This is a genomic window from Neobacillus sp. GCM10027624 (genome assembly GCF_042675345.1).
GTDB classification, from domain to species: domain Bacteria; phylum Bacillota; class Bacilli; order Bacillales; family Cytobacillaceae; genus Neobacillus; species Neobacillus cucumis_D.
In genome coordinates this window covers 288,357-346,027 of sequence record NZ_JBHTHD010000011.1, presented here as the reverse complement: position 1 = coordinate 346,027, position 57,671 = coordinate 288,357, and the positions used below count along the sequence as shown (strand labels likewise).

Annotated in this window: 64 protein-coding genes and 1 pseudogene (2 of these 65 cut by a window edge); 7 read left to right on the top strand and 58 right to left on the bottom strand. The window is 39.2% G+C overall.

Going from position 1 to position 57,671, the window contains the following annotated elements; all coding sequences use genetic code 11:
• The 8 genes from yqfD to rpsU form a co-directional block, all read right to left on the bottom strand.
• Positions 1-1,186 carry the 5' portion of a sporulation protein YqfD gene (gene yqfD, locus ACFQZ9_RS17920; protein ID WP_198309230.1) on the bottom strand. Its footprint begins 8 nt before the window's first position, so the window shows 1,186 of its 1,194 coding nt (coding positions 1-1,186); it begins with the start codon at positions 1,184-1,186; its stop codon lies off the left edge, out of view.
• Positions 1,183-1,485: a sporulation protein YqfC gene (yqfC, locus tag ACFQZ9_RS17915; protein ID WP_198309231.1), complete on the bottom strand. Its 303-nt coding sequence runs from the start codon at positions 1,483-1,485 to the stop codon at positions 1,183-1,185. Before yqfC ends, yqfD begins: the two co-directional genes overlap by 4 nt.
• 88 nt (positions 1,486-1,573) lie before the next feature.
• Positions 1,574-2,014 carry a YqfB family membrane protein gene (locus ACFQZ9_RS17910; protein WP_498944795.1) on the bottom strand — a complete coding sequence of 147 codons (441 nt, stop codon included), beginning with the start codon at positions 2,012-2,014 and terminating at the stop codon, positions 1,574-1,576.
• Between the two features lie 42 nt (positions 2,015-2,056).
• Complete coding sequence (floA, locus tag ACFQZ9_RS17905; RefSeq protein ID WP_165976251.1) at positions 2,057-3,043, bottom strand: flotillin-like protein FloA; 987 nt, start codon at positions 3,041-3,043, stop codon at positions 2,057-2,059.
• Between the two features lie 18 nt (positions 3,044-3,061).
• On the bottom strand, positions 3,062-3,697 hold the full coding sequence (locus ACFQZ9_RS17900) for an NfeD family protein (protein ID WP_198309234.1): 636 nt from the start codon (positions 3,695-3,697) through the stop codon (positions 3,062-3,064).
• A 149-nt stretch (positions 3,698-3,846) separates the two neighbouring features.
• A complete protein-coding gene (locus ACFQZ9_RS17895; RefSeq protein ID WP_498944794.1) occupies positions 3,847-4,329 on the bottom strand; it encodes a hypothetical protein in 483 nt (160 codons plus the stop codon).
• Positions 4,330-4,495: 166 nt separating this feature from the next.
• Positions 4,496-4,942, bottom strand: coding sequence for a GatB/YqeY domain-containing protein (locus ACFQZ9_RS17890; RefSeq protein WP_498944793.1), 447 nt, complete (start codon positions 4,940-4,942; stop codon positions 4,496-4,498).
• Positions 4,943-4,957: 15 nt separating this feature from the next.
• Positions 4,958-5,131: a 30S ribosomal protein S21 gene (gene rpsU, locus ACFQZ9_RS17885; protein WP_026572407.1), complete on the bottom strand. Its 174-nt coding sequence runs from the start codon at positions 5,129-5,131 to the stop codon at positions 4,958-4,960.
• Between the two features lie 228 nt (positions 5,132-5,359).
• Between rpsU and ACFQZ9_RS17880 the strand changes: the two genes are divergently transcribed.
• A complete protein-coding gene (locus ACFQZ9_RS17880) occupies positions 5,360-6,286 on the top strand; it encodes a Na/Pi symporter (RefSeq protein WP_498944792.1) in 927 nt (308 codons plus the stop codon).
• A gap of 24 nt (positions 6,287-6,310) precedes the next feature.
• Here the strand turns inward: ACFQZ9_RS17880 and deoC are convergent, their stop codons facing one another.
• The 12 genes from deoC to gpr all read right to left on the bottom strand — a co-directional run bounded on the left by deoC (position 6,311) and on the right by gpr (position 20,232).
• Positions 6,311-6,985, bottom strand: coding sequence for a deoxyribose-phosphate aldolase (gene deoC, locus ACFQZ9_RS17875; protein WP_498944791.1), 675 nt, complete (start codon positions 6,983-6,985; stop codon positions 6,311-6,313).
• Positions 6,986-7,091: 106 nt separating this feature from the next.
• Positions 7,092-8,459, bottom strand: coding sequence for a tRNA (N(6)-L-threonylcarbamoyladenosine(37)-C(2))-methylthiotransferase MtaB (gene mtaB, locus ACFQZ9_RS17870; protein ID WP_498944790.1), 1,368 nt, complete (start codon positions 8,457-8,459; stop codon positions 7,092-7,094).
• 6 nt (positions 8,460-8,465) lie between these two features.
• Complete coding sequence (locus tag ACFQZ9_RS17865) at positions 8,466-9,215, bottom strand: 16S rRNA (uracil(1498)-N(3))-methyltransferase (RefSeq protein ID WP_498944789.1); 750 nt, start codon at positions 9,213-9,215, stop codon at positions 8,466-8,468.
• A 106-nt stretch (positions 9,216-9,321) separates the two neighbouring features.
• On the bottom strand, positions 9,322-10,263 hold the full coding sequence (gene prmA, locus ACFQZ9_RS17860) for a 50S ribosomal protein L11 methyltransferase (protein ID WP_198309240.1): 942 nt from the start codon (positions 10,261-10,263) through the stop codon (positions 9,322-9,324).
• Positions 10,264-10,280: 17 nt separating this feature from the next.
• Positions 10,281-11,405 (bottom strand): molecular chaperone DnaJ, encoded by a 1,125-nt coding sequence (gene dnaJ, locus ACFQZ9_RS17855; protein WP_498944788.1) that lies wholly within the window; start codon positions 11,403-11,405, stop codon positions 10,281-10,283.
• Between the two features lie 159 nt (positions 11,406-11,564).
• Entirely contained in the window at positions 11,565-13,397 is a 1,833-nt protein-coding gene (gene dnaK, locus ACFQZ9_RS17850; protein ID WP_198309242.1) for a molecular chaperone DnaK, read from the bottom strand.
• 30 nt (positions 13,398-13,427) lie between these two features.
• Positions 13,428-14,027, bottom strand: a complete 600-nt coding sequence (gene grpE / locus ACFQZ9_RS17845) for a nucleotide exchange factor GrpE (RefSeq protein ID WP_286179796.1) — start codon at positions 14,025-14,027, stop codon at positions 13,428-13,430.
• Between the two features lie 108 nt (positions 14,028-14,135).
• Positions 14,136-15,167: a heat-inducible transcriptional repressor HrcA gene (gene hrcA / locus ACFQZ9_RS17840; RefSeq protein WP_198309243.1), complete on the bottom strand. Its 1,032-nt coding sequence runs from the start codon at positions 15,165-15,167 to the stop codon at positions 14,136-14,138.
• 114 nt (positions 15,168-15,281) lie between these two features.
• Positions 15,282-16,421 (bottom strand): radical SAM family heme chaperone HemW, encoded by a 1,140-nt coding sequence (gene hemW / locus ACFQZ9_RS17835; protein WP_498944787.1) that lies wholly within the window; start codon positions 16,419-16,421, stop codon positions 15,282-15,284.
• A gap of 76 nt (positions 16,422-16,497) precedes the next feature.
• A complete protein-coding gene (gene lepA, locus ACFQZ9_RS17830; RefSeq protein WP_026572396.1) occupies positions 16,498-18,333 on the bottom strand; it encodes a translation elongation factor 4 in 1,836 nt (611 codons plus the stop codon).
• Between the two features lie 238 nt (positions 18,334-18,571).
• Positions 18,572-18,898, bottom strand: coding sequence for a YqxA family protein (locus tag ACFQZ9_RS17825; protein WP_198309245.1), 327 nt, complete (start codon positions 18,896-18,898; stop codon positions 18,572-18,574).
• Between the two features lie 206 nt (positions 18,899-19,104).
• On the bottom strand, positions 19,105-20,232 hold the full coding sequence (gpr, locus tag ACFQZ9_RS17820; RefSeq protein ID WP_198309246.1) for a GPR endopeptidase: 1,128 nt from the start codon (positions 20,230-20,232) through the stop codon (positions 19,105-19,107).
• Between the two features lie 190 nt (positions 20,233-20,422).
• On the opposite strand from gpr, the gene rpsT reads away from it, so the two are divergent.
• The gene (rpsT, locus tag ACFQZ9_RS17815) at positions 20,423-20,683 is read left to right on the top strand and encodes a 30S ribosomal protein S20 (protein ID WP_133334496.1); all 261 of its coding nucleotides are present in this window, start codon (positions 20,423-20,425) and stop codon (positions 20,681-20,683) included.
• A 51-nt stretch (positions 20,684-20,734) separates the two neighbouring features.
• On the opposite strand, the gene holA is transcribed toward rpsT, so the two are convergent.
• Entirely contained in the window at positions 20,735-21,751 is a 1,017-nt protein-coding gene (gene holA / locus ACFQZ9_RS17810; RefSeq protein ID WP_498944786.1) for a DNA polymerase III subunit delta, read from the bottom strand.
• A gap of 344 nt (positions 21,752-22,095) precedes the next feature.
• Here holA and ACFQZ9_RS17805 point away from each other — a divergent pair, with 344 nt between their 5' ends.
• On the top strand, positions 22,096-22,230 hold the full coding sequence (locus tag ACFQZ9_RS17805) for a YqzM family protein (protein ID WP_026572391.1): 135 nt from the start codon (positions 22,096-22,098) through the stop codon (positions 22,228-22,230).
• A 98-nt stretch (positions 22,231-22,328) separates the two neighbouring features.
• On the opposite strand, the gene ACFQZ9_RS17800 is transcribed toward ACFQZ9_RS17805, so the two are convergent.
• The 3 genes and pseudogenes from ACFQZ9_RS17800 to ACFQZ9_RS17790 all read right to left on the bottom strand — a co-directional run bounded on the left by ACFQZ9_RS17800 (position 22,329) and on the right by ACFQZ9_RS17790 (position 25,919).
• The gene (locus ACFQZ9_RS17800) at positions 22,329-24,653 is read right to left on the bottom strand and encodes a DNA internalization-related competence protein ComEC/Rec2 (protein WP_498944785.1); all 2,325 of its coding nucleotides are present in this window, start codon (positions 24,651-24,653) and stop codon (positions 22,329-22,331) included.
• Positions 24,654-24,747: 94 nt separating this feature from the next.
• Positions 24,748-25,188: pseudogene (locus tag ACFQZ9_RS17795) on the bottom strand (ComE operon protein 2); the annotation flags it as partial.
• Between the two features lie 77 nt (positions 25,189-25,265).
• On the bottom strand, positions 25,266-25,919 hold the full coding sequence (locus ACFQZ9_RS17790; protein WP_498944784.1) for a helix-hairpin-helix domain-containing protein: 654 nt from the start codon (positions 25,917-25,919) through the stop codon (positions 25,266-25,268).
• 87 nt (positions 25,920-26,006) lie between these two features.
• Here ACFQZ9_RS17790 and comER point away from each other — a divergent pair, with 87 nt between their 5' ends.
• Positions 26,007-26,831 carry a late competence protein ComER gene (gene comER, locus ACFQZ9_RS17785; RefSeq protein WP_198309251.1) on the top strand — a complete coding sequence of 275 codons (825 nt, stop codon included), beginning with the start codon at positions 26,007-26,009 and terminating at the stop codon, positions 26,829-26,831.
• A 58-nt stretch (positions 26,832-26,889) separates the two neighbouring features.
• Here comER and ACFQZ9_RS17780 read toward each other — a convergent pair whose 3' ends face one another.
• The 8 genes from ACFQZ9_RS17780 to ACFQZ9_RS17745 are packed head-to-tail and all read right to left on the bottom strand — an operon-like array spanning position 26,890 to position 31,919.
• On the bottom strand, positions 26,890-27,642 hold the full coding sequence (locus ACFQZ9_RS17780) for a class I SAM-dependent DNA methyltransferase (protein WP_198309252.1): 753 nt from the start codon (positions 27,640-27,642) through the stop codon (positions 26,890-26,892).
• Positions 27,639-27,995, bottom strand: a complete 357-nt coding sequence (gene rsfS / locus ACFQZ9_RS17775) for a ribosome silencing factor (protein ID WP_198309253.1) — start codon at positions 27,993-27,995, stop codon at positions 27,639-27,641. The genes ACFQZ9_RS17780 and rsfS overlap by 4 nt, the downstream gene beginning before the upstream one ends.
• Positions 27,996-27,998: 3 nt before the next feature.
• A complete protein-coding gene (yqeK, locus tag ACFQZ9_RS17770) occupies positions 27,999-28,565 on the bottom strand; it encodes a bis(5'-nucleosyl)-tetraphosphatase (symmetrical) YqeK (RefSeq protein ID WP_498944783.1) in 567 nt (188 codons plus the stop codon).
• A complete protein-coding gene (locus ACFQZ9_RS17765; RefSeq protein WP_498944782.1) occupies positions 28,552-29,124 on the bottom strand; it encodes a nicotinate-nucleotide adenylyltransferase in 573 nt (190 codons plus the stop codon). The genes yqeK and ACFQZ9_RS17765 overlap by 14 nt, the downstream gene beginning before the upstream one ends.
• 21 nt (positions 29,125-29,145) lie before the next feature.
• The gene (gene yhbY / locus ACFQZ9_RS17760; protein WP_198309256.1) at positions 29,146-29,436 is read right to left on the bottom strand and encodes a ribosome assembly RNA-binding protein YhbY; all 291 of its coding nucleotides are present in this window, start codon (positions 29,434-29,436) and stop codon (positions 29,146-29,148) included.
• Complete coding sequence (gene aroE / locus ACFQZ9_RS17755) at positions 29,423-30,271, bottom strand: shikimate dehydrogenase (RefSeq protein WP_198309257.1); 849 nt, start codon at positions 30,269-30,271, stop codon at positions 29,423-29,425. Before aroE ends, yhbY begins: the two co-directional genes overlap by 14 nt.
• Before the next feature lie 22 nt (positions 30,272-30,293).
• On the bottom strand, positions 30,294-31,400 hold the full coding sequence (gene yqeH, locus ACFQZ9_RS17750) for a ribosome biogenesis GTPase YqeH (protein WP_498944781.1): 1,107 nt from the start codon (positions 31,398-31,400) through the stop codon (positions 30,294-30,296).
• Positions 31,401-31,403: 3 nt separating this feature from the next.
• Positions 31,404-31,919, bottom strand: coding sequence for a YqeG family HAD IIIA-type phosphatase (locus ACFQZ9_RS17745; protein WP_026572379.1), 516 nt, complete (start codon positions 31,917-31,919; stop codon positions 31,404-31,406).
• A gap of 380 nt (positions 31,920-32,299) precedes the next feature.
• Between ACFQZ9_RS17745 and ACFQZ9_RS17740 the strand changes: the two genes are divergently transcribed.
• Positions 32,300-32,440 (top strand): sporulation histidine kinase inhibitor Sda, encoded by a 141-nt coding sequence (locus ACFQZ9_RS17740; protein WP_133334487.1) that lies wholly within the window; start codon positions 32,300-32,302, stop codon positions 32,438-32,440.
• A gap of 78 nt (positions 32,441-32,518) precedes the next feature.
• On the opposite strand, the gene ACFQZ9_RS17735 is transcribed toward ACFQZ9_RS17740, so the two are convergent.
• Positions 32,519-33,301 carry a phosphatidylserine decarboxylase gene (locus ACFQZ9_RS17735; protein ID WP_198309259.1) on the bottom strand — a complete coding sequence of 261 codons (783 nt, stop codon included), beginning with the start codon at positions 33,299-33,301 and terminating at the stop codon, positions 32,519-32,521.
• Positions 33,302-33,430: 129 nt separating this feature from the next.
• On the opposite strand from ACFQZ9_RS17735, the gene pssA reads away from it, so the two are divergent.
• Entirely contained in the window at positions 33,431-33,970 is a 540-nt protein-coding gene (gene pssA, locus ACFQZ9_RS17730) for a CDP-diacylglycerol--serine O-phosphatidyltransferase (protein WP_026572376.1), read from the top strand.
• A 53-nt stretch (positions 33,971-34,023) separates the two neighbouring features.
• Here the strand turns inward: pssA and ACFQZ9_RS17725 are convergent, their stop codons facing one another.
• Complete coding sequence (locus tag ACFQZ9_RS17725) at positions 34,024-35,823, bottom strand: M3 family oligoendopeptidase (RefSeq protein WP_498944780.1); 1,800 nt, start codon at positions 35,821-35,823, stop codon at positions 34,024-34,026.
• A 160-nt stretch (positions 35,824-35,983) separates the two neighbouring features.
• On the opposite strand from ACFQZ9_RS17725, the gene ACFQZ9_RS17720 reads away from it, so the two are divergent.
• On the top strand, positions 35,984-36,979 hold the full coding sequence (locus ACFQZ9_RS17720) for a F510_1955 family glycosylhydrolase (protein ID WP_498944779.1): 996 nt from the start codon (positions 35,984-35,986) through the stop codon (positions 36,977-36,979).
• A gap of 20 nt (positions 36,980-36,999) precedes the next feature.
• On the opposite strand, the gene sigK is transcribed toward ACFQZ9_RS17720, so the two are convergent.
• The 24 genes from sigK to recD2 form a co-directional block, all read right to left on the bottom strand.
• Entirely contained in the window at positions 37,000-37,716 is a 717-nt protein-coding gene (gene sigK, locus ACFQZ9_RS17715; protein ID WP_026572373.1) for an RNA polymerase sporulation sigma factor SigK, read from the bottom strand.
• A gap of 550 nt (positions 37,717-38,266) precedes the next feature.
• Positions 38,267-38,407, bottom strand: a complete 141-nt coding sequence (locus ACFQZ9_RS17710) for a YrzI family small protein (protein WP_498944778.1) — start codon at positions 38,405-38,407, stop codon at positions 38,267-38,269.
• A gap of 41 nt (positions 38,408-38,448) precedes the next feature.
• Entirely contained in the window at positions 38,449-38,589 is a 141-nt protein-coding gene (locus tag ACFQZ9_RS17705) for a YrzI family small protein (RefSeq protein ID WP_498944777.1), read from the bottom strand.
• Between the two features lie 756 nt (positions 38,590-39,345).
• Positions 39,346-39,603: a YrhC family protein gene (locus tag ACFQZ9_RS17700; RefSeq protein ID WP_198309263.1), complete on the bottom strand. Its 258-nt coding sequence runs from the start codon at positions 39,601-39,603 to the stop codon at positions 39,346-39,348.
• Between the two features lie 125 nt (positions 39,604-39,728).
• Positions 39,729-40,862 carry a bifunctional cystathionine gamma-lyase/homocysteine desulfhydrase gene (locus tag ACFQZ9_RS17695; protein ID WP_498944776.1) on the bottom strand — a complete coding sequence of 378 codons (1,134 nt, stop codon included), beginning with the start codon at positions 40,860-40,862 and terminating at the stop codon, positions 39,729-39,731.
• Position 40,863: 1 nt separating this feature from the next.
• Positions 40,864-41,787 carry a cysteine synthase A gene (cysK, locus tag ACFQZ9_RS17690; RefSeq protein WP_198309265.1) on the bottom strand — a complete coding sequence of 308 codons (924 nt, stop codon included), beginning with the start codon at positions 41,785-41,787 and terminating at the stop codon, positions 40,864-40,866.
• Between the two features lie 20 nt (positions 41,788-41,807).
• Positions 41,808-42,503: a 5'-methylthioadenosine/S-adenosylhomocysteine nucleosidase gene (mtnN, locus tag ACFQZ9_RS17685; RefSeq protein WP_498944775.1), complete on the bottom strand. Its 696-nt coding sequence runs from the start codon at positions 42,501-42,503 to the stop codon at positions 41,808-41,810.
• Positions 42,504-42,723: 220 nt separating this feature from the next.
• Positions 42,724-43,383 (bottom strand): YrrS family protein, encoded by a 660-nt coding sequence (locus ACFQZ9_RS17680; protein ID WP_498944774.1) that lies wholly within the window; start codon positions 43,381-43,383, stop codon positions 42,724-42,726.
• Between the two features lie 89 nt (positions 43,384-43,472).
• Complete coding sequence (locus tag ACFQZ9_RS17675) at positions 43,473-45,233, bottom strand: peptidoglycan D,D-transpeptidase FtsI family protein (protein WP_498944773.1); 1,761 nt, start codon at positions 45,231-45,233, stop codon at positions 43,473-43,475.
• A 64-nt stretch (positions 45,234-45,297) separates the two neighbouring features.
• Complete coding sequence (greA, locus tag ACFQZ9_RS17670; protein ID WP_026572365.1) at positions 45,298-45,774, bottom strand: transcription elongation factor GreA; 477 nt, start codon at positions 45,772-45,774, stop codon at positions 45,298-45,300.
• A 166-nt stretch (positions 45,775-45,940) separates the two neighbouring features.
• Positions 45,941-46,573 carry a uridine kinase gene (udk, locus tag ACFQZ9_RS17665; protein WP_026572364.1) on the bottom strand — a complete coding sequence of 211 codons (633 nt, stop codon included), beginning with the start codon at positions 46,571-46,573 and terminating at the stop codon, positions 45,941-45,943.
• Between the two features lies 1 nt (position 46,574).
• The gene (locus ACFQZ9_RS17660) at positions 46,575-47,846 is read right to left on the bottom strand and encodes a peptidase U32 family protein (RefSeq protein ID WP_498944772.1); all 1,272 of its coding nucleotides are present in this window, start codon (positions 47,844-47,846) and stop codon (positions 46,575-46,577) included.
• A 17-nt stretch (positions 47,847-47,863) separates the two neighbouring features.
• Entirely contained in the window at positions 47,864-48,793 is a 930-nt protein-coding gene (locus ACFQZ9_RS17655; protein WP_498944771.1) for a peptidase U32 family protein, read from the bottom strand.
• Positions 48,790-49,440: an O-methyltransferase gene (locus tag ACFQZ9_RS17650; RefSeq protein WP_498944770.1), complete on the bottom strand. Its 651-nt coding sequence runs from the start codon at positions 49,438-49,440 to the stop codon at positions 48,790-48,792. The genes ACFQZ9_RS17655 and ACFQZ9_RS17650 overlap by 4 nt, the downstream gene beginning before the upstream one ends.
• A gap of 228 nt (positions 49,441-49,668) precedes the next feature.
• Entirely contained in the window at positions 49,669-50,805 is a 1,137-nt protein-coding gene (gene mltG / locus ACFQZ9_RS17645; RefSeq protein WP_498944769.1) for an endolytic transglycosylase MltG, read from the bottom strand.
• A gap of 187 nt (positions 50,806-50,992) precedes the next feature.
• Positions 50,993-51,283: a DUF1292 domain-containing protein gene (locus tag ACFQZ9_RS17640; protein ID WP_198309273.1), complete on the bottom strand. Its 291-nt coding sequence runs from the start codon at positions 51,281-51,283 to the stop codon at positions 50,993-50,995.
• A 14-nt stretch (positions 51,284-51,297) separates the two neighbouring features.
• Positions 51,298-51,714 (bottom strand): Holliday junction resolvase RuvX, encoded by a 417-nt coding sequence (gene ruvX, locus ACFQZ9_RS17635; protein WP_198309274.1) that lies wholly within the window; start codon positions 51,712-51,714, stop codon positions 51,298-51,300.
• 3 nt (positions 51,715-51,717) lie between these two features.
• On the bottom strand, positions 51,718-51,984 hold the full coding sequence (locus tag ACFQZ9_RS17630) for an IreB family regulatory phosphoprotein (RefSeq protein ID WP_026572357.1): 267 nt from the start codon (positions 51,982-51,984) through the stop codon (positions 51,718-51,720).
• Between the two features lie 119 nt (positions 51,985-52,103).
• Entirely contained in the window at positions 52,104-54,737 is a 2,634-nt protein-coding gene (gene alaS / locus ACFQZ9_RS17625; RefSeq protein WP_498944768.1) for an alanine--tRNA ligase, read from the bottom strand.
• 339 nt (positions 54,738-55,076) lie between these two features.
• Positions 55,077-56,156 (bottom strand): AI-2E family transporter, encoded by a 1,080-nt coding sequence (locus ACFQZ9_RS17620; RefSeq protein WP_498944767.1) that lies wholly within the window; start codon positions 56,154-56,156, stop codon positions 55,077-55,079.
• Positions 56,157-56,242: 86 nt separating this feature from the next.
• Positions 56,243-56,368 (bottom strand): YrzQ family protein, encoded by a 126-nt coding sequence (locus tag ACFQZ9_RS17615; protein WP_232489997.1) that lies wholly within the window; start codon positions 56,366-56,368, stop codon positions 56,243-56,245.
• 66 nt (positions 56,369-56,434) lie between these two features.
• The gene (locus tag ACFQZ9_RS17610) at positions 56,435-56,626 is read right to left on the bottom strand and encodes a YrzR-like zinc ribbon domain (protein ID WP_026572354.1); all 192 of its coding nucleotides are present in this window, start codon (positions 56,624-56,626) and stop codon (positions 56,435-56,437) included.
• A 12-nt stretch (positions 56,627-56,638) separates the two neighbouring features.
• A complete protein-coding gene (locus tag ACFQZ9_RS17605) occupies positions 56,639-57,115 on the bottom strand; it encodes a PRC-barrel domain-containing protein (RefSeq protein ID WP_198309277.1) in 477 nt (158 codons plus the stop codon).
• 32 nt (positions 57,116-57,147) lie between these two features.
• On the bottom strand, positions 57,148-57,671 hold the final stretch of the coding sequence (gene recD2 / locus ACFQZ9_RS17600; protein WP_498944766.1) for an SF1B family DNA helicase RecD2. Its footprint extends 1,891 nt past the window's final position; 524 of the gene's 2,415 nt are visible here — the last part of the coding sequence; its start codon lies beyond the right edge, outside the window; the stop codon is at positions 57,148-57,150.

Sequence of the window (57,671 nt, the reverse complement as noted above, 5' to 3'; positions counted from 1 at the left end):
GTATCTCCTTGGTTATTGGTTGTCCGATTGCAATATTTTCGATTATCTTAAAATGGATATCTAGTATAACTTTACCATTCTTAATTGATTTGTGTAAAATTTTTTCGTCCTTTATAATAGCATCTTCATCTAAATGACTTTTTATTTCTTTTTTAGCCATTTCAAGTGCAATTTGTTCAGCTTGTTTTACAGTATAACTCCTGTTAATTTCTTCACGTGCACGGAGTGTTTTATTAACAAAAGAAATAGGCAATTTCCATTTTAAAAAGTGAATTTTGTGCTCATTTGTTTCTGTTTCATATTCCTTAAATTCCGGCTTTCCAAACCCCCATACAGGAATTTCAAAATTTCCTACCTTTACATAATGTTTCTCCTTTTCCTTACCGTTAAATACCATAAAATTTGTTTCAATGGGAAGTTCCACATGACTTTTGTACCATGTCTCCCCCAATACTTCTCCTTTAGCTGCAATTGCTTTTGTTTTGCCTTCCATCCCAATTTGACCTGAAACAAGTAATTGTCCCGGTTCGACATGGTCATTAAGATTGACAACTGGCTGCCCATCTTCAACATACATACTGTAAATAATCGCCTTCTTTTTCGCCACTAAATTTCTAGGAGATAATTTTTCAGGCTTTTTTGGCTCATTTTTTTCGACCACTTGAAAATGGTAGGTTGTCCCGTTTAACTCCACACCAACCCATGTAAGGTCGTTGATATTGTTTGTCAGCTTTCTTTGAATACCTTCTACGTTATCAACAAAGAACTGGAGCTTGCCGATCTTTACCCCCATCTTGTCCAATTCTTTGCGAATTTTATGCTCTGTCGCAGGCTTTGCCCCTTTGATTTCAATTCCCCAGATGACATTGGACAATACTAAAATGATTAGAAAAAATAAAGCAGCCCCTGCCAAAAAGCCGCCGTTTTTTAATAATCTTTTAAATAAAAACGGAACCCCGCTTCGCTGTAAGAAGCTAATGGAGCATTCACTTTTACGTGCAAATCTTCTTATTTTAAGTGCATCCTGCAGCCTCATTTTAAACGTAATCGTTTCAGTTCCATGCCGTTTAACATTCCAAACGAGCAGGCCATTTCTGCTTAGTACATTTAAGAATCTTTCAATTCCTCTCCCCGAAACCTTTACTGTTACTCTGCCAAATAAAAATTCAATCCATTGGTTTTTCATTTTGTTCCTCCCGGATTTTCAGTTATATAGATGACCTGATCAATTTTTCCTTCCAATAAAATCTCTTCAGGTAAAATGGTTTTAATCACGAAGGACTTACCTTTTATCAAAAGCTGCCCTTGTTTTAAGAGCAGACGGAGTTCTTTATCAGTAAAGGTCAATAAACCCTTATGGTTCTCGATATAGACATGAATCTGGCCAATCATCGTAATACGGGGTAAATCCATCATGACATCTTGAGGAAGATCCATATTCTTTGTCATCCAATTCCGGACAAGTTGCCCCCATTTTTTTGCCATAAAAAAAGAACCCCCTTTCATCTCATGTTTATGAAATGTAGAGAGGTTCTAGCACATCTTTTTCCTTTTCAAAACCTGGTTTATTATTTTAACGTCTTCTTGAATAAAACGGTCTTTTTGCTCTCGGAGCACCCAAGATCTCTGACCAGATGATTCCATTAATTAAGGTTTGCGCATCAGGACTATCTGAAATTAATTCATTATGATCCTCTTTATCCAATGCCTGGGGCTTCAGATCTTCAGCCCTTTGCCTTTCATGCACCCTGCTGACCCCGGTGGTGATAGATTCAGCTTCTTGCTTAATTTGGTGATAGTTGATTTCGGTATTCCGCGGAGTGACAGCAGGTTCTTCTATTCTTTTAATAGATTTTTCTTGTTTTGGCGTAACTTTTTCCGAAAAAAGTTCACGAAATTCATCAAATTGATTAAACGTAAAAGATTTATTTTTTGATGGAGACCTATTTGCTTTTGCCTTTCCGAAAACGGTTGACAGAACACCTATAATGATCAAAAAAATAATGGTTTCCATGACCGGTCCTCCTTAGATTATTCCTTATGGATGGCGGCCGTTTTAGCGATCGTCTTTTTTATCACCCGTTATCTTGCCGATTGATCCTCTCATATCCGTATCCGCTGAGATATTTTTAATATTCATATAGTCCATAACACCAATATTTCCAGACTTAAGCGCTTCAGCCATAGCAAGCGGCACTTCCGCTTCAGCCTCGACCACCTTGGCCCTCATTTCCTGGACTTTTGCCTTCATTTCTTGTTCTTGAGCAACAGCCATTGCCCGGCGTTCTTCCGCTTTTGCCTGGGCTATTTTCTTATCCGCTTCCGCTTGCTCCATCTGAAGTTCCGCACCAATATTTTTACCAATGTCAACATCCGCAATATCAATCGAAAGAATTTCGAAAGCTGTTCCAGCATCTAGTCCTTTAGATAAAACGGTTTGCGAAATGGAATCAGGGTTTTCTAACACTTTACTATGGCTTTCAGAGGAACCGATGGTTGATACGACCCCTTCCCCTACACGAGCGACGACGGTTGCCTCTCCTGCACCCCCGACAAGGCGCTCTATATTGGCCCGAACGGTAATTCTTGCTTTGGCTTTAACTTCAATCCCATTCATTGCGACACCCGCGATAAAGGGGGTCTCAATCACTTTAGGATTGACACTCATTTGCACAGCCTCTAAAACATCACGGCCCGCAAGATCGATGGCGGCGCAGCGTTCAAACGATAATTCAATATTTGCCCTGTGAGCGGCAATAAGGGCGTTTACAACCCTGTCAACGTTTCCTCCAGCAAGGTAATGACTTTCAAGCTGATTGGTCGTTACGTTTAACCCCGCTTTATGAGCCTTTATTAACGGATTAATTACCTTGCTTGGCGTTACCCTTCTAAGTCTCATTCCAACCAGCGTAAAGATGCTTACACGTACACCGGCAGCAAGTGCTGAAATCCAAAGCATCACAGGAACAAAGGATAATAAAATTCCTAAGAAAATGAGCGCGACAATGATAATTGCAATGACAAAAATCGTTCCGCTTGGCATAATGAAACAACCTCCTAATTATTTAATTTCTCTCACAACTATACGTGCTCCCTCAACCTTAATGACTTTTATTTTTGCATTTTGATCAATAAAGCCTCCTTCGCTGACCACATCCACCCGTTCAGTGTTTAAAATGGCTGTACCAGCCGGGCGTAATATGGTTAGAGCGGTCCCTTCCATGCCCAAAAGGTCTGTTCGATTGATATTTGAGACATACCCATCCTCTTTTCTTGCTGAATCAAAGAGAATCATTTTATTAAAGAGAACAAGTTTTTTACCAAAAATTTTAATCATAATAAAAAACATCAAAATCGAAAAGAATAAAGCGATTAATATGGAGATGCCCATTTGCAGGGTGTCTCCGCCAGCTAAGAAGAGACTGAAGATTAGCGCTGCCAAACCAAGGGTCCCGGAGATTGCCCCCGGCAAAAATAATTCTAAAAAAATAAGGAGGATTCCAGCAACAAAAAGGACAAATGACCCAACACCAGCAAGTCCGGCGAGATAATGTCCGTAAAAAAATAATAGGAGGGCAAACACACCAATAAACCCAGGTATCCCAAATTTGGGAGAAAAAAGTTCCATGACAATACCAACACCAGCGATGGTTAATAGAACGGTTATGACAATTGGATCCGTAAGAAAAGCAACCAATTAAATCCCCCCTTCTCTATCTATTGCTATATTTACGTTCGACATTGGTTAAAGTTTCACCTTCTAAATGTTTTTCTCATATTAAAACAGGGTTTCTTTTCATTTGTGCTGTAAATACTGCTCCTGCAAGCAATGAAGGGGAGTTCCTTTTACCCTTTTGTGAAAATAACCTCTCCAAAGGGCAATGAAACGCGTTTCTTTTCCCTTCTTGGCGAATAATCCTCTCCCTCGGGCAATGCAACCTCGTTTCTTTTCCCTTCTTGGCGAATAATCCTCTCCTTCGGGCAATGCAACCTCGTTTCTTTTCCCTTCTTGGCGAATAATCCTCTCCCTCGGGCAATGCACCCCCGTTTCTTTTCCCTTCTTGGCGAAAAATCCTTTCCTTCGGGCAATGCACCCCCGTTTCTTTTCCCTTCTGAGCGAAAAATCCTTTCCTTCGGGCAATGCACCCCCGTTTCTTTTCCCTTCTTAGCGAAAAATCCTTTCCCTCGGGCAATGCAACCTCGTTTCTTTTCCCTTCTTGGCGAAAAATCCTTTCCTTCGGGCAATGCAACCTCGTTTCTTTTCCCTTCTTGGCGAATAATCCTTTCCTTCGGGCAATGCAACCCCGTTTCTTTTCCCTTCTGAGCCAATAATCCTTTCCTTCGGGCAATGCAACCTCGTTTCTTTTCCCTTCTGAGCGAATAATCCTTTCCTTCGGGCAATGCAACCTCGTTTCTTTGGTTACTCAACCGAATAATTTAGATATAAAATAAAAACCGCAGGCATTAAATGCCTGCGGCTTCGATGTCAGAATAATTATGAAAGGTGTTGTTGTACAAGTTTATTTATAAGTGATCCATCTGCTTTACCTTTTACCTTCGGCATAATCGCAGCCATCACTTTTCCCATATCCGCTTTTGATGTTGCACCGGTTTCAGCGATTGTCTCTTTTACAATATCCGATACCTCTTCGTCAGAAAGCTGTTTTGGCATATACAACTCGACGATCGAGAGTTCCGTGCGCAATTTATCAACAAGGTCTTCGCGACCTGCTTTATCAAATTCATGGAGGGAGTCTTTGCGTTGTTTTACTTCGCGAGAAAGTACGGTTAACTCTTGTTCTTCGGACAGCTCACTTGAACCGATCTTAATCGCTTCATTTTGCAGTGAAGCTTTAACCATCCGAATCACACTGAGTTTGTCTTTTTCCTTGTTTTTCATTGCTTGTTTCATATCATTATTTAAACGCTCGAGAAGACTCATAAATTACACCCTCTCTTAGAACTTACGTTTTCTTGCTGCTTCAGACTTTTTCTTACGTCTTACACTTGGTTTTTCGTAGAATTCGCGCTTTCTTGCCTCTTGCAAAGTACCTGTTTTTGATACAGTACGTTTGAAGCGACGAAGAGCATCTTCAAGCGATTCGTTTTTACGAACGACGGTTTTAGACATTCTCTTTCCCTCCCTCCGAAACACAACACACTTACATTCAATCCATGTACCTTGCAATTATAATATAACCTTGAAACAAGGTCAATATTTATTACAAGTGCTTATCCAAGCTTTTTAATTTTTTATTCATAATTGACAAGAATAATTAATGAGTATCTCTAATTTTCCCTTAAAAGTGGCATGTCCCAACCATATAGGCCATAGAATGAAGCGAGGGGGCCTAGAGACATGCTATACATCATATTATTTGTTCTTTGTATTTTATTATTTATATTTGGAATGACCATTATAAGGTTTGGATTATTTAATTTATCTGCAGAAAAATTGAGGACATGGCTGATAAAATTAACGAGTACCCCATTAAAAGGAATGGTAACCGGGACATTTATCACAGCACTGCTCCAAAGCAGCTCCGCTGTAATGGTCATCACAATTGGATTGATTTCAGCTAGAATTATGACCTTCCCGCAATCGATTGGAATTATTTTAGGAACAAATATTGGAACAACCTTTAAGACAGAGTTAATTACTTTCGATATAGATGCTATTTTAGCACCATTAGCTATTTTGGGCGCCTTTCTAATCATACTTAAAAATCGAAAGGCGAGAAGTATCGGAATGCTCTTATTTGGAATTGCCTCTGTATTCACGGCAATGAAAGGATTTGAATTATTAGCACATCCTTTAACATCGCTGAGCTATATAAATAAATTTATTCTATCGATTAATGACCATATTTTCCTCAGCCTGCTAACAGGAACAATCATTACAGCAATTATACAATCAAGCACCGCCATGACCGGGATTGCAATGGGATTTTTAACGGCTGGACTTCTTCAGCTTGATGCAGGCATTGCCATCATGCTTGGGGCAAATATTGGGACATGTATTACAGCAATCATCGCCTCCATCGGCGGGGGAAAAGAGTCCAGGCTAGCGGCATATGCCCATGTATGGCTGAATGTCTTTGGGGTTGCACTTTTTATCCCGCTCATCCCCTATCTATCCGAACATGCAGAGTTGCTGGCCAGCCATAAAGATGTACAACTTGCACATATAAGCGTGATCTTTAATGTGGCTACTTCCATTATTGTTTTACCGTTTGCTACAAAATTTGGAGAAATGATTTTATATTTACATGGAAAAAGAGCTTAAAAAAGACGGCCTTGGCCGTCTTTTTTAATAGGAACTCGTTACAGTTAGCCCTTTAAGAATCGCAACACCTGAGCTCGCTCCAATTCTTGTTGCACCTGCCTCAATCATTTTAAGGGCATCCTCAGTGCTTCTAACCCCTCCGGATGCTTTTACACCCAGTTCCGGACCAACAGCCTGCCTCATCAGCGCAATATCTTCTTTTGTAGCCCCACCGGAAGAAAAACCTGTTGAGGTTTTTACAAAGTCAGCACCAGCTTGAACGGCAAGCTGGCATGCGCGAATCTTCTCTTCCTGAGTTAAAAGACTTGTTTCAATGATTACCTTAGTTAACGCCCTTGCTTCTGCAGCTTCCACAACAGCCCGGATATCACTTTCCACTAATTGGTCGTTACGGTCCTTTAATGCCCCAATATTAATAACCATATCAACTTCATCAGCACCGTTGTCAATAGCATTTTTTGTTTCAAAGGCCTTTGTTTCGGATGTTGTTGCTCCTAATGGAAAACCAATCACTGTACAAACCTTAACATCACTTCCATTTAATAAATCACGACAAGTTTTTACCCATGCAGGATTCACGCAAACGGAAAAGAATTTATACTCTTTTGCCTCTTGGCAAAGAGTTTCAATTTGTTGCCTGGTTGCATCCGGTTTTAACAAAGTATGATCAATCATTGCAGCGATCTTGACAGTTGTCATTTGTTTGCTCCCTTCACGATTCAATGGATATGGCGAAGTAAAAAGAAATCTGCTGCTGAATATAGGATACCCCTTTCAAAGAAAAAAGGACCCGAATATAGGGTCCTTACATGGCAGCTTCTTCTTCTATAAACAATTCTTTTACCGGAGTATCTTCTACAATCCGAACGAATTGGCCTTGATTATAAGGGTATCCGGCTTTCGTAATTTTCACTTTTACAATTTTTCCAACCATTTCTTCTGTTGCCGGAAGTACAACTTTTAAATAATTATCTGTATATCCAACATATAAACCGGAATTTGGTTCATCTTTAAATTCTTCTTCCGGTATGACCTCAAGAACATCGTCTTCAAATTGTGAAGCATATTCTTTCGCCAATTGATCGGAAAGAGTAATCAGACGGTGAACCCGCTCATTTTTAACTTCCTCATCGACTTGATCTTCCATTCGCGCCGCAGGAGTACCAGTCCTTTTAGAATACGGGAAAACATGGAGTTCAGAAAATTTATGCTCCTTAATAAAATGATACGTTTCCATAAACTCTTCCTCTGTTTCACCCGGGAAACCAACAATTACATCGGATGTAACAGCTAGACCTGGAAGTACTTCCTTTAAACGATCCAATCTTTCAGCGAAAAATTCCATCGTATATTTCCGGCGCATCCGCTTCAAGACCGTATTCGATCCGGACTGAATCGGAATATGCAAATGGCGGACAATAATATTTGAATGTTTAATGACTTCAATGACTTCGTCAGTGATCTGGCTTGCCTCAATCGAAGAAATACGAAGGCGTTTTAATCCTTTCACCTGTGCTTCTAAATCACGAAGGAGCGCTGCAAGGTTATAATCCTTCATGTCTTCTCCGTAACCGCCGGTATGAATACCTGTCAACACGATTTCTTTATAGCCGGCATCCACAAGCTGCTGCGCCTGATGAATGACCTCTTTTGGATCACGTGATCTCATTAAGCCGCGTGCCCATGGAATAATACAGAAGGTACAGAAATTATTGCAGCCTTCTTGGATTTTTAGCGAAGCGCGTGTTCGATCTGTGAATGAAGGTACATCTAGTTCCTCATAAACACGGCTTTTCATAATGTTCCCTACGCCATTAATTGGTTGACGCTCTTTTTTATACTGCTCGATATAACCAAGCATTTTAATCCGGTCCTGTGTTCCCACGACAATATCCACCCCGGGAATAGCCATAATTTCTGCCGGGGATGTTTGTGCATAACAACCGGTGACACAAATAACGGCATCCGGATTTTTCCTTACAGCTCTTCTGATTACTTGTCGGCTTTTTTTATCACCCGTGTTTGTTACCGTACAAGTGTTAATCACATATACATCGGAAATCGCTTCGAAATCGACCCGTTCGTAGCCTTCTTGTTTAAATAACTGCCAAATGGCCTCAGTTTCATAATGATTTACCTTACATCCAAGTGTATGAAACGCGACTGTTGCCATTAGAACTCACCTCATTAATTCAAAATGATAGGAAATCGCCGCAAGTGAATATAAGGGCGCCGTTTCCGTTCGTAAAATTCGCGGACCCAATCCGCAAATAGAAAAACCATTTTCTTTTAAAAGCCGAACCTCTTCCTCCGTTAATCCGCCTTCTGGTCCAAAAACCAATAAAAGTGATTGACCATTTTCCATTTTTGTAAGAGTGGAGGAGAAAATTGAAGTTTCCCCGCTTCGGCTTTCCTCCTCATATGCAACTAATTTATAGTCAAAGTTTTTGCTATCCGCAAGCAAATTTTTAAAGCTCACCAAGTTGGATACTTCTGGTAAAATAGCACGATGGGATTGTTCCGCAGCTTCTTTAGCAATCTTTTGCCATCTCTCTATTTTTTTCGCTGCTTTTTTTTCATCCCATTTTACAACGGACCTTGCGGCTGAAAAAGGCATAAATTTATGGGCACCAAGTTCAGTACCCTTTTGAATAATCCACTCCAGCTTGTCTCCTTTTGGCAGACCGCTGGCGATTGTAATAGAAATCGGAAGCTCAGAATTTTCTTCTTTCCATTGTACAACGTCTGCAACGACTTGTTCATCGGTAATTTCTGCAATTTCACATACAGCCGTTTTTCCCTGCGGGTCCACACACATGAGTTGATCACCAATATGCATGCGCATGACCTTTAAAATATGATGTCGATCATCGGAATTAATTAAAAAACGATTTCCCTTTGCTCGGTTTTTAACAAAGTAGCGTTGCACACGATGCACCCTCTTTAAAAACATTTTACTCTTTATTTTACTAAAAAAAAAATGATTATTAAAGCCATGAAATTAAAAAAAGGAGTCTAAGCTCCTTTTTTATCCATTATACCCTTCTAGCGATTAGCGCAACCCAATCTTCCATTAATATCGTTTCTGTTATTTCAAAGCCAGACTCAACAAGGGCCTCTTTTACCTGGTCCTTCTTTTGCTGAATGATGCCGGATGCGATAAAGCACCCGCCTGGTTTTAAGACCTTTGCCACATCATCGGTAAACCTTAAAATCACTTCAGCTAAAATATTAGCCACAACGACATCTGCAGAAGTCTCTTCCACACCATCAAGTAAATTATTTTGCGAAATGGTTACAGCCTCACTCACCTTATTCAACTTTATATTCAATTTAGCTTGGGTAACTGCGACTTCATCAAGATCGTAAGCCCTCACGTCAAGAGCACCGAGCATGGCTGCAGCGATACTTAATACGCCGGAACCCGTACCAACATCAATTACTCTGTCGCCGCGCTTAACGGTTCTTTCTAGAGCCTGTATACACATAACGGTTGTCGGGTGTGTTCCCGTTCCAAATGCCATCCCAGGGTCCAATTCAATGATTAGTTCATCACTGCTCACAGGTGTGTAAATTTCCCATGTTGGAACAATCGTGAATTTCTCAGAAATTTTTACTGGATTATAATACTTCTTCCAGGCGGTTGCCCATTCTTCTTCATTCACTTCACTGATGGTCACCTTATTTAGGCCAATATCAATATTATAAATAATCAAATTATTGATTGACTCCTTGATGGCATCCACCGTTTCCCCTAAAAAACTATTTACAGGTAAATAGGCTTTGACAATTACCCCTTCCTCAGGATAATCGTCGGGATTAAGTTGGTAGATTTCCCCGAATTGGTCTTCCCTCTCCTTTGTCAGCTCAAATGGATCTTCAATGACTACACCGCTCGCTCCGGCCTCATGCAAAATATGAGAAATAGGTTCGACTGCCTCATTTGTTGTATGGATACTAATTTCGGACCATTTCATACTACCAACTCCAATCCTTACTCACCTTTAAAGGCACGTTTTACTTTAGAGAAAAAACTTTCTTCATGTTCACCGATTGGTGAATTTCCACTAATATCAGCAAACTCGCGAAGAAGCTGCTTTTGCTTATCATTCAACTTGGTCGGCGTAATGATTTTGACAATGATATGTTGATCACCGACACCATAGCCGCGAACATTGGGAACACCTTTTCCTTTTAAGCGGAACTGGGTTCCTGTTTGAGTTCCTGCAGGCACTTTTAGCTTAACCTTTCCATGCAGGGTAGGTACTTCAATTTCATCCCCCAATGTTGCTTGAACAAAGGTGATTGGCATCTCACAATAAATGTCATCGCCATCTCTTTCAAAAAACTCATGGTCACGTACATGGAAAACTACATAAAGATCTCCTGCTGGACCTCCATTAAAACCTGCTTCTCCCTGACCAGCCATCCTTAATTGCTGGCCATCATCAATACCGGCAGGAATTTTCACATGGATTTTTTTCCGTTTTTTAACTTTTCCTGTTCCGCCGCAGGTTGAACATTTATTTTTAATTTCTTTCCCCGTCCCATTACAATAATGACATGTCCGGCGATTAACAATCCGGCCGAACGGAGTATTCTGTTCAACATTTAATTGACCTGTTCCATGACAATGGTTACATGTCTCCGGCTTTGTTCCCGGCTTAGCACCAGAACCGCTGCAGGTTCCACACGTTTCCTCGCGGGGAATCTCAATATCCGTTTCTTTACCAAACGCTGCTTCCTCAAAAGTTACCGTCATAGTGTACTGAAGGTCAGCACCCTGCCTTGGAGCATTTGGATCTCTTCTTCTAGAACCGCCGCCGCCAAAGAACGTATTAAAGATATCCTCAAATCCGCCAAAGCCGCCGAAATCAGAACCGCCGCCGAATCCTTGATTTGGATCAGTATGGCCGAATTGATCATAGTGCGCCTTTTTTTGATCATCACTTAATACTTCATAAGCTTCAGCTATTTCCTTAAATTTATCCGCTGCATCCGGCTCTTTATTAATATCTGGATGATATTTTTTGGAGAGCTTACGGTAAGCTTTTTTTATTTCATCCTTTGAAGCGCTCTTACTAACTCCCAGCACCTCATAGTAATCCCGTTTACTCATGATTACCACTCCCGAATCATTCACATAAAGATTATTTTAACACTCTAAAGATTTATATTGCAAGAATAAAAAGCTTAATGTCCATATAATAAATAATCAAAGAAAAAGCCAAAGCCGCTAGACTGACTTTGACCTTTTCCATATGTTCTCTTTCATTTATTACTTATCGTCTTTTACTTCTTCAAATTCTGCATCTACTACATTGTCATCTTTACCGCCAGCGCTTGAGCCTTCTGCTCCTTGCTGTGCCTGAGCTTGCTTCGCAGCTTCTTCGTAAAGCTTAACAGATAAAGCCTGAACAATTTCTTGTAATGCATCTTTTTTGCTGCGGATTTCATCCAAATCATTTTTTTCAATGGCTTGTTTCAATGCATCCTTGGCATCATTTGCTTTTGCCACTTCAGCTGCATCGACTTTGCCTTCAAGGTCTTTTAACGTTTTTTCCGTTGTAAAGACAAGCTGGTCTGCTTCATTACGCAGCTCTACTTCTTCTTTCCGTGTTTTATCCGCTTCAGCGTTTTCTTCTGCTTCTCTCACCATTTTTTGAATTTCTTCATCAGAAAGGCCAGTAGAAGATTTAATCGTAATTTGCTGTTCCTTATTTGTACCAAGATCTTTAGCGCGGACATTTACAATACCGTTTTTATCGATATCGAATGTTACCTCGATTTGCGGAATTCCACGTGGTGCTGGTGGAATATCAGATAACTGGAATCTACCCAATGTTTTATTATTCGCTGCCATTGGACGCTCACCTTGAAGAACATGAATGTCAACAGCAGTTTGATTGTCAGCTGCAGTAGAGAATACTTGAGATTTAGATGTTGGGATTGTTGTGTTACGGTCGATTAACTTGGTAAACACCCCGCCCATAGTTTCAATACCAAGGGATAAAGGAGTTACGTCTAGTAATACTACGTCTTTTACATCCCCGGTAATAACGCCGCCTTGGATAGCAGCCCCCATTGCCACAACTTCATCAGGGTTAACACCGCGGTGCGGCTCTTTTCCAGTTGCTTTCTTAATTGCTTCCTGAACAGCCGGAATTCTGGTTGAACCCCCAACTAGGATGACCTTATCAATTTCAGATGGAGAAAGGCCAGCGTCACTTAGTGCCTGACGAGTAGGTCCCATTGTACGCTCTACAAGTGATGCTGACAATTCTTCAAATTTTGCTCTAGACATCGTTACTTCTAAATGAAGCGGTCCAGCAGCACCAGCCGTAATAAATGGCAGGGAAATTTGTGTTGAAGTAACACCTGATAAATCTTTCTTTGCTTTTTCAGCAGCATCTTTAAGGCGCTGAAGAGCCATTTTATCTTGAGAAAGATCAATTCCGTTTTCTTTTTTGAATTGTTCTACAAGATAATCAATAATGACTTGGTCAAAATCATCACCGCCGAGGCGATTGTCACCAGCCGTTGCTTTAACTTCAAACACACCGTCTCCGAGTTCAAGAATGGAAACGTCAAAGGTACCTCCGCCAAGGTCATAAACAAGAATCGTTTGATCTTGATCCGTTTTGTCTAACCCGTACGCTAAAGCGGCAGCAGTTGGCTCGTTGATAATACGTTCAACTTCAAGACCGGCAATTTTCCCTGCATCCTTTGTTGCTTGGCGCTCTGCATCATTAAAGTATGCAGGAACAGTAATAACCGCTTTTGTTACCGGCTCGCCAAGATAATCTTCAGCATATGATTTTAAATATTGAAGGATGATGGCTGAAATTTCTTGTGGAGTATAGCTCTTTCCTTCCACATCCTCTTTATGAGTGGTACCCATATGGCGTTTAATTGAAATAATCGTATTTGGGTTTGTAATAGCTTGGCGTTTTGCCACTTCCCCTACTTGGCGTTCACCATTTTTAAATGCCACAACAGATGGAGTCGTACGGTTTCCTTCTGGATTTGGAATAACTTTTGGCTCGCCGCCTTCAAGTACAGCAACACATGAGTTTGTTGTACCAAGGTCAATACCAATAATTTTACTCATTGCCTTTTCCTCCTAAAATAATATGTAGGCTTATTGATTTACCTTTACCATTGATGCGCGAATCACTCGGTCTTTTAATAAATAACCTTTTTGGAATTCTTCAATGATAATATTTGAACCATAGTTTTCGTTTGATTCCTGCATCACAGCCTGATGCAAATGTGGATTGAACTCTTTTTCAACCGTTTCAATTGGTTCCACGCCTTCTTTTTTCAAGGCGTCCACTATACCGCGGTAAATCATATCCATACCTTGAAGCAGTGACTTTGCCTGTTCATTGTCCACTTCCACTTTCATGGCTCTTTCAAAATTATCCAATGCAGGCAATAAATCAGTGATTAGCTTTTGTGCTCTATATTTTTCGCTCGCTTCTTGATCCAATCTAGAACGACGGCGGAAATTATCAAAATCAGCTTGAAGCCTTAGATAACGGTTATCAGCTTCATCTAATTTGTTTTTCAATCCCTCTATTTCCTTTAAAAGCTCCTGAACGGTAGTTTCATCTGTTGTACCTTCCTCAGCAAACACAGTCTCTGCTGTATTTTCCTCAGTAAGTTCTACCTTTTGATTTGCTTCTTGTGCCTGTTCAGCCATTTCTTCATTGATCGTATTTTGTTTCTCGTTAGTCAACTTACTCACCTCCCTTAAAGCATTTATCATCATTTATAAAAATATCCCAATTCATGGTAAGAGGGGCGAAACACTAGGAAATTTCACCCTTACTCAATATTACCAGTGCTAATTGTTTTGATACAGTTTCGTAAGGACTGAACTTAAATCCTTACTAAGTAACTGAAGCAAACTAATGACACGTGAGTATTCCATGCGGGTCGGGCCGAGAATGGCAATCGTCCCTAATTTTTCGGCCCCAACAGAGTAGGTAGCCGTTATCAGGCTGCAATTCTCCATTGCACTAATTTCATTTTCACGGCCGATTTTGACATTTAGCCCTTCTGATTCTTTTCTGATTAGGTTATAAAGCCATTCCTCCTGATCAATCATTGTCAACAACCCGCGAATTTTAGATAGATCGTGAAATTCAGGCTGACTTAACATATTGGTTTTACCGCCCAAGAAAAGTTTTTCATTCACAGGCATTTTCAAGGATTCAGTGATGGTCTTCATCATAAAATCGTAATTATGAATATGCTGTTTCAGCAACAGGGCAACCTCTTTATAAATTTTACCGGTTAATTCCTCAAGAGGAACATTCGTCAGCCGTTCATTTAGAATGTTAACGGTTTTTTCTAAATCGCTCGCATCAACAGAAGGAGGCAAATAAAAAGTACGATTTTCTACATGCCCTGTATCCGTAACAAAGATAGCAACAGCTGTTTCTTTATTTAATGGGATAATTTGAATCTTCCTAAGTTTATTAATACTTGCCGCCGGTCCTAGGACAATCGACGTATAATTCGTTAATTCAGATAGGATTTTTGCAGATTTTTGAATAATTTTTTCAAACTCAAAAATTCTTTCTGCAAAAAGCGATTGAATAATGGAAACATCATGCTGATTTAACTTTTGTGGTGAAAGCAAATGATCAACATAATAACGATAACCTTTTTCTGATGGAACTCTGCCTGATGAAGTGTGAGTTTTTTCTAGAAAGCCTAAATCCTCAAGGTCAGCCATTTCATTCCGAACCGTTGCCGAACTAAACGAAATTTCTTCCTTCTTCGATAAACTTCTTGAGCCAACAGGTTGTGCAGATCGAATAAAGTCATCAACAATCACCTTAAGAATTAACAATTGACGATCTGTTAACACACGCATCACCTCTGTTAGCACTCATAACCATCGAGTGCTAATTCTACTAATAAATTATCAAAAAGGGGGGAAGGTGTCAATCATTTGCAATCGAAAAGAAGAAACACCTTAGGGCTAAACAACTCCCAAGAATGATTGAAAAACTTCATTTCCTAAAAAGCGCCCCTCTTTTGTTAAAAAGATATATTCATCGTTGATTTCCAGCCACTTTTTGTTTATTAAATCCTCTATTTCTTTCCGAAACAACTCAAGAGGATTTTTTCCAAACTTGGATGTAAATTTAGGAATGGAAACACCTTCTGTTTTTCTTAAACCTAAAAACATTTCCTCTTCCATTTGTTCCGCAAAAGATACAGGATGTTCATCAATGACTGGAAGATTTCCATTGTTTATTTGATCGATATATTTTTTTAAGGGGCCAATGTTGGATCGTCTGAACCCATTTACATAACTGTGGGCTCCTGCTCCAAATCCATAATAATAGTCGTTATTCCAATAGGTAAGATTATGCCTGCTCTCATAGCCCGGAATTGAAAAATTGCTGATTTCATATTGTTTAAAACCATGTTTGTCCATTTCCTCCATCATCAAATCATACATCGCAGCCTCCGTATCTTCCCCTGGGGTTGGCAGCTTGCCTTTTTTCAAAAGATTATAAAAAACAGTCTTCGGTTCAATGATTAAGGAGTAAGCAGAATAATGGGTAATATCTAAAGAAAATGCCTCCGTTAAAGTTTCTTTTAAATCCATAATAGTCTGTGTCGGTAAGCTAAAAATTAGGTCAATGCTGATATTCTCAAAACCAACCTCTTTTGCATTTGCAACTGATTGGAAAACATCCTTTGCCTGATGTAATCTGCCGATTTTTTTTAACAGCTCATTATTAAAGGTTTGAACACCAAGGCTGATTCGATTAACCCCTGCATCTTTTAATATTTGTAATTTTTCCCTTGTTAAGTCCCCTGGATTCGCCTCAAAGGTGAACTCGTAATTTTCACCTATTGGCAGGTTCTGATTTATATTTTCACAAAAACGATAAAGTTGTTGCTCGTTTAATGAAGTCGGTGTCCCTCCACCAACAAAAATCGTGTCTATTTTTTTTGTTGGGAATTGTTCTACGGTCAAAATCATTTCTTTATTAAGGGCATCCAAATATCCATCAACCGGCTGACCTTTTAAAAACACTTTATTAAAATCACAATAATGACAAATATGCTCACAAAATGGGATATGAAGATAGGCTGCATTAATCATTTTTTCACCTTCTATTTTAGTAACAAAAAGAGGTTAGACTTGCCTGATATCAGACAGATCCTAACCTCCCTTTCATTTATTTTTTTGTATTGTTGTCATCCATTTTTAATACCGCCATAAAGGCTTCCTGCGGTACTTCAACGGATCCAACCTGTTTCATTCGTTTTTTACCTTCTTTTTGTTTCTCTAGCAGCTTACGTTTACGAGAAATGTCGCCGCCATAACATTTTGCTAATACGTTTTTACGCATCGCTTTGATTGTGGAACGTGCAACAATTTTTTGACCAATTGCCGCTTGAATAGGCACTTCAAATTGCTGTCTTGGAATTAACTCCTTCAGCTTTTCAACAATGACTTTCCCACGTTCATAGGCAAAATCTTTATGGACGATAAAGCTTAATGCATCGACTTTTTCCGTATTTAATAATATGTCCATTTTTACCAGACTGGATGGTTTATAACCAATCAGTTCATAATCGAAAGAAGCATAGCCCCGGGTACTTGATTTCAACTGGTCAAAGAAATCGTAAACAATTTCGGCCAATGGAATTTCATAAATGATGCTTACCCGATTTTCCCCCTGGTATTGCATATCAACGAAAATTCCACGCTTTAACTGGCAAAGCTCCATAATAGCACCAACATAATCGTTCGGAGCCATCATCGTTGCTTTTACATACGGCTCCTCGACGCGGTCAAGTTTTTGCGGTTCCGGCATGTTGGACGGATTATCTACATTCAATTGTGTTCCATCTGTCATATAAACATGATAGATAACACTCGGTGCAGTTGTGATCAAATCGATTTTAAATTCACGTTCAATCCGTTCCTGAATGATTTCCATATGAAGAAGTCCTAAGAAGCCGCAACGGAAGCCAAAGCCTAGAGCCTGTGAGGTTTCAGGTTCAAATTGCAGGGCTGAGTCATTCAATTGGAGCTTTTCAAGTGCTTCCCTTAGGTCATTAAATCTGGCTGTATCGATTGGATAAAGTCCACAATACACCATTGGATTTAGTTTACGATAACCTGGCAGCGGCTCAACAGCGCCATTTTTTGCATTTGTAATGGTATCTCCGACACGGGTGTCGCCAACATTTTTAATAGATGCAGTCAAAAAGCCGACATCCCCAACGGTTAATTCGTCCAGCATCATTGCCTTTGGAGTAAACACACCTACTTCATTTACTTCAAATTCTTTTCCAGTAGCCATCATTTTAATTTTATCGCCAACCTTGACGGATCCTTCTACCACACGAATATAGGCAACAACGCCGCGATAGGCATCATAAAGAGAGTCAAAAATCAGGGCTTTTAATGGAGCTTCAGGGTCTCCAGTAGGTGCTGGTACTGTTTTTACCACTTGTTCGAGGATTTCTTCGATTCCGATTCCGGCTTTTGCAGAAGCTAAAACAGCCTCAGATGCATCTAAGCCAATGACTTCTTCAATTTCATTGCGAACTCTTTCAGGCTCAGCGCTCGGTAAGTCAATTTTATTAATAACAGGTAAAATTTCAAGATTGTTATCCAAAGCAAGGTATACGTTTGCAAGTGTCTGTGCTTCAATTCCCTGGGCAGCATCAACGACTAATACCGCGCCTTCACAGGCAGCAAGGCTTCTTGATACCTCATAGGTAAAGTCGACGTGTCCCGGTGTATCAATCAAATGGAAAATATATTCTTCTCCATCTTTTGCTTTGTATTTTAATTGTACAGCATTTAACTTTATCGTAATTCCGCGTTCACGCTCGAGGTCCATTGAATCTAAAAGCTGATCTTTCATTTCGCGGGATGATAATGCATTCGTTTTTTCTAAAATTCGGTCTGCTAATGTTGATTTCCCGTGGTCAATATGGGCAATAATTGAAAAATTTCTAATCTTTGATTGTCGTTTGAGCTTGTCTTCTCTGTTCATGGTCGTTCACTCCTACTATACTCGCACAAGTACACTATTTTTGATTATAGCAGTAGCATAATCAAGATTCAATGAAAAGTAAAAATAGAAAAGCGGAAGCGACTTCGACAAGCATAAGACAAGCCGGCGAGAAGGTTGCTCTTTAACCTTCTTGACGGATTGGCTTAGACCAAAGAGCCCCTAGGAGCTGGAGCTAGACATTAGAAAAGGCGGCACCCTTGTAGGTACCGCACTCTTGTTAATTGGAAATGCTATCCACTAACTTTTTTGAGGCACTGGAAATTCCGTCGGACATTTTTTTGCCCATTGAAGAAAATAGATTAAACGCATTCATCTCTTCTAGCTTTTTCTTTTTTGTTTCGATATCATGGCTGGTAATTTGATTTCCCAATACCGAGGCATGCAAGTCATTACCTTTATCATTTATCGTAACAGCCTTTTGAAGATTAGGATCATTATAGCCCTTCATTCGATGAATCCCATCATTCGCCAGCTGCATTCCCGCTAAAACAGAGATAAACATCAAAGCTGCAATCCCTAAACTTTTAAACATAAATAACTTCATACAGCCGCTTCCTTTCTTTCAATTTTTTCTATTGGCACAGTAACTTGACTGTTGATTTCCACTCCAACCTACATCGTTCGTAAATCAGCAATGACTTTTACCAATTTACTCTAGTAAATATTATGTCGATGCTAGAGTTAATAGAACCGATTTATTAAATAGACACCAAAAGGGCTCCTAGTAGAAAAAGGAACCCTAAAGTAAAACTACCTCGTATAATACCCGGCATTTTCCTGATTTATTGCACCGTGAAGCGAAGAATTCAAACCATTTGCAATCAAATTCGCCATGTCTTCAATAAAAACATCTACTTCCTTTGGTGTAACCATCAAATTATGACCAATTGGCGAAAGAACCTCATAAATTAACTTTCTCTTTTCTTCATCCGATAATGTCCCAATGATCCCTAAAAAGGTTTTTCGATGCTTTTCTTCCGGTAGATCCTCTTCCGTAAGTTTTCGTTTTTCCCCAAAGCTCATTCCGGCAGGTGCAAGCGCTCTCGACGGACGATTTCCTTCCTTCAATTCTTTTCCGAAATGTTTGAGGATAAAATCAATTGTATCACTCGTAATCGAAACTGCATCAACGACTGTTGGTACACCGATAGCAAAGACAGGAATTCCCAAAGTTTCTTTACTTAATTCCTTTCTTTTATTACCAACCCCTGACCCGGGATGGATACCTGTATCAGAAATTTGAATCGTCGAATTTACACGCTCAATCGATCGAGAGGCTAGGGCATCAATGGCAATGACAAAATCAGGTTTTGTTTTTTCAACCACACCAAAAATGATGTCACTTGTCTCAATTCCAGTTAATCCCATAACTCCTGGTGACAATGCACTAACAGAGCGATATCCTTCTTCCACATTCTCAGGCTGAAGCTGAAATAAATGTCTGGTTACCAAAAGATTTTCACAAACCATTGGCCCAAGTGCATCAGGAGTAACATTCCAGTTCCCCAACCCTACCACAAGACAGGAGTGCGTTTTTTTAATGCCTGTCCCTTCTAAAAAATGGGCAAATTCATGTGCGAAAATCTCTTCTACTTTTTTCTGCAGCTCTGTGTCCTGGCCACGTATTCCCTGCACTTCAAGTGTTAAATATCTCCCAGCCTTTTTGCCTAATTGTTTTTCTCCTTCTTTGGTAACTTCTACTAATGAAACTTTTATATCATCAACATCTTTTTCTTTTATTATGACGCCTTCAATTTGGGATAGATTTTCCTCCTGCTGAACTGAGTCCCCTCGTCCGGCAAGAACCATCTCCCTTGCCTCAATAGCTAGGTCTGTACGAACAGAGTATTTACTAAGATCAATTGATTGCTCTTTCATAGTAGACAACGCTCCCATCCAAAAATACTATTTCCTATTTTTTCCCGTTTTACTTAAAAACATGCAAGCGATAATTCTAGTATTGCAATATAAGCGTTCGTTTGATAAAATATCTCTTGTTCTGAATAATTGTGAATGAATGTTAAAGTCGAGTTCATATAGTCTCGATTCTCTTTAGGAGGTGAATGTAATGCCTAACATTAAATCTGCTATTAAGCGTGTGAAAACAAGCGAAGCACGTAACGCTCAAAATACAACTGCAAAATCTGCAATGCGTACGGCTGTTAAAAAAGTAGAAGCTGCTGTTACAACTAATGATGCTGCTGCTGCAAAGGAAGCTTTCGTTACTGCTGCAAGTAAATTAGACAAGGCTGCTGCAAAAGGTCTTATCCATAAGAACGCTGCTGCTCGTAAAAAATCTCGCCTTGCTAAAAAAGCGAACGCTCTATAATTAACCCAAAAAAACGATTCCTCTTTGGAATCGTTTTTTTCTTATATTCACTTACTTTTTCAAGCGGAACAGCAGCATTTCAATCAGCAGCGATTTATTCATCCCGCCCGTCTTCATCTGATAATCTGCCTCGGCAAGCAAATTCATTAAGTTTGTCAATTCCTCATCCGTAAATTTATCCGCCTGACCGGCAGCCAATTTAACCCTGAAGGGGTGAGTCTTTAAAAACCCGGCAATCTGTTGCTGCCCGTAACCTCTTCTTGAAAGCTCCTTAACTTGATAAATCAAGCGAAACTGTCCGGAAAGTAAAGCCAAAATTTTAATCGGCTCTTCATTTTGTTTTAATAAATCAAAATAAATCCTCAGAGCTTCATCCAATTTTCGGCTCACTACTTTTTCTATTAAGGTAAAAATATTTTGTTCTAATGTTCTCGACACCAGCTTTTCTACCAAATCAGCATGAATCATTTTTTCATCTTGGGCATATAGTGCCAGCTTATCCATTTCGCTTGCCAGCATAAACATATTTGTACCTGCAAGTGTCAGTAATAATTCGAGAGCACTCGGTTCGATATCAATTCCATACCCTTTTGCACGTTCTTTCACCCATGATTTTAATTCGTGTTCATTCAGTTTTTTTGCTTCGACGACCTCTGCCGTTCGTTTTAATTCCTTCGTAATTTTTTTCCGTTCATCCAGCTTTTCATACGGTGCAGAAAGGACCAACACCGTATATGGAGCAGGCTCCTTCAGATAGGTTTCAAACCGGGACAAATTATGGTCAATCTTTTCTTTTATTTTTTCAGAGGTTAAAAATTGCGGGTTATGTAGAAAAATTACTTTTTTATCACCTAAAAAAGGAAAAGTCTCGGCATCTTCTAAGGCAACCTCGATTGGTGTTTCTTCTAAATCATAGGCAGTGTAATTAAAATCCTTCTCATCCTCTTTTAAAAGCCTGTCGAGTAGCAGCTGCTTTGTTTCATTTATTAAAAAAGCCTCTTTCCCATACAATAAATAAACGGGAGCAAAATCCCCTTTTTTTATTTTCTTCCAAATATCCAATACCATATCTTTACGCTCCCCGAAAAAAAATCTCCTTTCCTATCGTAAAGAAGCTTGGACGATTTGACAAGTAGTTAAAGGGAATTGGCAGCTTTTTGGACAAGTACCAATTCCCGATCTATATTGAACGCCTGCAACATCAGCCCTAGGAACCATCGTCGCTCGGCGGAGTTTCTTTTGTACTATTATTTTAAACGGAACGGGACAAACTATTGGTGTTAACTCTTGTCAGTTTAGGAAAGCAAATCGCCATTTTTAAAAGCATTGAACAGTGGAGCTAACTTTCTAAGTACTCTGGATTTTTTTACTTAAATATCATATACTATATGTTGAAATAGGAGGGGTAGACTGTGAATGAATTTGAAAAAGATGTTCAAAGTAAACGGAACGATGCTATTGATTCTGGAGTAGGCTTTGGGGTTTCATTTGGTTTTTTTGCCATTATGTTTATTATTGCAACAGTCATTAAGTTAATTGGATCCTAATAAATTAGCTACATACTTATTTTTCAGGAGACTGCAGTGTACTGCAGTCTCTTTGCCGTTTTTTAACAGGAATTAATGTATTTTGAATATGCTTTATCCTATGGTAGAAAGGTTGAAAAGGTTCCATGTCCATTATAAAAATGGTAGGTAATGGCCCCTTGTTGATCCGTACGATAAATAAACACTTGATACTTTTTTAAAATATCTAATGTTTCCTTATGCGGGTGACCAAATCGATTTTTTTCACCAGCCGAAATGAGGGCAACTTTCGGCTTAATTTGTTGAATAAAGTCTACCGCACTCGAGGTTTTACTGCCATGATGCCCCGCCTTTAATATATCGACAGTTAATTCGGGATAGTGTTGAATGACCCTTTCCTCTCCTTCTTTGTCAAGATCACCGCCAAAGAACCAGGTAAGACCGCCAATATTAGCAAATATGGTTATAGAACCGCTGTTCCGCTCTCCTTCAAAATTTTTTTCAGGAGACAGAACATAAAATAAATAGTCCTCAATTTTCCATTTCATACCTCTTGAAACCTTTATGACTGAAATACCCTTTTTCTCCGCTTCATGAATAATTTCCAATTCAGTATGTGATGGTTCTTTAACAGAAGGCATTAAAATTTGTTCAATCTTCATTTCCCTAAGGATTGAGAATGTGCCTCCAATATGGTCCATGTCCCCATGGGTCAAAATAAGCTTGTCAATTTTCGTAATACCCTTCCCTTTTAAAAATGGGACAACGACATCTCTTCCTACTTCATAAGGCCGTTCCCTCCTCCTCCAGTTTTCTTCTGTAAAAGAGACAGTCCCGCCTGTATCAATCAGATAATTTCCTTTCCCGGATGGGAGATGAATCAAAATACTGTCCCCTTGCCCAACATCAATCATTGTCACCTCTCCAACTGGATTCAGCCAATTCCATACGACCTGAAAACTCACTAAAAAGCTGGTTAATACAACAATATGGAGTTTCCTTTTTCCATAGGAAGGAGTTTCCCATACAAAAAAAACAGCAAGAATGGCTGCCATATACAGAATGAGAAAAAGAATTCCCGGTCTACCTGGAACAAAAAGGGCGATAGAAAAATCAGAAAGATAATGGATTAATTGATTGGAAAGCGTAATGGTTTTTATAAAAAAAGCAAGCAGGATGGAAGGAGTTGTTTGAAAAATAATTTGAATAAAAAATAATAAATATAAACCAGGAAGAAAAACAAATGAAAATAAAGGGATATACAGCATGTTGGCTGCAATGCTAATCAACGAAACCCCAAAATAATGATAAAGCAATAATGGAAGTGAAGCTAATTGGGCGATAATCGATGTTACCAGCATTTTCGCTAAACTATTTTGATATTTCTTGAGGATTTTGGCGGACACGATAATCGCAAAGCTAACTGTAAAGGATAGCTGAAAACCGACATCATAAACGACCATGGGATTTATGAGTAAATAGAGGATAAAGGCAATGCTTATTGCATCAATTGGGAGCAGCTTTATTTTATTTTTCCACTTTACCGTTATAAGGACAAGAAAAATCATTAAAACGGCACGAATGACGGACGGGGACCCGCCAGTTAAAATAGCATAGATTGGCAGTAAAAAGAGCAGAAATTGCGTCATAAATTCTCTTGTGAGACCACTTCGAATCCCAAGACAGTAAACCATTCCAATTAAAAGAGATACATGTAAACCGGATATAGCGAGCAGGTGAACAATTCCCGTTTTTTGATAATCTGCTAAAACTTCAGGACCAAGCAGGCTTCGATCCCCAAAGATTAAAGCAGCTGAAAGCGAGGAGATTTCTGGCGGAAAATGAGTTTCAAGGTAATGGATACCGAAAAAACGGAGCTCTTTAATAAAAACAACCGGTGTCAATTTTTGAGGAATACAGGTAAGAAGGGGATTTGTCTGGCTCTCAACGATCCAATAAATTTTTTTAATCGCTAAATAATCACGGTAGTTAAAGGCATTCGGATTTTTAGCAATCGAAGGTTTAGACAATTCTCCTGAAACCTTACATACCCTCCCATAAAAACTTTTATTTTTTATAGCTCCCTTTTCAGCCTCCGAATGAATCCGATAACGAATTAAGAGTTTTTCTTTGTACACTTTTTCCTTTGCCATTACTTGCAATAAATCTCCATCTATTTTCGTTTCCTCCGTGTACTCTAGGTAAAAAACATTCGTACTCGATGGAATGACCGTTTGGCTGTTAATTTTGATATGCTGGGCAGACAGGAAAAACACCAGGAAAACACCTATCAGGAGGAATAACTGCGGAGGAGAATACTTTTTATATGTAAATAATAAGGAAAAGAAAACAATCGCTGTCAAAATAAATGGAACGGCTATAATGAGCGAAGATAATACACCCAGTAAGGCAGAAATAGCAAAATAAAGATATTTTCCTTTCATGATGTTTCTCCATTTCTGAATTAAAAAAACAAAAACGCCGGTCGGTTGGTAATGCCGGCGCTTTATAATTTCCTTATTGATTTAGTGTGCTAAAATCAATGCTTTGTTCCTTTAATTCTACTTTTTCGACATAAACCTTCGCCTGTTGAAAAAGCTCAATTGCATAGGGATGATTTTTATAATCCTCAGCATAATAAACAGTTTTAATGCCTGCCTGAATGATCGACTTACAACATTGCAGGCAAGGAAAATGAGTCACATATATTTCTGCATCTGCAGTAGGGACACCAAATTTCGCACACTGAAGCAATGCATTCATTTCAGCGTGAATTGTCCTTACACAGTGATTGTCAATGACATAGCAACCCTTATCGATACAGTGGTCACCTCCCGCAATCGAACCATTGTAACCGCCGGCAATAATCCGTTTATCACGAACAATCGTCGCCCCTACCATTAGGCGGCTGCATGTACTTCTTAAAGCAAGCAAATGGCTCTGTGCCATAAAATATTGATCCCACGAAATTCTCTCCATGTCCACTCCCCCAAAACTTCTTTATATTCACTGATTTAAGTGTAATGGGGAAGATTCATTTGGTCAAACCTTAGAAATCAGTGAACTTCTACCAGATCCTTTAATTTTTCAAACGTCTTATCTCCAATACCACTGATGTTTTTTAAATCTTCAACTGTTTTAAACCCACCGGATGTTTCACGATATTCAAGGATTGCAGCAGCTTTTGCAGGGCCAATTCCCGGTAGGGTTTGTAATTGAGTAGCATCCGATTTATTCAAATCCACTTTTGCGTTGGAAAGAGCGCCTCCGGTAGAACCCGTTTGTCCGCCTCCTGCAAGAGCAGCAGGAGGAGAATCTGTTTCTCCTTTCGCAGGGATATAAATAACCATTTCATCCTGAACATGTTCAGCAAAGTTTACTTGGCTTTCGTCTGCTTTATTCGCTAAACCGCCTGCACGTTCAATCAAATCAATCACGCGTTCTCCTGTTGTAGCAGGATACACTCCAGGGTGCTTAATTTGTCCTTTCACATCCACCATAATTGCTTCTGCTTTTTTTTCCTCCTTTGCCGGTTCTTCCGATTGCTTGGCAGTGTTCTCTCCTTGAAGCTCACTTTCCATGCTATTCAGTTGCGGCGCGGTTACAGAGGCAGGATTCTCTTGATAAATAAAAAAATAATAAATTCCACCAATAGCAATTAATACAGCAATAACTACAAAGAGCTTATGTTCCGTAAACCAATCTTTCACAAAGAACCATCCTTTCTAAAGGTATATTTCGCTATTGATTTTCATATTGTTAAAAGAGAAACTTGTATGCGAAGGAGGGTCGGAACAATGAATATAGGTTTCATCGGTACCGGAAATATGGGGAGGATTTTGGTGGAGGCTTTAATCGATGGAAAAGCCATTTCCCCTTCTTCAACGTTGATCACAAACAGAACAAAATCAAAAGCGATGCTGCTTAAAGATAAATATAAAAAACTAAGGGTTGGGAACAATGCAGCAGAGGTGGCGGCTGAATCCGATCTCGTGTTTGTTTGTGTAAAGCCACTTGATGTGTACAAAATTCTCGAAGAAATCAATCCCTATTTAAATGAAGATAAATGCGTGATCTCGATTACAAGCCCTATTAGTACCATCCAAATAGAACAGAAGGTTACTTGTTCAACTGCCCGGGTGATTCCAAGCATAACAAACCGGGCGCTATCGGGAGTTTCATTAATCACCTATGGGGACCATTGTAATAATGTTTGGAAGAGAAAAGTGGAGAATCTGTTTTCGAAGATTTCTGTTCCGGTTTTTATCGATGAGAAGATAACAAGAGTTGCCTCCGATATCGTCAGCTGCGGCCCTGCATTTTTTAGCTATTTACTCCAGCGCTTTGTCGTAGCGGCCGTGAAAGAAACGGAAATTGATGAAGAAACGGCAACCATTCTAGCAAGTGAAATGATTGTTGGTTTAGGAGAGCTAATTAAACAAGGGCATTATACATTACCATCATTACAAGAAAAGGTTTGTGTAAAGGGCGGCATTACAGGTGAGGGAATCAAGGTGCTGGAAAAAGAAATAGGTGAAGTTTTCGAGCATGTATTTCAAGCCACACACGCAAAGTTTGACGAGGATCTTGAGAAGGTCGGGCTTCAGTTCTCTAATCATTAATTCGCCATTAAAAGACAAATTCCTCTAAAAAAAGCCATCTTTTTTTAAAAGATGGCTTTTATTTTTTACTGACCACAAAAAAGATTCGTTCTGATTGTGGCAATGGAACTGTATTTTCAAAATCGGCACATATTTTGATTTCTTCAAAACCAAAACCAGCTTGAAGTAACCAATTTTTATAGTTCTCCACAGGATAGGTTCGTTGAAAGTGAAGTTCGTCAAAGCGGTCATACATTCCCAATTTTTCATTTAAAACGAAAAAACTGAGCTCATGCTCGACACTATTTGGAAACTCCCCCGGAAAGCTATTCCATATATAAGAGACATGTTCATCATTTAATGCAAAGGTTTGATTGATAAAAATTTGAGATATTTTGAAAATCGAATGAACATCGAAAATGAATAATCCACCTGGTTTCAAATGCTGATATACCGATGAAAAGGTTTGAAGAACATCCTCTTCGGTTTTCAGGTAATTAAGCGAGTCACAAAAGATCCCAATAACATCAAATGAACCATGCCCTTCCAACTCGGTCATATCCTGCTGATAAAATGAAATGGACATCCCCTGTTCTTCAGACTTTGCTTGAGCTACTGCGAGCATATCCTCTGATAAATCGACTCCTGTAACATCAAAACCCTCCTTGGCGAACCGAATGGATAGTTCACCTGTCCCACATGCTAAATCAAGAAAACGAACACCACTGTCACCGTTTTCTTTCAGCCTATCCTGAACGAATCTGACCCACTCATCATAGGGAGCATCCTTCATCAGTTCATCATATAGATAGGCAAATTGTTCGTAACTCATGAATTTAACTCACTGAGAACATCTTCCTGCGGAGCATCTCCCCATAAACGTTCAAGGTTATAGTAGCTGCGTTCTTCACGATGAAATACATGGGCTACCACATCGCCGAGGTCAATCAAGACCCATCTTGCCTCATCAAAGCCTTCTACTCTTCTTACATCATAACCATGCTCCTCTGCCTTTTCCTTCATTTCTTTCGCAATGGCTTGTACTTGCTTATCTGAATTTCCATGGCAAATAATAAAGTAGTCAGCAATTAAGGAAATTCCCTTCATATTCAGGGCAATAATCTCTTCCGCTCTTTTGTCATCGGCAGCTTTAACTGCAATTTTAAGTAATTCTTGATTGTTCATTCATCAATCCTCCAGTTTTTTGACAAGATCATTATAGGTTTGAAACGTTTCAGGGTAAATTGGTTGATTTTTTTTCAATAAAAAGCTGATTGTATTCTGAATCGATTTAATTAGAGCTTTATCCAAATTTTCTTTTGCCATCTCTCTTACTTCTTCTACACCAGGAAAGTGTCTTCCAGGTTCAATATAATCCGCTAAATAGATTACCTTCTCAAGTAAAGACATTCCAATTCTGCCGGAAGTATGATAGCGTATGGCTGTGAGGACCTCCGTGTCTGTAATCCCTGCTTCCTTTTCCACTAAATAAGCCCCTGCTGGCGCATGCCATAATTCTGCATTATACTCCAATAAATCTTGTGGAAACCCCTGAGTGAGAATAATTTCTCTCATTTCTTCCTTCGGCCGGAATTTTGCATAATCGTGAAAAATTGCTGCCAATTCTGCTTTTTTTTCATCTGCACCAACCTGTTTAGCAAGGATAATTGCTGTTTCCATCACCCCCAGCGTATGCTGATAACGATGGTCTGTCAATTGTTTCTTTACGACTTTAAGTGCCTCATTTCGTTCCATATAGCTGTTTCTCCTCAATATAACGAATTACCGAGTCAGGCAATAAATAACGAATCGTCCTGCCATTCTCGAGACGCTCTCGAATCATACTTGATGAAACATCAACAGCAGGTACATCTACATATTGAATCGGATATTCTGTTAAATGATTATAGTTAGGCCTCTCAACTCCAACGAATTGTACGAGCTTAATCAATTCGTCTATTTTATTCCATTTCGGCAGGTATTCAATCATGTCAGCGCCGATAATAAAGTAAAATTGATCATCAGAATCCCGCGAATTTAAGATTTTTATCGTATCAATGGTATAAGAAGGACCTGTTCTTTCAAGCTCAATCGTTTCAATTTTAAAAGCGCTGTTTCCTTCAATGGCTAGATTCAGCATATTTATTCGATCATGATTATCAACTGATTGTGTTTTCTTCTTGTGAGGAGGCTCTTGATTCGGCATAAACCGAATCTCATCAAGCTGAAGTACGGAAAGGACCTCATTTGCAATTAAAAGATGCCCGTAATGCGGTGGATCAAATGTTCCTCCCAATATTCCAACCTTCTTCATGAAAAGCGCCTCCCTAGTTTCTTATGGTAGTACAATTTGCTTTTTTTCGAGGGATTCCTTATAGAGGACAATTGTATGACCAATAATTTGGACAATTTCAGCCCCGGTTCCTTCAGCAAGCTGCTCAGCCACTACATTTTTATCTTCATCACAGTTTTGCAAAATGCTGATCTTAAACAATTCCCTTGCCTCTAAGGCTTCCGAAATTTGTTTAATCATATTTTCATTTACGCCACCCTTCCCTACTTGAAAAATAGGGTCTAGGTGATGTGCTTTTGATCGTAAAAACCTTTTTTGTTTACCTGTTAACATTTGATGTGCCTCCCAGCTGTTGTAAAACATTCTCTCTCATTCTTTTAGCATCAGGGAAAATACCTGTCCATTTTTCAAATGCAAGCGCCCCTTGATACACAAACATCTCTATTCCAATTTGAATCCTGGCACCTTTTTGTTTTGCTTCTCGTAAAAGCTTTGTTTCAAGCGGATTGTATATGATATCACAAACAAGTGCCTGATCTTGAATATTTTCCATGCTTACTGGCTGCTCATCAAGATTTGGGGACATCCCACTCATGGTCGTTTGAATAATTAAGTCATATTCCCCCATTTTTTCAGCAGCTTCGGTTAACGAAATCGCTTTTGAAGGGATTTGGAATGGACATTCATCAACCAATTTCGCAGCCTTTTCAACCGTCCGATTGGCAATATCGACAGCTTTTGGTCCGCTTTTTGCAATTGTAAAATAAATCCCCCTTGCTGCCCCGCCAGCACCAATAATTAATACTTTGCTTTCGGTTATTGAAAGACCCTCATCAGCCAAGCCTTTTAAAAAACCCAGTCCATCTGTATTATAGCCAATCAATTTACCGTTTTCATTTACAACTGTATTAACTGCCCCAATCTGAAGAGCTAATTCATCCACTTCATCCAAAAAAGGGATGATTGCACTTTTATGCGGTATAGTAACATTAAATCCCCCGGCACCGATGGCTTTTAAGCCTTTTACGGCATCCCCTAAATTCTCTGGTTTCACTTGAAATGGGAGATAATCCGCATCGATATTATAAAAAGAAAATAAGTCATTGTGCATGACTGGGGACATTGAGTGCCCAATCGGATCTCCCAACACTGCAAAAAGCTTTTTCACCTGTTTCTCCCCGATCTCTTTTTTATATTAATGATTTCCTTAATAAGGTTTGTACGCCTTTTGGTACGTATGCAACGACGGTTGCACCGGGTTCGTTAATGGTTACCCAGCCGAGTCCGGAAAAAACAACATCTGTTTTTCCTTCTTTAATCACAAATTCTTGTTTGACAAGCTCCGGAAACGTATCCAGCTGCTCCTGTCGTGGAGGGGTCAGCATCTCGCCAACATGATTTTGATACAGGTCTTCCGCGTTTTCTGACTTTGTCCGGTGAATATTTAATTCATTTGAAACGTAACATACAAAAGATTTTCGACCCCCACTGACATAATCAAATCTTGCCAGTCCGCCAAAAAATAAAGTCTGTCCTTCATTTAATTGAAACACCTTTGGCTTGATTTCTTTTTTCGGTGTAATCACTTTCAAATCACGTTTATCAACAAAATGGGCCATTTGATGGTGATTAATAATTCCAGGTGTGTCAGTTAAGGATTTTCCATCATCAAGCGGGATTTGAATAATATCCAAGGTAGTCCCAGGAAAATGTGATGTGGTAATCACATCCTCTTCCCCTGTCACTTCTTTAATAATTCGATTAATAAAAGTAGATTTTCCTACATTGGTACAACCGACAACATATACATCCTTTCCGCCACGCATTTCATCAATAACGGCTGCTGCCTCTTTAATATACTGCCCTTTGGCCGCACTAACGAGAAGAATTTCCTCCGGTCTTAAGCCTAGGTCTCTTGATTCCTGTTTCATCCAGTTGATTAATTTATGATGCTTTACCGACTTCGGTAATAAATCCACCTTATTTCCAACAAGTAATACCTTATTATTACCAACAAACCGGTGTAAACCAGGAAGCCAGCTGCCATTAAAATCAAAGATATCAACTAGCATGACAATCAGAGCATCTGTGCTGCCAAGTCCATTTAATATTTTTAAAAAGTCATCATCGGTAAGGCTGACGTCTTGAACTTCATTATAATGCTTTAACCGAAAACATCTTTGACAAATTAAGATTTCTTTATCTAATGCAGCTTTCGGTGCGTAACCCAATTCACTTGGGTCCTCCGTCTGAACCTTAACACCGCAGCCCATGCAAATATTTTGCTGTTCACTCACACTTTAATCCTCCCATTGAATTAAGCCTCTTTTACGAAACCAATTCATAATTCTTCGTTCGGCAAAACGGTTGAATTTAGTAAAAAACCCATCGGTTTGCGCAACAGGTACGACAAGGATGGTATATAACCCGCTCCGATTCCCGCCTAGTACATCTGTTAATAGCTGATCCCCAATTACCACTGTTTCTTCTTTTTTAATGCCCATTTGGGAAATCGCCTTCTGGAAAGCAGGTCCCATCGGCTTACGCGCTCGAAAGATAAACGGAATTTTCAGCGGGTCAGAAAATGCCTTCACACGATCTTCATTATTATTTGAAACAATCGTGACAAGAATATTATGTTTTTTCATTTCATCAAACCAAGAAATTAATTGAGGGGTTGCATTGGGACGGTCCCACTCGACAAGGGTATTATCTAAATCCGTAATAATTCCCTTAATCCCTCGTTTTTTTAATTCATTTGGATTTATGTCTAGAATGCTCTTCACATGTTCATCCGGTAAAAATTGCTTTAACACGAAGCTTACACCTCATTAAATAGGACTTTAAGAATTATCTAGCTCAAGCACCAAATCAAGCTGCTCTGCTTTTCCTTGTATCATCATAACCAATTTTACCCTTTGTTTCAAAGTATATTATTTATTTAAAAATATTTTTCGACAAAATCCTCCCTTTCAGGCTTTTGTGGATAACATTATTAACATTATACCCATTGAAATATCCAGATTTTGAAAATTTATAAACAAATTAATCACAAGTTATCCACCCATTTATGTGGATAACTGGAACGGTTGTTCTAATTTAATATATTTGGTAGATTTAGGTTACAGCAAATGAATCTACATTATATGTTTGTTTTTATCTTTTTAGAACCATTAAATTGGAGGTGAATTCTGCCATGCGTAAACTTTCAGATGAATTATTGATTGAATCCTATTATAAAGCTAGAGAATTAAATTTAAGTACTGATTTTATTCGCCTCATTGAAACGGAAATTCACCGGCGTTCTCTATTTAATAAAATTAAAATTTCTTCCTAACCATTTTTGAATACGCCCGATTACGGGCTTTTTTCTTTGCATTTGAAAACGGCACATTTAAGTGCCGTGATCGCAGGTTCATTTACCAATTTTTCCGATTTTCTCTCCAACCTTAATTTCTTTTGGCGGATGGATAGAGGAGTCCATTTCGAACATCCCTTTTTCAAATAGTAAGACCACGGTGGAACCAAAACTAAAATAAGCCATTTCTTCGCCTTTTTTTAATTGACTTCCATTGTGGGTGGTTTCAATCGAATTAACAAACATAGCCCCCACTTTTACAACAGCCGCATGTCCAAATTGAGTTTCAAGCTCCGTGATCACCCGGAAGTTTTTTGCAAGGGTTCTTACACCATATTTCAGGCCCCATTTGTTCACCGGATAGGATTTCCTTCCTAAAGTCCATTGTTTTGTAATGGTGCCATCAACGGGACTATGAATGCGATGATAATGACTTGGACTCAAATAAAGAATAATGTACTTCCCATTTAAATACTTTTCTAACACTGAATGATCTCCCAGCATCTCTTCTATTGAATAGATTTTACCCTTAACCACAATTTCGCTGGTTTCTTTTATGGGTCCAATATCTTCAATTACGGCATCTACCGGGCTTACAACTGCATTTGAACTTAGATCCACCGGTCTCGCATCTTTCCGCAGCTTTCGAATAAAAAGATCATGAAGTGTAGGAAAATCTTGAAAGGAATTTTCGATATCCTCCTGATTTAATCGATAAACCCTTGCAAAGGACGGGACAGCAATCCGGCTTATTCGAGAACGGGCAAACCGTTTTAACAGGAACGATGTCCACCTTCCATTTGTTAATTCGATTAGTAGCCGATAAAAAGGCTGTAGCATTGAATTCCCCCCAAATAGTGTAAAAATACTCTTTACGATTAGTCATAAAACCCTTAGTATTAAATATTATAGAGTAAATACTTAGAAAAATTGATTCTCTCCCGTTTAATTAAAAAGGAGTGAGCGGAAATGTTTTTATCGGACGTTGTTGATCAAACAATAAAAAAACTTAAAAGCCAAACAGCGAATGTTATCACCTTAACAAACCTATCATTAGGCGGTTTTGCAATTGTTTTAGGAATTCACGGAAACCTAAGATTAAGCCTGTTATTAATCTTTATTGCAGCGTTAGCAGATCGATTTGACGGTATGATTGCCAGAAAGTTCAACATTGAATCAGAGCTAGGTAAACAATTGGATTCCATGAGTGATATTATATCATTCGGAGTCGCACCGGCACTATTATTGTATCAAGGAATCTTAAACGATTTTGGCGGTCCCGGATCGTTTTTTACTGTATTTTATATCGGATGTGGTGCTTTTAGATTAGCACGTTTTAACATTACTGAAAGCAATGGCTATTTTACAGGATTACCGATTACAGCAGCAGGCTGTTTAGTCACCCTAAGCTTTCTTGCTATTCCCTATCTGCCGCCTCAAACCTTCTTATTCATCATTATTATTTTATCATTTCTTATGGTCAGTTCCTTTAAACTTAAAAAAGTATAATTTAATCGAAAAAGCCCGGCGATTCTTTTTGCCGGGCTTTTTGCTTATTGTTCTTACTTATCCTTCGTTAATTCAAGGAATTCGACAATATCATCCAAGCAAGGTTTTACGGCCTGTTCCCAGAAATCCTTTTTGGTCAAATCTACCTGCAGATGCTTCTCTGCAAGATCCTCTACGCTCATGGAAGCAGTATCCCTCAGTAAGGCAATATACTTTTCTTCGTATCCTTTTCCTTCCGCAAGAGCCTTTGCATAAATCCCCAATGAGAATAAATATCCAAAGGTATACGGGAAGTTATAAAACGGTACCCCTGTAATAAAGAAATGAAGTTTTGAGGCCCAGAATAATGGATGGTATTCATCTAAGGCATCACAATACGCTTCTTTTTGCGCCGAGAGCATCAGTTCATTTAACCTTGTTGATGACACAGGACCTTGTTTTCTTTCTTCATAAAAGCTTGTTTCGAACAAGAACCTCGCGTGAATATTCATTAATAGGGCAACCGTTCTTTGAATTTTATCGTCTAGGAGAACAAGTTTTTCTTCTTCATTTTTTGCATTTTTTACGGCGGCATCGGCAACAATCATTTCAGCGAAGGTAGAAGCTGTTTCCGCAACATTCATTGCATAATTTCGATTTAAATAGTGAACACCCTTCATCGCAAATGTGTGGAAACCGTGCCCTAATTCATGTGCAAGGGTGGAGACATTGGAGGGAGTCCCGGAATAGGTCATGAAAATTCGTGATTGATTACTTTCCGGAAAAAAGGTACAAAAACCACCTGGTGCTTTTCCAGGACGATCCTCGCCTTCAATCCAATGTTCTTCAAAAGCCTTTTGGGCAAATGCCGCCATTTTTTCTCCAAAATGTGAAAACTGCTGTTGGATAAATTCTGCACCTTCCTGATAAGAAACTTTAGATTCCGTCTTGCCATATAGGGCATCTAAATCAAACCAACTCAATTTTTCTAATCCCAGCAGTTTTGCTTTTCGGTTTAAATATTGAACAAGCAGATCCTTACTTTCTGTTATTACTTTCCACATCGTTTCAAGTGTTGCTTTTTCCATGCGGCTAATGGTAAGAGGTTCCCTTAGCACATCGTCCCAACCTCTTTTTTCGTAAACACTTAAACGAAAGCCTGCTAGGTGATTCAATGTTTTAGCTAAAAGGTCTGCCTGATCTCCCCAGGCTAGCTCCCAATTTTCAAATACTGCGGCGCGAATCTCACGATTAGGGCTTGAAAATTTATTAAATGCCTGACCGACTGACAGCAGCTTTTCTTCGCTATTTTCTGTAAATGGAATTTTAATTTTCCCTACAATTAAATCATATAACTGTCCCCATCCATGGTAGCCATCTACCCCAAGGGCATTGATTAATGCCTCTTCTTCCTTCGATAATTTATCTTTCGCCCGTTCTCGGCGTTCATTTAACACAAAAGATAGTTCGTTCAAGGACTCATCCTTTAGCATTTGTCCCCAAATGGAATCGCCAATTGAAGTTAGTAGGTTGTCAAAGCCTGCAAGAGCTGTCTGAAAAACAGCACTTAAACTCGTTACTTTCGAATCAAGTTGGTTTGCCTTTTGGTCCTCCGTATTTTGTGCCTGCAGACAGCCAGCAAATGCCCCAGCTTGACGCAGCTTTTTGGCAACGCTCTCAAAATCTACTAATAACTCATGTAAATAGACCTTATCCTCCAGATTATTTTTGGGTGTCCACTGATTAACCTTTGTTTGAAAAAGCTGAATTAATTGTTCTGTTTTTTGTAAGTGATTGGCAAATTCAGGAGAATCACTCCCACCTTTAAAAAACACATCTAGATTCCAGACATCTGAATATGTAACGGCTGTCAATGTTTTCCCTCCTTTATATATGTACAAATTTATTATATGTTTATTTTTCAAAGAATTCTATTTTCAGGAAAAGTAATTAGAAATTTGACAACTTTGCAAGGACTGGGGTATAAGTGGAAGGAAAAGGATTTATCAAAAGATCCGTGGAGGATTGTGATTTTTGGTTCGTTCAGGAGGAGAAGAAGTGAAGATTCAAAAGATTACTTTTACTATTTTATTAGGATTAATGATGGTTGCCGCCGGCTGCTCAAATAAAAATCAAAGCCAGAAGCCACAAGAAGAAACAAAAAATTCTAAGGCCGACATTCCGTATCAGATTATGGAGGCAAAGACTTTTAAAGTGGATCATATCCATGGGATTGGTTATCCCGGCAATGACAATAAGCTTTATATTGCCGCCCATGATGGCTTGAAAATGTATAAGGATTCAAAATGGTTTGAAACAACCTCTAATCTCCATGACTATATGGGATTTCAAGCAACTGAAAAAGGATTTTTGGCAAGCGGTCATCCGCAAAAAGGAACGGATTTAAAGAATCCGCTCGGATTAGTTCAAAGTACCGATAAAGGCAAAACAATAGAACAGATGGCTTTTTACGGACAAAAGGATTTTCATTTCATGGCCGCAAGCTTTTCAGGAAATGGAATCTACGTTATTAATGAAGAACAAAGCGGAGAATTCGCTCCCGGTGTCAATTACTCAAAAGATAACGGAAAAAGCTGGAAGAAAAGTGAATTCAAAGATTTTAGCGCTGATTCACTTGGCATGATTGCCGTTCATCCTGTTAACGGTGATATTATGGCCATGTCAACAAGGTCTGGTATTTATTACTCAGAAGACAATGGAAATACAATGAAGTTGATTACAAAGCCTGTTATGGTAACTGCCCTAACATTTATGGATAATGATCTTTTATATTCAAGTGTCGAAGATGGAAACATCCTATTAAAAACCATTAACCCTAAAAAAGAAAGCCAAAAAAATTGGAAGATCCCTTTCTTGGATTATGATAATCCGATTACTTATTTAGCGGTTAATCCGAAAAACAAGAAGGAAATAGCTTTCATAACCTATAAGAATGATGTATATGAAACAACAGATGGCGGTAAGAATTGGAAGGTCCTCTTAAAGAATGGAAAAATGGAGCAGGATTAATCCCTGCTCCATTTTTTACATTAGCGATTTTTCTTTCGCTCTTTCTCCGCTCGATAAAATTCATGGAACATTTTCATGAGTGCACGCTTTTCAATCCTCGATACATAGCTTCTTGAAATCCCAAGTTCTTTTGCAATTTCCCGTTGGGTTTTTTCTTTTTGCAAATCAAGTCCAAAGCGGCCAATAATGACTTCTTTTTCCCGATCATCAAGTACATCAATGTATTTTCTGATTTTTTCTAGTTCCATATTCAATTGAATGGTGTCAATGACATCCTCTGATTCTGATTTGAGTACATCAATGAGAGAAATTTCGTTTCCTTCTTTGTCCTGCCCAATCGGATCGTGAAGGGAAACATCTTTTTTTGTTTTCTTTAGAGCCCTTAAGTGCATGAGAATTTCATTTTCAATACATCTCGCCGCATAAGTGGCAAGCTTTGTGCCTTTTCCTTCAGAATAACTCTCGATTGCTTTAATCAATCCAATGGTTCCGATTGAAATTAAATCCTCTGAATCCTCTCCAGTATTTTCAAACTTTTTGACGATATGGGCGACAAGACGAAGATTATGTTCAATCAGCATATTGCGTGCATGTGAATCCCCTTCTGCCATTAAACGAAGATATTTTCTTTCCTCAGCAGCAGACAAGGGCTGTGGAAAGGCATTATTTTTTACATAGGAGACAAGAAAAAGAAATTCCTTTACTAAATAACCGAGAGCCGTAAAAATTCCAGACATGCATATCCACCCCCGAGCCATATTAGACTAGTGCCTATAACTAATTCCTATGTAGAAAACAGGGAGATTGTGTCTGTCCATTATTTTTTATTTATTAAAGTATTTTAAGAATCAATTAAAAAAAGCACCAACCATTGGAACGATTGGTGCTTGAGTTTAATCATTATGCTGCTACCTCTGCGGCGATATAACAGGCAATCGCTCCTGTAATGACAAGAGAAAGTGCAACCATAAACAACATATTCCCCACCCCTTTAAGAATGATTCTGCTATGTCTAATTAGAATTTATCATATTTTCACAGTATCTATCTTCAAGGGTTGTGAACATTTTGTTAACAATCAAAGCATAGGATAAACAGATTCAGGATGACTTCTTTTTCTTAGCCCTTAGGAAAAGTGATAATAAAACAAAATGCAACGGCATTACCATAACCTCCTATTTAACGTTCGTTAGGTGGTATCTTTCATAACCCACAAACTAGCTTTTCTTCCTTGAATGAAATAAATCATATATAAAACCACCTTTCTTTGTTAGCGAATTTTTGATACTTACATCCAATGATGCATGGAAATTTGCCGATCTCTATTTTCCTCGTAAAGTCTCTCTACCATTTCTTGATGCATTGCTTCCTCAACACTGATCCGGCGTTTCTTAATTGTAATCGAAAGAAATAAAATATTCAGGGTCATTTGATTTCACCTCCTAAAACGGATTTATTTTTTAGCAGCAATTAAAATATGTGATACATGGAGCTTTGACGATCTTTTGTTTGCTCATAGAGCTTTTCAACCATTTCCTGCTGAGCAGCTTCTTCTAGGCTCATTTTTCGCTTTTTAATCGTAATTGAAAAGAATAAAATATTCAGGGTCATTTTGGTTCACCTCCTTTAAAGAAATTTACACAACCTCTACACATTATGCAGTACATATCCAAAGGGACTGTAAAAAGGGCACAAAAAGGCCGCAAGAAGCAACTCCTCCTGCGGCTTTTTAGCATTAGCTAATTTTAGGCACAAAAATACCGCAAGGCGTCATTCTCCCTGCGGCATGGATATGTATTGTAAAATACGTTAAGCAATCCATTCCAGTCTGGTCGAATGCACATTATTTAGTTTATTAAATTTCGCTGCTGTTGGAATTAATACCATCATCATTTGATTCGACCTCCTTTTAGAATTTTTTACTAACTACGGTAATTATATCCACATCACATTACTTTGTAAACCTTTTTTTAACATTTTTTTCAAAATAGGCAAAAAAAATAAGCGTCCCTTTTAGGAACGCTCAAGCTGTCGAAAAACTTTCATAGCCTTTTATTTCATTCACTTTCTTTAACAATATACTGCGTTAATTTATAAAAAAAGCCTAATATATAGGCTGTTCAACTGGTTTGTTGATTTACGCTCCAGGCACTTCGCTTTCCGCGGGCGTGCCGGGGAGCCTCCTCGTCGCTCTGCTCCTGCGGGGTCTCCCCTGCCCCGTACTCCCGCAGGAGTCTTCGTGCCTTCCGCTCCAATCAACATGCACATTAGCATGGACAATCTTTTAATAAAGATCGTTTAACAAAATTAAAAATTGCCGGAAAAATTAACTTTCTCGATAATTTGACGTCACTTTTGGAACGCTTATTAATTTGAGGAATGTTCCTGGTCATCTTCCATTTCCATTAATTTCATTTTGTGCAATTTCGACTGAGCAAAAAATAAAATGGAAACAGCTAAAAAACTTGCTGATACAATCATCATAATATTTAAATCCGTTGGATCCTTTGACCCGGATGGAATGATTACGCCTAAGTAAAAAAAGACACCGACAGCTAATAAGACAGTTGCAAACCGTTTAAAGTCCACCATCTTCTCATAAAGATGTTTTGTTTGTGTTTTCAATGCTTTTCACCTGCTTTTCTTAGAATCTACTAACCTACTTTACCATATAAACAAAATGGAAAGAGGATGTAAATTTTAGAAAAAAGTGAACTGAAAAACCCAGCTGCATGAGCCGGGCCAAAAGATTATTCTAAAGCTTGTTTTAAATCGTCAATTAGATCTTCAACATCCTCAAGTCCTACGGAAATACGGACCAAACCATCTACAATTCCTAATTCTGCACGACGTTCGGCAGGGATTGATGCATGCGTCATTCTAGCCGGCACAGAAATTAAACTTTCTACAGCGCCGAGACTTTCAGCTAAAGTAAAGTATTTTACCTTGCTTAATAATTTGTCGGCATTTTCCGCACTGCCAACATCAAATGAAACCATACCGCCAAAACCGCGGGCTTGTTTTTTGGCAATAGCATGATTCGGATGGGTTTCAAGCCCAGGATAATAGACCTTTTTCACTTTAGGGTGTGATTGCAAAAATTCAACAATTGCCTTTGTATTCGCTTCCGTTTCTTCCATGCGAATCCCTAATGTTTTTATCCCTCTAATCAGAAGCCATGAGTCCTGAGGTCCTAAAATTCCGCCAGTGGAATTTTGAACAAAATGAAGGTCTTCGGCAAGCTGGTCATCGTTCACTACCACTAGACCTGCAACGACATCACTATGCCCACCAATATATTTAGTCGCACTATGAAGGACAATATCCGCCCCAAACTCAAGCGGGTTTTGCCAATACGGTGTTGAGAAGGTATTATCAACAATCGTTAACAGATTATGTTCTTTTGCCATCCTAGCCGCTGCTTCGATATCAGTTACCTTTAAAAGCGGATTGGTTGGTGTTTCTAAGTAAATGGCTTTTGTGTTTGGTCTGATTTCCTTTTTAATATTTTCTAAATTGCTTGTATCAACAAAAGTGGAATCGATCCCAACTCTGTTTAAGACCTTGGTCATCACACGGAAGGTACCACCATATACATCATCTGTTAGAATGACATGATCACCGCTGTTAAACAGCATGAAAACGGCAGTAATCGCCGCCATTCCGGAGCCAAAGGCAAAACCTGCCTTACCGCCCTCAATATCTTTAATCAGCTCTTCAAGTGCGTGTCTGGTTGGATTCCCGGTTCGAGAGTACTCAAAACCTTTATGTCCTCCAACCCCCTCTTGTTTATACGTACTTACTTGATAAATTGGAAATGATACCGCACCTGTTGCAGGGTCTTCACTAATGCCGCCATGAATTAATTTTGTTTTCCTTTTCACCCTAAACTCCCCCTTCAAAAATCTTTTTACTCAAGTATCGTTCACTGCCATCAGGGAAGATGACAACAATATTTGTCCCTGGTTTTGCTATTTCTGCTTCTTTTAAGGCAGCATAAAATGCCGCACCTGTAGAGCTTCCGACCAGCAGGCCCTCTTTTGCTGCTAATTCCTTTACAAGGGCAAAAGCATCGTCATCAGAAACCGTATGAATCGAATCAAAATAGGCTGGGTCCATATATCCTGGAAGAAACTCCATTCCAATTCCTTCCGTTTTATGCGGACCTGATTCGCCTCCATTTAAGATGGATCCCTCCGGTTCTACGATAACTGTTTTTACTTCTTTTTTCTGGTCCTTTAAATACCGGGCCGTTCCCATAAAAGTTCCGCCAGTTCCTGCTCCAGCTATAAAAACATCCACCTGGCCATCCAACTGCTCCCAAATTTCCGGGCCGAGTGTTTTATAATACGTCTCAGGATTTGCTGGATTACCAAATTGCTGTGGACAATAAGAATTCGGAATTTCCTTAAGAAGCTCCTCTGCTCTTGCAATAGCTCCCTTCATTCCTTTTTCCGTTGGAGTGTGAACAATTTTTGCGCCAAGCGCCTTCATTAACTCCTGTTTTTCAATACTGAATTTTTCCGGTACACATAAAATGATCTGGATGCCTTTATTGATGGCTGCAAGTGCCAGGCCAATCCCCGTATTTCCTGCGGTCGGTTCGATGACAGTACTGCCTTCACGTATTTTTCCACTCTTAATAGCATCGTTCAGTAATTCAACACCGAGCCGGTCCTTTACACTGCCACCCGGATTCATGAACTCCAGCTTTGCAAATATACGAACACCCGTAGGTAATGGAAACTGCGTAATTTCTACCATGGGTGTATGACCAATTAATTCATGAACATTTTTGTAAACATTCATTTTTCCACCACTTTCAAAGTCTATCTTAATGCTGCTACCATTTTCATTACTAAAGTAGCTGAATGACGTGCTGCCTGATCAATAAACTGGTCAAAGGAAACTTCTGATTCTTTACCTGCAATATCTGAAAGGGAACGAATGATGACAAATGGAATACCGAATTGATGGGCTACTTGTGCAATTGCAGCAGCTTCCATTTCAACAGCCTGCAGGTCATTAAATTTAGAACGGACAAAATCAACGCGTGCAGGGTCCTCCATGAAGGAATCTCCTGTAGCGATTAAGCCTTTAACAATTTGGAAATTTTCTAGCTCTTTTGCTGCTTCTTCTGCTATGGAAATTAATTTTTCATCTGCGGTAAATGCAGCAGGGAGCTGGGGAACCTGCCCATATTCATAGCCAAAAGCCGTTACATCTACATCATGATGACGAACCTCAGTTGATATCACCGCATCCCCTACGTTAAGTGATGGGTTAAAGCCTCCTGCAGATCCTGTATTAAGAATATAGTCAGGCTTATATTTTTCAAGGAGAATAGTCGTTGACATGGCCGCATTTACTTTTCCAATTCCGGAACGGAGCAAAATCACTTCAGCCCCATGCATTTGGCCAAATGTAAATTCACAGCCTGCCACTGTTTCTTGTTTACTCCCATTGATATGATCTCTTAGTAAGGTTACTTCTTCTTCCATAGCTCCAATGATTGCAATTTTCATTATTAAACCTCTTTCTTTTCCAGCTTCGGTCCCTTGGCTTTTTTTATAGTATTCCAATACCCAATTGTTTGCCAGATAATCAAAGCCATCTTTTTTACCTATTATAATTTTTCCTCGGATTAAACTTACATATCCGCAAACATTATTTTACCATCTTTTGAAACAGGGCTGTATTAAACAGAATTGCGCGAAAAAGGATGGGTCGTTAGAGACCCATCCCTTACTTTTCTTCTACTTTGGTTGGTTTCCAGCCTTGACCGTCCACCCATTCGATATAAACCGTATAATTTTGCTTTTTGTCTTTTGAGGATACCGTTCCTACGGATGCATTCTGCTTGCTTCGGTCCCGACCTAAATGCCAAACAATCATATTATTTTGGTCCAAACCGGTTGCAGAGGAAATTGCATTTAGCATTTCCTGCCAGTCCGTTGAGCTTGTATCATACACAGGAGTATGTTCACCTGTTTGCGTAGTACCAACTGGTTCCCAATCCTTATTTTCAGTTGTTTTTTCATCAGCTGTACTTCCGTCATCTTCAACTTTTGAATCATCTGATCCTTCAGTAGAAGTATCATCGCTGTTTTGTTGGTCTTCAACCGTTGACCCGTCTGTTGATGTATCAGTGGACCCCGTATCATTTTCAGCAGCAGTGCTGGTTTCCTTAGCAGTTTCATTTTGATCCTTTTTTTGTTCCGTTTGTTTTTCGGCTGTATGTTGAACATCTTTTTTCGGTGATGCACTATCATCACCTGATGCAAAGATTTTGTAAGCAACAAAAACAATTAAGACGACTACAATAACAATTAAACTATTTAAAATAAGATTCGTCTTTTTTCGTTTAGCACGGTATCCAGAACGCGAATCGTAATCATTATTCAAGTTAATCCCTCCTAAAAGTAAAGCTGTCAACATTCTAACATGAATTGCCGTGAACTTGAAGAGATATCCCTTAAACCAATCGAAAAGTACTATTCTTCACCATGATCATGTTGATACAGCATTTTGACCATGTCAGCAAATAATAAATTAACCCCGCCCTCATTGTCATACACATCTAAATTTACTGCTACAAGCGCATATTTAGGGTTCTCATAAGGAAAATACCCTGCAAACCATTTATTATGAAGCTGCTTTCCGTCCTGATACTTACCCGTTTCAGCAGTACCTGATTTCCCGGCAACCTCATAGGGCAGGTTCTGAAACCATTTTCCCGTACCATTAGGGTTTTTTACAACTTCCCTTAACAATTTTTGCAATTTCATAGCGGTATAAGGGGAAATAGTATCACCGGCCAAATCCTGCAGTGGAAAATTCACCATGGTTGTCCCATTTTTATATTCAATCTTAGACACCGCTCTGACCATTTCTTTTTTACCCCCCCTTGCAATGGCTGCCATCATATTAGCAACAGCTACTGGGGTTGCCCTTACCTCATGTTGGCCAATGCCGGACATAGCAGCGTAATTAGGGTCATTTCTGGCTGCATCAGATAGAAATACTCTGCCCTTCTCCTCTTCACTGAGCTGTTTAAAATCATTGGTATGGTAAACATCCCCCATCCAGCCTACTGGACCTAATAATGATAATTTAGCTGCGTATTGCTCTAAAAGGGTTGGATCAATTTTTTGTAATTCTTTTACCAGCTCACCGAAGGTACGATTACAGCTTCTGGCAAAGCTTTCGGAAAAATTCAATTCTCCATAATCATATTTCAGCTCAGGTTGACCATTAATTTTCTCGCTGCAATTAAAAAGCCTTGCCGGATTATCTAGATTATGATCGATCGCTGCCGCAGCTACCACAGTTTTAAAAACGGACCCCATAATTTGCTGCTTCAACATTCGATTGGTGACTCCTGAACTACTGAATGGATCCTGTTTATTTACATGAGGACGGGATACCATTGCTAGAATACTGTTATCTTTAATATCTAAAAGCACTAAACCGCCCTTTTTAATTTGATATTGATCGACTAATTCCTCTGCCTTTTGCTGGATCGTTTTATCAATGGTGGTTTTTACATTAACGGGATAAAACGGATTGGCAGGGTCAACATATTTTACATTTATCCCGAATAGTGGAGAACCATCACCATCAACATGATAAACAAGCTTGGATTTCCCTTCAGGAAGGAGGAATTCATCAAAGCTTTTCTCTAAGCCGGACACTCCGATTAAGGTCTCCCTTGGGAGATCCTTTTTTGGATAACGCTCCATCAATACCTTTGTATTCTCACCTGTAAGTCCAATTAATTGCTCAGCGGGAACAGTTGCCCTTTCAAACTTTTTATCAATCGCAAAGACACCTGGAATTTCCAGTGCATTGATTCTTTCCACCTGTGAATGGGTTAATTCCAATGGTTCTGGATTCCCATAGGCAAATGGTTTTTTTGCTGTTTTAATCGCTTGCTGAAGAGATTCCTGAGGAATACCAGAAATGGACGAAACCTTCTCAACATCCCAATCCATTTTTTTCAAAAAAGGAAAAAGCACAAGAACAGATTCCTTTTTATAGCCCAGCATATCTCCATTCCGGTCCAGAAAATCCCCTCTGCCATTGTCAATCACTAATTCCTGAGTTCGCTGTTTAACGCTTTCCTCCAACAAATTAATATGATGCTTGGAGAAAGACTCTGTATCCATTAATTGAATCTGCATAAGCCGGAATAATAAAAACGTTAAAAAGAAAATACAAATGAAAAGCCATCCTTTTGCTCGTCTTCTCCACATAAAAAACACCTCGTCAAAAGTTTTGACGAGGTTTGGAAATTTCAAACAATTTATTCTATTTTTATTATTTAATCGTAATAATTCTAACGCTCATTTCACCGCCTGGAGTTTGTACAGAGACTTCGTCCCCAACCTTTTTACCTATAAGGCTTTTCGCGATTGGTGAATCATTCGAGATTTTCCCTTCGAATGGGTCTGCTTCGGCGCTGCCGACAATCGTATAGGTTTCTTCTTCACCATCAGGAAGTTCAATAAATGTTACAGATCTTCCTAGGGTTACGGAATCACTTACCATTTCGCCTTCTTCGATGATCTTAGCATTTCGAATCATGTTTTCTAATGTGGTAATACGGCCTTCGACAAATGCTTGCTCTTCTTTAGCTGAATCATACTCAGAGTTCTCAGATAAGTCACCAAAACTTCTGGCAATTTTAATCCGCTCCACCACCTCTTTCCGCTTAACGGATTTTAGGTATTCAAGCTCCTGTTCGAGTTTTTCTTTACCAGCCTGTGTCATTGGAAATACTTTTTCTGCTGCCAAAACTTCTCACTCCTTCTAGTATCACAATCCCCCAAAAGATTGTGTTTGAGATATATGTAGGTTTTATGCATCTTTTGTAAATGCATAGGAGCGCGTCCTTTTATCAGGGCGCGCCGCAATATATTTTTCCAAATTGGAATCAATTAGGCTATTCTTTGTTATTGTTTCATAAAAATGACTTTTGTTCAAGAATTGTTTGAACTTTTGTGACCATTAAATCAATTGCTACATGATTATGTCCGCCCTCAGGAATAATAACATCCGCATACCGTTTCGAAGGTTCGATAAATTGATTATGCATTGGCCGTACAACGTTCACATATTGATCAATAACCGAATCCAATGTCCGGCCCCGTTCTTTAATATCACGCTGCATTCGGCGGATAATTCTTAAATCGGCATCAGTGTCCACGTAGAGTTTAATATCCATTAAATTACGTAGACGTTCGTCCTCAAGAACCATGATTCCTTCTAAAATTATAACATCTTTTGGTTCAACAGGAATGATTTTATCTGAACGGGTATGAAGCGCGTAATCATATACTGGCTTTTCTATTGGTTCATAGCGCAAAAGCCTTTCAATATGGTCAATTAGTAAATCATTATCAAATGCAAGCGGATGATCATAATTCGTTTTCAGCCGTTCCTCAAATGGTAGCTCGCTCTGATCCTTATAGTAATAATCCTGCTCAAGCATAAGGATGGAATGTCCTTTAAAGCTATCATAAATAGCTTTTGTTACACTGGTTTTTCCGGAGCCGGAGCCGCCGGTTACACCAATAACAACTGGTTTGCGCATCTTAGTTCTCCTTTCGCATCATGTTGTTAGGGTAAACCGGTTTGTCCAATTTAAATTGTACAATTTGAAGCGGATGTCTTGCAGCATCCAATTCCTGACCCTTTTCATCCCATATTTTCTCAATGACATGCGTAAAGTTTTGAATTTCCGGACCGAAGAATTCAACTTCATCTCCCGGTCTAAAATGATTACGCTGCTGGAGGGTAACCATTTGTGTCTCCTCGTTATAATCCAACACAAGGCCGACAAATTCAAACGTTGTCTTCTTGCTATGATTACCAAACATTTGCTCTTTATACCCTGGAACGCCTTCAAAAAATGCCGGTGCCGTTTCACGGTTTGCGCATTTATCAAGCTCTTCTAACCATTCACGCTTGATGATAAAATTCTCGGGATCTGCACAATAGGCATCAATGACTTTACGATATACACTAACCACTGTGGCAATATAGTGAATCGATTTCATCCGTCCTTCAATTTTCAAACTGTCGATTCCTATTTCAATCATTTGCGGTATGGCTTTGATCAAATTTAGGTCTTTCGGGCTCATCGCAAATGGTGAATCATTCTCAGCAAATTGCGGAGCTTCCGTTTGTCCGCCTTCGAGTTGATATAAATCATAATCCCAGCGGCATGATTGGCAGCAGCCGCCGCGGTTGGAATCCCGTGCTGTCATATGATTACTTAACGTACAACGTCCTGAATAGGCAATACACATGGCGCCATGAATAAAGGTTTCAATTTCGATATCCACTTTTTCTTTCATTTCTTTAATCTCTTCCGCACTTGTTTCGCGTGCTAAAACCACCCGTTCCAAGCCTTCTTCCTTCCAAAATTGGACGGCTTTCCAGTTAGAAAGAGATTGTTGCGTACTAAGATGGATTTCAATACCCGGTGCCACTCTTTTGCATGTTTCAATAATCAACGGGTCTGCGACGATGATTCCGGCTACACCGGCCTCTTTTAAGCCCGTTAAATATTCTTCTAATCCATCAATATTTTCATTATGGGCATAAATATTAGTGGTTACGTAGATTTTTGCGTCATACTTTTTAGCAAATTCCACGCCCTCTTTCATTTCCTCAAATGTAAAGTTATCAGCATTCGAGCGGAGGCCGTATTCCTGGCCACCGATAAATACGGCGTCAGCCCCATATTGAACAGCGATTTTTAATTTTTCAAGATTTCCTGCAGGTGCAAGCAGCTCGGGTTTCTTAACAATCACGCGCTTACCATCAATGATCTCTGATATTTTATCTTTAACAATACTCATATTCAATTTCCCTCCTTTTAATAAACCGTTTCTTTGAAAAAGAACCCTGTATCTAAAGGACGATTAGGCGGTTGAATTTCTTCAATAGCCGCTAATAATTCTTCTTTTTTATCTTCATAAAGCTCTTCATCTTTAAAATATAAATCAATGGCTTCTCGATATGCCTTTGTCACAGCAAGGATATATTCAGAGCTTTTCAGAATTCCGTCAATTTTAAAGGAATCGACACCAGCCTCTAACATATCCTGCAATTCATCAATAATACAAATATCATTTGGACTCATAATATGCGTACCGTTTTCATCTTCAAAAATCGGATATTTATTTTCCCGTTCTTTGTCATGTAGGAACATATTCTTTTGCATTTTACGATTTTCGATTTCCATGACTTTACCTTGGTACTCATAATAGTTACCAAGTAAGGAACGCTTCGATTGGAACATGCAGCTCATTCCATGAACAAGAACTTCAATTTCCACTTCCGCTTTCTCTTTGATTTCAACAATCGCATCCATATTTATTTCACGTGAGAGAACGGCCCGTTTTGCGCCCTTTCTCCCCCAATAATTACAGGTATACCAGTTTGTTCCGGTTGTCTCTGTGCTCCAATGTAACTTCATGTTTGGGGCAGTTTCCCGAGCAGCCAATAATACTGCAGGATCTCCAAAAATAATTGCATCCGCATTAGCCTCTTCAGCAAAACGGATATAATCATTTAATTCAGCCACTTTTTCATTATGAAAAATGGCATTCATGGCTACATATACTTTTTTTCCTTTAGAATGGGCAAGTTCAATTGCCTTTTGAACCTGTTCACGGTTGAATTCACCGGCTAACCGCAAACCATAGCGTTGTTCTCCAACTACAAATGCATCTGCACCGGCTTCTGCAAGTGGCAGAATATCCTCTACAGATAAAGGAGTCACTAAAATTTCTGGTTTTTTCATTCTTTTTCACCTCTTCTTTTACTAATAGCCACACCATCACCAACTGGGAGTATGATCGTATCGTAGTCAGGATGGGCCATGAGCCAGCGATTAAAATCATCTATTTTCCTTACAAGATTTCTTGTTCGTTTCGATTCAATTTCCGATTCACAAACAAGTCCTTTAAAAAGGACGTTATCCGTAATAATCATTCCACCTGGAGAAAGGAACTTTGAATAAATTTCAAAAAATCTCTTATATTGGCCCTTTGCGGCATCAATGAAAATCGCATCAAAAGGAGCATGTCCAGCCACAAGTTCTTCGACTTCCAGCGCATCCCCTTTAATAAGGGAAATTTGCTCACTTTTTCCGGAACGGTTGATAAAGGCTTCTGCAAATGCAAAGCGCTCCTCATCTCGTTCAATTGTGACAATTTTGGCTTCGGGTAGGGTATAAGCCATACGCAGTGCCGAGTAGCCAATTGCAGTACCGACCTCGAGGATTTTTTTTGAATCCTGTATTCGGAGAAGTTGCAGCATCGCTTCGATTCCTGCCAGTTCCATGATTGGGACATGGTGATTCTTTGCGAAATCTTCCATTTCCTGCAGCAATGGAATTCGATCCAAAATTAAATTTTCTATATAAGAATGTAGCTTTTCGTATTGCAAGCTACTCACCTCAATCCTTTAAAAGCATAATGCTCTCTTTAGACATGAAAAAATAGCGTTCACAGAAAAGGACCTCATCACTTGAAAGTTTTTCAAGGTGATGCGTTAAAGCAAAGAGTGGCCAATATACCTTCCCGTGAGTCACGCTATGGTTTGCTTTATTAAAACACTTGAATTATTTTATCATAAAAAAAAGGGGAATGCTAATTTCCCCCCTAAAAATTATACCTATTTTTTATTGGAAATATGCTTTGCTTTTTCCTGATTATGCTCAGCAAGTGTTTTTGTAAAAATAACCGATCCATCAGCTGTAGCAAGAAAATAATAATAATCTGTTTTTTCAGGGCGAAGTGCGGCCTCTATGGAGATTTTCCCAGCATTTGAGATGGGACCTGGAGGTAAACCGGTATTTTTATACGTATTATAAGGTGAACTCACTTCTAAATCTGCATAATAGACTTTCTTCTTATGTTTCCCCTGTGCATAAAGCACGGTCGGGTCCGTCTGCAGCGGCATTCCTTTTTTTAGCCGATTATAAAAAACACTTGATATTTTTTTACGGTCTGCCTTTTCGGTAGCCTCTTCCTCAATTAACGACGCCATCGTTAACAGTTGATGAACAGAAAGTTTTTTCTTTTCACTTTCAGTTGTATATTGAGATAATACTGTTTTTGTTTTATCCAGCATCGCCGATACCATTTCGTCGACAGATGGATTTTTCTTATAAAAGGAATAGGTTGCCGGGTACAAGTATCCTTCAAGTGGATATTTGATATTGTAATTTAGAATTTCATTTGTTAAAAGCGTTGGGTATTTCGCCATCAATCCTTTAACAAAATTTTTATCATTTAATTGATTGAATACATCCTGATCTTGTTTATGGACTTCCTTAGCCATAATATGGGCAATTTCTTTTAATTGCTTTCCTTCCGGAATGGTAATCTTAAAGGCTGCCTGCTGGAGAACTTTTCCTGTTTTCAACCGGCCGACAATCTCCGGGATATCCATCGAAGGGCTTAGCTCATAATTTCCAGCCATAAAGCCGCCCTCGTTTTTTAATTTCACATAGTACTTAAACACTTTTGCGTTTTTAATAATTCCGTTCGATTCTAATCTTTCAGCTATTCCTGTGACAGATGAGCCGATTGGAATATCGACTTTTTTAGATATTTTACTCTTTGGATCCACTGGTTTGAGTGCTGATTGAATGTATAGATATCCCCCGCCGCCAATGACAACAATGAGTAATATTATGATGATTGAAACGATTAAGACAATACGTCTGACAATTTTTGCTTCACCTTGATGTTCCAATAACTTTTTTCTAATTGCTTCTTTATTTGGCCCTTTATCTTCAGTTGCCAATAGTCTTCCCCCCTGTGCCAATAAAACGTTTACAAAAATTACTAAAAATAAACAAAATATTATAATAAGATATCGTAGTAATTTCATCATATACAGCGAAAATTGTCAATTTTTCAGTGAAATTGCAGAAAAAAGTAGGATTTTCGGCAAAAAAAAAGACCTATAAAATAGGTCATTTTTCTCACACTTATTCTTCGTCCTCTTGTTCTTCAAGGAAGGTATTGAGCATCTCTTCAATCATATCCCATTCTTCATCGGTTTCGATTGGCATTAATTCGCCGTCTTCTCCGTCCTCAGTCGGGATAAAGGCAGAAGCATGAATTTCGATATCATCTGCATCATCTTCCTCCGCACCTATTGGGTAATAAAGAACATATGATTTACCGAATTCTTCTGAATCGAAGGTAAATAATACTTCACATAATTGTTCATTTCCGTTCTCATCTACTACTGTAATATTGTTTTCGCCGTGATCCATTTTTTTTCACCTCATTAATTTTTGCTATTTAGATAGCCTTGTAAAATCATCACTGCAGCCATTTTATCGATTACTTTCTTCCGTTTCTTCCGGCTTACATCTGCTTCAAGAAGCACGCGCTCGGCGGCCATGGTGGAAAGCCGCTCATCCCACAAAACAGTCGGAACTTCAAAGCGGCTTTCAACCTCCGCTGCAAAATTTTGACTCGCTTCTCCACGCGGACCAATAGTGCCGTTCATATTTTTGGGTAGTCCGATGACAACCTGGCTGACTTGATACTCTTTTATTATTTGACCAATTTCATCAAAACCAAACTCATTCTTTTCTTCATTGATTTTGAGCGTTTTTAAACCCTGTGCAGTCCAGCCAAGTTCATCACTTAAGGCCACTCCGACTGTTTTTGAGCCTACATCCAATCCCATAATGCGCATTCACTAAACCTCACGCTGTTGTTTTAAATATGATTTAACCAATTCCTCAATAATTTCGTCCCGTTCAAGCTTGCGAATAATGTTGCGGGCATCCCGATGCCTTGGAATATACGCAGGATCACCGGATAAAAGGTAGCCGACAATTTGATTAATTGGATTGTACCCCTTTTCCTGTAAGGCTTCGTATACTTGGAAAAGAACATCGTTTACATCGTGTTCAAAAGGCTCTTCAGGAAAACTGAACCTCATCGTTTTGTCAAATGAGCTCATTTTATTGCACCTCGCATTCGTGATAAGGAGAAAATTGTCTAGTTTAGCTCCAGTGTCTGGATACGTCACTGGAGCTTTTTAGTTCAGTTACCTACATTTTACACTACTTTGTCCCATTATCAAATGGATTTTACCCATTCTTCGACGAATTGCAGGGCAGAATCAAGTTTTTCAGGATCCTTACCGCCTGCCTGAGCCATATCAGGTCGGCCGCCACCGCCGCCGCCGCATCGTGTTGCCACTTCTTTTATCAGTTTTCCGGCATGATAGCCCTTTTCATTTAAATCCTTTGTAACAGCAGAAATTAAATTCACTTTTCCTTCATGAACACTTCCTAAAAGAATAACAGCAGATCCAAGTTTTTGTTTCAAATCATCAGCCATATTCCTTAAGTTATTCATATCAGCTGCCTGAACCTTTGCAGACAACACGTTAACACCATCAATTTCCTTTGCTCTGGAAACAAGATTTCCTGCTTCAATGTTTCCAAGCTTTGCTGCCAATGATTCATTTTCACGATGCAGCTGCTTAATTTCAGCAGAAAGACCCTCAATACGAGATACGATATCCTTTGGATTGGTTTTTAATTTTTCAGCTGCTTCTTTTAGTAATCCAACCTGTTCATTTAATAGCAGGTATGCCGCTTCACCAGTAACCGCTTCAATTCTTCTTGTCCCGGCACCAATACCGCCTTCAGAGACAATTTTAAATAAACCAATAACTGAAGTATTCGGAACATGACAACCACCGCAAAGTTCGAGACTGTAATCACCAACTTTTACCACGCGGACAATATCACCGTATTTTTCGCCAAAGAGGGCCATCGCACCCATTTCCTTTGCTTCAGCGATTGGTTTTAAATTGATATCTACCTCCATGTTTCGCCAAATCTTTTCATTCACAATTTGCTCAACCTGCTCAAGTTCTTCCGGTCCTACCTGACCAAAATGGGAAAAGTCAAAACGAAGCCGATCAGGTTCAACCAATGATCCTGCTTGGTTAACATGGGTTCCAAGTACATCCTTTAATGCTTGATGAAGCAAATGGGTAGCTGTATGGTTCTTTGTAATTTTCACACGGTTTACTTGGTCAACCACAGCCGTAACTGTTTGACCTGTTTTTAGAGTTCCCGCTTCAACCACAGCCTTATGAAGGTTTTGGCCGTTTGGAGCCTTTTGAACATCTTTAATTTTTACAGAAACACCCTCAGCCTGAAGGACACCATGGTCTGCGATTTGTCCACCGCTTTCTGCATAGAACGGAGTAGCATCCAGGATAAACTGAATTTCTTCGCCGTTTGATGCTTCCTGGGCTAATTCACCATCTTTAATAATGGCAACAACCTTAGCATTTGTTTGAAGATTTCCATAGCCAATAAATTGGCTTTCGACTTTCAGGTTTCCAAGCACAGTGCCTTGAACCTGCATGGAATCAACATCTTGACGAGCTGCGCGGGCACGTTCGCGCTGTTGTTCCATTTCCTCTTCAAACCCGTCATGATCAATTTTCATCCCGTCTTCCAAAGCATATTCCTCCGTTAATTCAACAGGGAATCCGTAAGTGTCATACAGTCGGAAAACATCTGCGCCAGGAATCGTATCGCTGCCCTTTTCCTTCTCTTTTTTAATGACATTTGATAAAATCGCTAAGCCTTCATGAAGTGTTTCATGGAAACGCTCTTCCTCATTTTTAATTACCTTTTGAATAAACTCTGATTTTTCCTTTACTTGAGGATAGAAGTCATGCATTACCTCACCTACAACAGAAACAAGCTCGTACATAAACGGACGGTTAATATTAATTTGTTTTGCATAACGAACCGCACGGCGGAGCAGGCGGCGCAATACATAACCACGACCTTCATTAGAAGGCAATGCACCATCACCGACAGCAAATGCAACTGTCCGAATATGATCGGCAATTACCTTAAAAGCCACATCTTTTTCCTTGTCTACACCATATTTTCCGCCTGAAATTTCTTCTGTTGCACGAATAATTGGCATAAATAAATCCGTATCAAAGTTTGTTGGAACATTTTGAACGACAGACGCCATTCTTTCTAAGCCCATGCCAGTATCAATATTTTTCTTTGGCAGCGGGGTGTAGGTTCCATCTGGATTATGGTTAAATTGCGAAAATACTAGGTTCCATACTTCAAGATATCGTTCGTTTTCTCCTCCAGGATAAAGCTCTGGGTCTGCCGGGTCATCACCATATTCCGGACCCCGGTCATAGAAAATCTCTGAGTTTGGACCACTTGGGCCTTCCCCGATATCCCAGAAGTTCCCTTCAAGGCGGATAATGCGTTCCTCAGGAATTCCAATCTTTTTATTCCAAATTTCATATGCTTCTTCGTCTTCTGGATGGATGGTAACGGAAAGTAATTCTGGATCAAAATTAATCCATTTTTGATCGGTTAAAAACTCCCATGCCCAAACAATTGCTTCTTCTTTAAAATAATCACCGATGGAGAAATTCCCGAGCATTTCAAAGAATGTATGGTGTCGGGCTGTTTTACCAACATTTTCAATATCATTGGTACGGATTGATTTTTGCGCATTTGTAATCCTTGGATTTTCCGGAATGACCCGGCCGTCAAAATACTTCTTTAAAGTTGCAACCCCGCTGTTAATCCAAAGAAGCGATGGATCATCAATCGGTACAAGGGGTGCACTTGGTTCAACGGAATGACCTTTTTCTTTAAAAAAGTCTAAAAACATTTTGCGGATTTCAGAGCCTGTTAAATTTTTCATTTGTTTAGACCTCCTAATATATATTAAAAAAATACAAAAAAGCCCTCATCCCTAAAACAGGGACGAGGACTTGACTCGCGGTACCACCCTGATTATGAATACAAAAAGCTGTATTCATCTCTCAGCTGCCTTAACGCGGCAAAACGGCAGGGATTAGCTGCACTCTGGATTAGCTTTCTGTCATCCTTCATTTAGAGCTTCTTTCAGCCTTGGAAGCTCCTCTCTTCACGCGCTTTAGGCGTTACAAATGGTCTACAACATACTCGATCCTTCAACATGTTACATACATTTATTCAATACTATATGACGAATTATAGCTACTCTAAAATTGTTTGTCAATTAGGACGGGGAATCCTTCGTATTTTTTTGCATAAAATGATTTTTTGCATGAATAGCTCCTACCTTTAAGACAACAAGTACCGGGACAGCCAAAATGAGCCCGATTACACCGCCAATTTCTCCGCCTGCCGTGATGGCGAGCATAATGAGGAGCGGATGCATATGAAGGCTTCTTCCGACAATATAAGGGGATAGAATATTCCCTTCAAGAAATTGCAGGACTAAAATAATCACGATTGTAATAATTACAAGCTTTACTGAAAGGGTAGCGGCAATAATAACTGCCGGAACTGCACCTAAAATGGGACCAAAATAAGGGATGACATCCGTAATCCCAACAATAAATCCCAAAAGGAGCGGGTAACGTAAATGAAATACCCAAAATAATAGTGATGCAGCACTGCCGATAATGACACAAACAAGGAGCTGCCCCCTTATGTAACTCCCCAATGACTCGTCTACATCCCTTAAAAAACGCTTTCCCTGTCTGCGCCATTTCCTTGGAGTTAAATACCACACCACTCGTTTAAGTAAGGGGAAATCCTTTAACATATAGAATGCGATGAATGGAATAATCATCACGATTAAAGCGGAATTAAGAAAGTTTAAGAGAATTTCAACGATGATCGTGAGCAAAGAATTTAACTTTGCCTCAAAAGCATCAATTCCGTCATTCATTTTTCCTTGAAGTCCATCTGGCCATTCCCGTGTATGGGATTGAAGTGTATGAATCCAACCACGGTATTGCTCCGCTAAAAGTGGAGCACTTTCCGATAGATCTTTTAACTGATTGATAAAAGCTGGAATTCCCTTGTATAAAGCAAAGCCGAGACCTCCAAAGAATAAGCAGTAGATGAGGAATATCGCAAGGCCGCGATGAAGCCCTTTTTCATGAAGCTTTTCAACAATCGGATGAAGCAGATACGTAATAAAACCGGCTATTAGGAAAGGTAATAAAATATAAAATACAACCTTTACTAATGGCAGCCAGACAAAACGAATTTTAAAAAACAAATAAATCGCCACTAATAAAAGGAGCAAGAACCCAATTCGATAATACCATTTCATACGAATATCCAACCCTCTCACCCCTTTTTGGTTAGTGTTGGAGGGAGAAGAGGGATTTATGCATTAAAATACCCCCTCAATTAGGAGGGGGCATAGGTTTAAAAAATCGTGCGTTTAACTTTCCTCTGCATTTTTTTCATATTGCGGGCTGACATAACATTGTTTCGCTGTGCCCAGTTGTAAGCTGCCATTCCTGCCCCAAAAGCAACAACAGTCGTCATCATTTTATTCACACGTATCACCTCTTCTTTAAGATAGGAATTCTACGAACAGGTGCTAGCTGATTAAAATTAAATGGTGTAACGACGCTCTTCTTCTTCAAACAAATCATCTAAGGAACTAAGAGTCCCATCTTCCTCGACTTGATGAGTATTAATAATGCCTTTAGAAAGGGACAATTCAATAAAACAATTCCAGCAATAATATTGGTTGATACCAATTTTTCCGATATCCTTACTCTGGCAATTGGGACACTTTAACATGAAAAAGACACCTCACGTTTGGTTAACATCTACGATGATGGCATCTCTTCCAATCGCCGGGGGCTTTTCGGATTGAATAACCTGTTTCCCTTCAGTGATTTCTGAAAAGAAGCCATCCGTAATTTCATACCCTACGATTGTGCCCAATTCTTCCAGAAAATATACATCCTTTAATAGGCCGATTGAATCGCCGCTCTTTGTTACAATCATATGCCCATTTAATGAATGTTGATGCGAAAAAGTATATTCCGGAGGTGTTTTAAGCTTTTCTAAATGGTCAGCATCTTCAATCATGATCCCATCTGCACCAAAGGAAGCGACGTTCTGAATGTCCAAAAATACCGTTTGTTTGATGAAAGCGCCTTTTTTGACCAATAAACCTTTTACGACTCCATTGCTTGTAATAAATAAATCACTTACTTCACCGATTTTCGTCCCTGATTTGATGTCAAACACCGGTTGATTTTTTAATAAAGAAAATGTCCGCAAAAAGTGTCCCACCTTTCCGAACATTTATAGTTTCAGTTATTAACCATAAAATCATAAGGTGTAAGGTTTTCCATTCCAATCATTGGATCGACCTTCATTAAAGCCTCTTCTAATGTTAGCCCATCGGGAATTTGTGTTTCCATTTTTGTTTCGCTTCCATTGGCAGGGATGGATTCCTGCAGCTTATGGCAAAGGGTCGTTAGTCTGCTTAATTCATCCGCCCGTTCGACGCCCATTCTTAAGGCATCTTCTTCACCGCAGAGGATTAACGATTGTTTACTGCGGGTAATCGCTGTATAAATTAAATTCCGCCGCAGCATTCGGTAGTAGCTTCTTGTTATAGGAAGAATGACAATCGGAAATTCGCTTCCCTGCGACTTATGGACAGAACAGCAATAAGCATGAGTAATTTGTGTCAAATCCTGCTTTGTATATTCAACCTCATGCCCCTCAAAGGAAATGTAAATCATATCTTGTTTTTCGGTATTTTCTTTTGCATAGATAATCGAAATAATTTCGCCAATATCACCGTTAAAAACATTATTTTCTGGCTGAT

Excerpts from the sequence above, each read along its gene's own strand:
- yqfC (WP_198309231.1), bottom strand. The coding sequence starts at position 1,485 with ATGGCAAAAAAATGGGGGCAACTTGTCCGGAATTGGATGACAAAGAAT.
- ACFQZ9_RS17910 (WP_498944795.1), bottom strand. The coding sequence starts at position 2,014 with ATGGAAACCATTATTTTTTTGATCATTATAGGTGTTCTGTCAACCGTT.
- floA (WP_165976251.1), bottom strand. The coding sequence starts at position 3,043 with ATGCCAAGCGGAACGATTTTTGTCATTGCAATTATCATTGTCGCGCTC.
- ACFQZ9_RS17890 (WP_498944793.1), bottom strand. The coding sequence starts at position 4,942 with ATGAGTCTTCTCGAGCGTTTAAATAATGATATGAAACAAGCAATGAAA.
- rpsU (WP_026572407.1), bottom strand. The coding sequence starts at position 5,131 with ATGTCTAAAACCGTCGTTCGTAAAAACGAATCGCTTGAAGATGCTCTT.
- ACFQZ9_RS17880 (WP_498944792.1), top strand. The coding sequence starts at position 5,360 with ATGCTATACATCATATTATTTGTTCTTTGTATTTTATTATTTATATTT.
- deoC (WP_498944791.1), bottom strand. The coding sequence starts at position 6,985 with ATGACAACTGTCAAGATCGCTGCAATGATTGATCATACTTTGTTAAAA.
- mtaB (WP_498944790.1), bottom strand. The coding sequence starts at position 8,459 with ATGGCAACAGTCGCGTTTCATACACTTGGATGTAAGGTAAATCATTAT.
- prmA (WP_198309240.1), bottom strand. The coding sequence starts at position 10,263 with ATGAAATGGTCCGAAATTAGTATCCATACAACAAATGAGGCAGTCGAA.
- dnaJ (WP_498944788.1), bottom strand. The coding sequence starts at position 11,405 with ATGAGTAAACGGGATTACTATGAGGTGCTGGGAGTTAGTAAGAGCGCT.
- dnaK (WP_198309242.1), bottom strand. The coding sequence starts at position 13,397 with ATGAGTAAAATTATTGGTATTGACCTTGGTACAACAAACTCATGTGTT.
- hemW (WP_498944787.1), bottom strand. The coding sequence starts at position 16,421 with ATGATTAATGCAGCCTATCTTCATATCCCATTTTGTGAGCATATTTGT.
- lepA (WP_026572396.1), bottom strand. The coding sequence starts at position 18,333 with ATGAACAGAGAAGACAAGCTCAAACGACAATCAAAGATTAGAAATTTT.
- ACFQZ9_RS17825 (WP_198309245.1), bottom strand. The coding sequence starts at position 18,898 with ATGAAGTTATTTATGTTTAAAAGTTTAGGGATTGCAGCTTTGATGTTT.
- gpr (WP_198309246.1), bottom strand. The coding sequence starts at position 20,232 with ATGAAAGAGCAATCAATTGATCTTAGTAAATACTCTGTTCGTACAGAC.
- rpsT (WP_133334496.1), top strand. The coding sequence starts at position 20,423 with ATGCCTAACATTAAATCTGCTATTAAGCGTGTGAAAACAAGCGAAGCA.
- holA (WP_498944786.1), bottom strand. The coding sequence starts at position 21,751 with ATGGTATTGGATATTTGGAAGAAAATAAAAAAAGGGGATTTTGCTCCC.
- ACFQZ9_RS17800 (WP_498944785.1), bottom strand. The coding sequence starts at position 24,653 with ATGAAAGGAAAATATCTTTATTTTGCTATTTCTGCCTTACTGGGTGTA.
- comER (WP_198309251.1), top strand. The coding sequence starts at position 26,007 with ATGAATATAGGTTTCATCGGTACCGGAAATATGGGGAGGATTTTGGTG.
- ACFQZ9_RS17780 (WP_198309252.1), bottom strand. The coding sequence starts at position 27,642 with ATGAGTTACGAACAATTTGCCTATCTATATGATGAACTGATGAAGGAT.
- rsfS (WP_198309253.1), bottom strand. The coding sequence starts at position 27,995 with ATGAACAATCAAGAATTACTTAAAATTGCAGTTAAAGCTGCCGATGAC.
- yqeK (WP_498944783.1), bottom strand. The coding sequence starts at position 28,565 with ATGGAACGAAATGAGGCACTTAAAGTCGTAAAGAAACAATTGACAGAC.
- ACFQZ9_RS17765 (WP_498944782.1), bottom strand. The coding sequence starts at position 29,124 with ATGAAGAAGGTTGGAATATTGGGAGGAACATTTGATCCACCGCATTAC.
- yhbY (WP_198309256.1), bottom strand. The coding sequence starts at position 29,436 with ATGTTAACAGGTAAACAAAAAAGGTTTTTACGATCAAAAGCACATCAC.
- ACFQZ9_RS17740 (WP_133334487.1), top strand. The coding sequence starts at position 32,300 with ATGCGTAAACTTTCAGATGAATTATTGATTGAATCCTATTATAAAGCT.
- ACFQZ9_RS17735 (WP_198309259.1), bottom strand. The coding sequence starts at position 33,301 with ATGCTACAGCCTTTTTATCGGCTACTAATCGAATTAACAAATGGAAGG.
- pssA (WP_026572376.1), top strand. The coding sequence starts at position 33,431 with ATGTTTTTATCGGACGTTGTTGATCAAACAATAAAAAAACTTAAAAGC.
- sigK (WP_026572373.1), bottom strand. The coding sequence starts at position 37,716 with ATGTCTGGAATTTTTACGGCTCTCGGTTATTTAGTAAAGGAATTTCTT.
- ACFQZ9_RS17710 (WP_498944778.1), bottom strand. The coding sequence starts at position 38,407 with ATGACCCTGAATATTTTATTTCTTTCGATTACAATTAAGAAACGCCGG.
- ACFQZ9_RS17705 (WP_498944777.1), bottom strand. The coding sequence starts at position 38,589 with ATGACCCTGAATATTTTATTCTTTTCAATTACGATTAAAAAGCGAAAA.
- cysK (WP_198309265.1), bottom strand. The coding sequence starts at position 41,787 with ATGAATGTTTACAAAAATGTTCATGAATTAATTGGTCATACACCCATG.
- mtnN (WP_498944775.1), bottom strand. The coding sequence starts at position 42,503 with ATGAAAATTGCAATCATTGGAGCTATGGAAGAAGAAGTAACCTTACTA.
- ACFQZ9_RS17675 (WP_498944773.1), bottom strand. The coding sequence starts at position 45,233 with ATGTGGAGAAGACGAGCAAAAGGATGGCTTTTCATTTGTATTTTCTTT.
- udk (WP_026572364.1), bottom strand. The coding sequence starts at position 46,573 with ATGCGCAAACCAGTTGTTATTGGTGTAACCGGCGGCTCCGGCTCCGGA.
- ACFQZ9_RS17660 (WP_498944772.1), bottom strand. The coding sequence starts at position 47,846 with ATGAGTATTGTTAAAGATAAAATATCAGAGATCATTGATGGTAAGCGC.
- ACFQZ9_RS17655 (WP_498944771.1), bottom strand. The coding sequence starts at position 48,793 with ATGAAAAAACCAGAAATTTTAGTGACTCCTTTATCTGTAGAGGATATT.
- ACFQZ9_RS17640 (WP_198309273.1), bottom strand. The coding sequence starts at position 51,283 with ATGGATCACGGCGAAAACAATATTACAGTAGTAGATGAGAACGGAAAT.
- ruvX (WP_198309274.1), bottom strand. The coding sequence starts at position 51,714 with ATGCGCATTATGGGATTGGATGTAGGCTCAAAAACAGTCGGAGTGGCC.
- ACFQZ9_RS17630 (WP_026572357.1), bottom strand. The coding sequence starts at position 51,984 with ATGAGCTCATTTGACAAAACGATGAGGTTCAGTTTTCCTGAAGAGCCT.
- alaS (WP_498944768.1), bottom strand. The coding sequence starts at position 54,737 with ATGAAAAATTTAACAGGCTCTGAAATCCGCAAAATGTTTTTAGACTTT.
- ACFQZ9_RS17615 (WP_232489997.1), bottom strand. The coding sequence starts at position 56,368 with ATGATGACGACTGTTGTTGCTTTTGGGGCAGGAATGGCAGCTTACAAC.
- ACFQZ9_RS17610 (WP_026572354.1), bottom strand. The coding sequence starts at position 56,626 with ATGTTAAAGTGTCCCAATTGCCAGAGTAAGGATATCGGAAAAATTGGT.